Consider the following 55,321-nt stretch of genomic DNA (forward strand, 5'->3'; position numbering starts at 1 on the left):
TCGCGCTTTTGCACCAAATGGATGGCGGAGAGGGAAAACTGGTGCGCCCGACAGGATTCGAACCTGTGGCCCCCAGATTAGGAATCTGATGCTCTATCCGACTGAGCTACGGGCGCGCCGGTGGGAAGCCTTAACCGCCGCCTCGCGCGCCCGCAATCCCGGTCAACCCCGCGAAGGATAGACGCCCTGCAGCGCCACGCAGAAACGCAGGGTCTGCGTGCCGGGAACATCGAGCCTGCCTTCGGCGCGATCGGCCATTGTCGGCCCGCCATCCCGGCGATCTCCCAGCCGGTTGCGATCCCCGACATGGATCGGCGCACGGCCACGCAGATCGGGCAGAGCGAACGTGGTCCGCCCATCTCCGCCATAGGTGGTGCCGTAGAGCGAGAAGAGCGCGGTGTTCTGGCTGATCGACAGCAACTGGCCGTTGGCCTCGGCCCAGCCATACGGGCAGAAGGGGTAGCCGACCATGATGATTTCGCCGAGATAAGGCGACTCTGCCGCCTGAACCGGAGCGCTTGTCGCGACCGTACCGATCGCCGCAGCTAGCGTCGTCAAAATCCTGATTTTCATGCAATTCCCCCAAAAAGCGACCCGGCGGAAATCCTAGCGCACGGTCCGGTGCTGTCAAAGCGGTTGGGAAGGTCGTCTAATTCGCGTCTTCGGGGGGAGTGAACGGGATCAGCAGCGGGGCGAAGGATATCCCCTCCTCCAGCAGCTCGCGCGCTTCTTGCGCATCGGCCTTACCGTGGATCAGCGCCGCGTCCTTCTCGCCGTAATGCATCGCGCGGGTTTCCTCGACGAAACGATCGCCGACATAGGTGCTGTCCTTGATCGTCTCGGCCTGCAGCTTCGCCAGCTTGCGCATCGCTTCCTGCAGCGCGGGAGGCGGTGCGCCGCCCTGCCCGGTCGCGTCCTCGGACGTGCGCGCGACCTCCACCTTGCTGGCATTGCCCTTGGCGGGCACGGCGGGGGCCATCGGCGCCTTGCCGACCTCACCGCTGCCACAATGCGGGCACGCAATCAGACCCCGCGCGCACTGATCCTCGAACGCGGAAGACGAGCGGAACCACGCTTCGAAGCGGTGGCCACCATCGCAGGAAAGGTCGAACACGATCATGACGCGCGGTATTCCGGAATAGCGCGCCGATTGGCAAGGCTGGGCACCTGCGCGCGGGCCGTGGTGATCCGGTCCGCGTCGATCTCGGCAAAGCCAAGCCCTGCCTCTTCGCCCATATCCAGCAGCACCTCGCCCCACGGGTCGACCACCAGGCTGTGGCCATACGTCCGGCGACCGTCGGCATGTTCGCCCACCTGCGCCGCGGCGACGACGAAGGCGCTCGCCTCGATCGCCCGCGCGCGCGCCAGCGTATGCCAGTGGGCAGAGCCGGTCGGCACCGTGAAGGCTGCGGGGATCGCGATCATATCGCAGCCTGCGCGGCCCAGCGCATCGAACAGCGCGGGAAAGCGGATGTCGTAGCAGATCGTCAGGCCGAGCCGCCCAGTGGGTGTATCGCCCGTCACCGACAGCGCCTCCCCCGGCTGGTAGGCGTTGGATTCGCGCCAGCTCTCCCCGCTATCGAGATCGACGTCGAACATGTGCAGCTTGTCGTACTGGCCCGCAATCTCGCCCGAGGGCGCGATCAGCAGGGAGCGGTTGGCGAGCATCCTGCTCTCCAGCCTGACCGGCAGGCCGAAGGTCGCCCAGATCGAATGCTCGCGCGCGGCATTGCGCAACCGGTCGACCAGCGCGGGATAGCCATCCGCCGCCATCGTCTCACCCGCACGCTTGCGATCCCGGTCGAGCAGCAGCGCCATCTCGGGCGCGAACAGCATATCCGCCCCGCCCTCGCGCGCCTGCGCCATTCCGGCGATCAGCGTATCGGCGTTGGCCTCAGGATCGACGCCCGAGGTCATCTGGAGGACGGCGATCTTACTCACTGAAGTGCTCAGCCTTCCAGCATCGCGTCGAGCTTGCCCTGCCGCTCCAGCGCGTGCAGCTCGTCCGATCCGCCCACGTGGGTATCGCCGATGAAGATCTGCGGCACGGTGCTCGCATTGGGCGCGCGTTCGCGCATCTCGTCGCGCTTGGGGCCGCCCATGGTGATGTCGTATTCGTTAAACTCGACGCCCTTCTTTTCCAGCAGGGACTTGGCGCGGAAGCAGTATCCGCATCCGAACTTGGTATAGATATCGATCTTGGCTGCCACTGCTTGTTCCTCGCGCTTTCGGTGTTTGAGGGCTCTTGCGCGCCTTCGCACGCTCCCTACATTCGATCTGTCCGGCGATGCCACAACGGGTCGATCCGGACACCATGTAACTGACAGAATCGCTCAATGGAGGATTTGTTTCAATGGCACGTATCGATTTCACCCCCTATCGCCGCAGCACCGTCGGCTTCGACCACCTGTTCGACCTGCTCGAAAGCTCGGTCCGCAACAGCGGCGACAACTACCCCCCTTTCAACATCGAGAAGCGTGGCGAGGACGAGTTCCGCATCACGCTGGCGCTCGCCGGGTTCAAGCCCGAGGATATCGACATCACCGCGCAGCAGAACCTGCTGACCGTCACCGGTCGCAAGCAGGACGAGGCGCGCGGCGCGGATAGCGAGATGCTGCATGTCGGCATCGCCAACCGCGGGTTCGAGCGGCGCTTCGAACTGGCCGATCACGTTCGCGTTTCCGGCGCCGATCTGGCCGACGGCCTGCTGGTGATCGACCTGCTGCGCGAAGTGCCCGAGGCGATGAAGCCGAAGAAGATCGCGATCAACGGCCAGAAGTCGTCGCTGAGCCTCGTCGATGACAGCTCCGACAAGTCGGAAAAAGACGCCGCCTGACGCGGCACGGATAGCCTGACAGGCTATTGCGCAAACCAGTCGCCCGCTGCTCCACCCCAATGGAGCGGCGGGCTTTTTCTTTATTTCTATAAGTTTGGGCGGGGTTTGGGGCGGCCCAATAAAGGACCGCCCCGCGGCCATGGCCGCCCTGACCGAGTCTGCCCGTCCGGGTCGCAGAAGACGTTCAAACCCGGGACAAGCTGGATAGATGGGCCCCCCCATAAAATCCTCACGTTGCCCCCACAACGCATTGGAATCCTATGACGGATAAATTCTGAAAGATAAAGACTGTTCGATGTTAACTTTAACTTGGAGCGATCCAAGTTGAGTTGCAGCAGTGCTAAACCAGACGCGACTGACGCAGCGCAGCCGCTACAAAACCGGCAAACAGCGGGTGCGGCGCGAACGGGCGCGACTTGAGTTCCGGGTGCGACTGGACCCCCACGAACCACGGATGGTCGGGCCGTTCGACGATTTCCGGCAACAGGCCGTCGGGCGACATGCCGGAGAAAATCAGGCCGTCCTTCTCCAACTGCTCACGATAGGCGTTGTTCACCTCGTAGCGGTGGCGGTGACGCTCCGAAACGACGGTCGCGCCGCCGTATATCTCGCTGATGCGGCTGCCAGGTTGCAGTTCGGCATCATAGGCGCCCAGGCGCATGGTACCGCCCAGATCGCCGTCGGCGGCACGGGTTTCCAGCCCTTCCTTGGTCATCCATTCGGTGATGAGGCCAACCACCGGCTGGTCCGTGTCACCGAATTCTGTGGAGGATGCGCCTTCGACGCCTGCAGCGCGCGCGCTTTCGATGCAGGCCATCTGCATGCCCAGACAGATGCCGAAGAACGGCACCTTGCGCTCCCGCGCAAAGCGGACGCTGGCAATCTTGCCCTCGCTGCCGCGCTCCCCAAATCCGCCGGGCACCAGGATACCGTGCAGCGGCTCCAGCTGGGCGGCGATGTCGGACGGGTCACGCTCGAACACTTCGGCGTCGATCCATTTGAGCTTCACGCGGACCTTGTTCGCCATCCCGCCGTGGACGAGCGCTTCGTTGAGGCTCTTGTACGCATCCTTCAGGCCGACATACTTGCCGACCACGCCGATGGTGACTTCGCCTTCGGGGTGGAAATAGCGATCGGTGACCTCGCGCCACGGGTCCAGATCGGGCTCGGGCGCGTCGGTGATGCCGAAACCGCGCAGAACCTCGGCGTCGAGGCCTTCCTCATGGTATTGCAGGGGCACCGCGTAGATAGATTTCGCATCGAGCGCGGGGATGACTGCCTGCTGGCGCACGTTGCAGAAATTGGCGATCTTGCGCCGTTCGCTATCCGGGATCGGATGCTCCGCGCGGCACAGCAGCACGTCGGGCTTTATCCCGAGGCTGGCCAGTTCGCGGACCGAGTGCTGCGTCGGTTTGGTCTTCAGCTCTCCGGCCGCGGCAATGTAGGGCACCAGTGTGACATGGACGCTGAGCGTCTGCATCGGCTCCAGCTCGTTCCGCAGCTGGCGAATCGCTTCCATGAAAGGCAGCGATTCGATGTCGCCGACGGTGCCGCCGATTTCGCACAGGATGAAATCGTGGTCGCCCTGATCGGCCAGCGCGAACTGCTTGATCGCATCGGTGACGTGCGGAACGACCTGAACCGTCGCGCCCAGATAGTCGCCGCGGCGCTCCCTGGCGATGATGTCCTGATAGACGCGGCCAGAGGTTATATTGTCGCCCTGGTGCGCCGAAACGCCGGTGAAGCGTTCGTAGTGACCAAGATCGAGGTCGGTCTCCGCGCCGTCGTCGGTCACGTAGACCTCGCCGTGCTGGTAGGGGCTCATGGTCCCCGGATCGACATTCAAATAGGGGTCGAACTTGCGGATGCGGACCTTGTAGCCACGCGCCTGCAGCAACGCGCCGAGCGATGCCGCCATGAGACCTTTGCCGAGCGAGGAAACCACGCCGCCGGTGATGAAAATATACCGCGCCATGGGAGGTGGGCCTTACGGGTTAAGGGCGTGCGAAGGCAAGCCGTTGCAACGCGCCGGCCCGTCTCCATCACCGCCTTTTGAGAAAATTTATTCGGTTGCGCCTGCGAGCGGGTCGGCCGCGTCGCCCTGATCGGCCGCGTCACCCTGCTGTGCGGGTGCTGCAGCAGGTGCTGCTGCACCGCCCTGCGCCAGCGGATCGGCCGGCGCGGCGGGAGTGACATTGCGGTCGAGCGTCGATTCGATCGAATCGGTGCCCGTCATGTTCACCGCGAGCGAAGCGAGAACGATCGACAGGACCACGAAGACGACTGCCAGCCAGCGGGTCGCGCGGGTCAGGAAATCCGCCGCGCCGCGTGCGCTCATCATGCCGCCAGGCGACCCACCGCCGCCGATCCCGAGGCCGCCGCCTTCGGAACGCTGCATCAGGATCACGCCGACCAGCGCGGCTGCGATGATCGCCTGGAGAACGGTGAGGAAAAGAAACATGATGATGGCTGCTTTCGGCTGATATCTTGGTGCCAGATGGGATCTTGGCGCGCGTTAGGCAAGCAATGCCTGCGCCCGGCCCCGGCTCAATCGCGGTTGGTGATAACTTCCTGCACCGCGAGCACGATGTTCATGAAGCTTTCGGCAGACAGGCTCGCCCCGCCGACCAGCGCACCGCCAACCTCGTCCCCGGCGATGATCTCTGCCGCGTTCTCGGCATTGACCGAACCGCCGTAAAGGATGCGGACCGCTGCGCCCTCTTCCTCGCCATAGGTCTTGACCAGGAAGGCGCGGATCGCGCTGTGCATCTCGACGATTTCGTCGATGCTCGCCGCACGGCCGCTGCCGATCGCCCAGATCGGTTCGTAAGCAATGGTCAGCCGCTCGCCGGGCTCCTCGATCGTCGCGGGAAGCGACGCCTTGAGCTGGCGGAGGACGAAATCGACCGCCTTGCCCGATTCGCGCTTCTCCATCGGTTCACCGCAGCACAGGATCAGCTTGAGCCCGGCGGCAAGCGCGGCGGTGCCCTTCTCGCAGATCAGCGAATCTTTCTCGCCATGACCCTGGCGCCGCTCGCTGTGGCCCAGAATCACGAAGCCCGCGCCCGCATCGGCGACCATCGCGGCGGAAATATCGCCGGTATGCGCGCCGCCATCGGCGGGGTGACAATCCTGCGCGCCGACCCCGATCTGCTCGGCCTCGCGGCGGACGGGATGGATCAGGGTGTAGGGCGGCGCGAGCGCGATCTCGACCTGCATCAGCCGCTGCGCGGCGCGGTCGATCGCGCGCGCTTCGGACAGCATCGCACGCGTGCCGTGCATCTTCCAATTGCCAACGATGAAAGGGCGGATCGCCATTCCGATAGGTTTCCTGCTATTTTTCTAAGAAATTACGTCGCGCAACGGGTTTCTCCCGTTACGCAGACGCGGCTCGGTAGCGAAGGACAGCCCGAAGGTCAAAACCATGCTCGCCTTGCGGCACGCTCTTCGCCGAATTAAGGCTTGCGCGCGATGCGCCAGCGCAACACAGCGCCGGTGCTTACCAGCAATCTGCCAGCTTCCACCCGTAAGGCCCCCGCACCCATGATCAACTTCTTCCGGTCCTTCTTCCAGTCCAAGATCGGCCTCGGTCTGACGATCGGCTTCCTGGTCCTGATCGCGATCGCCTTTGCCGCCGGCGATGTCGGCAATTCGGGCTCTTTCGGTGGCCTTTCGGGGACCAACAGCGTGGCCGTGGTGGGCGATGAAGACGTGACCACCGCCGAACTGCGCCAGTCGGCGGACAATGCCTTCCGCCAGGTGCAGCAGGATGAACCGACGCTCTCGATGGCCGAGTTCGTCGAAGACGGCGGCCTGATGCAGGTGCTCGACACGCTGCTGGACCGGGTCGCAGTCTCCGAATTCGGCAAGATGCTGGGCGTGCGCGCGGGCGAGAACCTGATCAACAGCGAGATCCGCATGATCTCCGCGTTCCGCGGCCCCGACGGGAGCTTCAGCACCGAAGCCTACCGCGCCGCGCTGCAACAGCAGGGACTGACCGACCAGATCGTGCGCGACGACCTGTCCGACGGGCTGATTGCGCAGCAGGTGCTGGTGCCCGCGGTGTTCGGCGCAAAATTCCCCGACAGCATCGTCGCGCGTTACGCGACCCAGCTGCGCGAGAAGCGCGAGGGCTCCATCGCGCTGGTGCCCGCCGAACTCTTCGCGCCCAAGGACGACCCGACCGACAAGCAGCTGCAGGCATATTACAACGCAAACCGCACCGACTTCATGCGGCCCGAGCGGCGGCAGGTACGCTATGCTCTGTTTGGCGCCGATCAGCTGGCCGACTCGGTCGAGCCGACCGCTGCGGAGATCAAGAAGCGCTACGACGACAATGCCGATCTTTACCGCGCGAGCGAGGACCGCACCTTCACCCAACTGATCGTGCCCACCAGGCAGGCGGCAGAAAGCTTCCGCGAGCGCGTGGCCGATGGTGCATCGCTGACCCAGATCGCCGAAGAGGCAGGTCTCGAAACGCAGCAGATCGGCCCGATCAAGCGCGAGGATTACGCCCAGCAGGCCAATGCTGCGGTCGCCGAGGCGGTGTTCTCCGCCGATCGGGGCGAAATTGCGCCGATCGCACGCAGCCCGCTGGGCTATCACGTTGTGCGGATCGACGATGTGAAAACGATCCCCGCCCGTACCCTCGCGCAGGCCCGCGACGAGATCGCCGATGCGCTGCGTGCGGACAAGCAGCGCCGTGCGCTGACCGAGCTGGCCAGCGATATTGATGCCCGCGTGACCAGCGGCGAATCCTTCGCCGACATCGCCGAGGCACTCGACCTCGACATCCAGACCACCCGGCCGCTGCTCGCCGATGGCCGGGTCTATGGTGGCCAGCAGGGCGAGACGGCACCCGAAGTGGTCCAGCCGCTGATCCAGACGGTGTTCCAGATGCGCGAAGGCCAGCCGCAAATCGCCGAGGTCGAGACGGGCGAGACTTTCGCGCTCTACGAAGCGTCTGAAATCTCACCCGCCGCAGTCCCGCCGCTGAAGGAAATTCGCGATGCAGTGACGGCACGCTGGACCATGGCCGAAGGTGCCAAGGCTGCGAAGGCGGCTTCCGACCGGATCCTCAAGCGGGTGAAGGATGGGAAATCGCTGGCCGAGGCAATCCGCGCCGAAGAGACCCGCCTGCCCCCGCCCCAGCCGCTCAGCCTGACGCGTGAGCAGATGATGCAGATGCAGCGTCCCAACCCGCCGATCTCGCTGATGTTCGCAATGTCCGCAGGCACTGCCAAGCGCCTCGAAGCACCGCGCAATGCCGGGTTCTTCCTCGTGCAGCTGGACGAGATTACCGCAGGCAAGGTCGCCAAGGACGATCCGCTGATGGGTGAGGCGCGGCGCGGCTATGGGCAGCTGCTGAGCCGCGAATATGGCGATCAGCTGCGCAATGCGATCCGCACCGAAGTGGGGATCGAGCGCAATGCGGACGCGATCGAAACCGTGCGCCGCCAGCTCACCGGCCAGTCCGCCAACTAGTCGGCGCGAGATGCTGCGTAACCGAGATGCCGCACACGACCGGCTGACGCAGGGCCTGCCCGCGCTCGTCTGGCAGCGGCGCATCGCCGATACGCTGACCCCGGTCGGCGCGGCGTGCGCGCTGATGGAGGACGGGCGCGGAGACTTCCTGCTCGAATCGGTCGAGGGGGGAGAGATTCGCGGGCGTTACTCGATGCTCGGGCTCGATCCCGATCTGGTGCTGCGCGCCGATGGCGAGAGCGCCGAGGTCAATCGCGACTGGCGGCGGAACCGCGATGCCTTCGCCCCGGTCCAAGGCGACGGGCTAGCCGCGCTTCGCAGCCTGCTGGGCGAGATCGCGATGCCCACGCCGGAGGATCTGCCGCCTGCACTCGCGTTGCTGGTGGGCTATTTCGGGTACGAGACCTTCGCGCTGGTCGAGAAGCTGCCGCGCGCCAGCGACGATCCGCTGGGCCTGCCGGACATGGTGTTCACCCGCCCCGGGCTGGTGCTGGTGTTCGATGCGCTGACCGACGAGGTGTTCGTGATCGCGCCGGTCTGGCCCTCGGATGCTGAGGCAGCTCATGTGCTGGACGCCGCGGAAGAACGGATCGAGGAGGCGCTGCGGCGCCTGTCCCAGCCTGTTCCGCACGGCGATGCGGCACCGGACACGCTCGACCCGGCGACGATGGACCTGCGCCCGACCGTCGCAGGGGATGATTACGCCGCGCGGGTCGCTCGCGCGCAGGACTACATCGTTGCAGGAGACATTTTCCAGGTGGTGCTCGCCCAGCGCTTCACCACCCCCTTCCCCCATTCCGCAATGGCGCTGTATCGCGCGCTGCGGCGGGTGAACCCCTCGCCCTTCCTCTACCTGCTCGATCTGCCCGAAGTCGGCATGGTCGGCTCCAGCCCCGAAATCCTCGTGCGGCTGAGAGACGGACAGATCACCATCCGCCCGATCGCCGGCACCCGCCCGCGCGGCAAGACGCCCGAGGCGGACCGCGCTGCGGAGCGCGAGCTGCTCGCCGATCCCAAGGAACGCGCCGAGCACCTGATGCTGCTCGACCTCGGGCGCAACGACACTGGTCGTGTTTCCACACCGGGTAGTGTCGAAGTGACGGACAGCTTCATGGTCGAGCGCTATAGTCACGTCATGCATATCGTCAGCAATGTTCAGGGCCGCCTCGACGCAGGCAAGGATGCGCTCGACGCGCTGTTCGCGGGGTTCCCCGCGGGCACCGTCAGCGGCGCGCCCAAGCTGCGCGCGTGCGAGATCATCGCCGAGCTGGAGAGCGAGAAGCGCGGACCTTATGCGGGCGGCGTCGGCTATTTCGCGCCCGACGGCAGCTTCGATTCGTGCATCGTGCTGCGCACCGGGCTGGTGAAGGACGGCACGCTGCACGTCACCGCAGGCGCAGGGATCGTCGCGGACAGCGATCCGGCCTCCGAACAGCGCGAGTGCGAGGCGAAGGCGGGCGCACTGCTCGCCGCCGCGCGCGAAGCGGTGCGGGTGGCTGGCGAAGCGGGGTTCGGCCAGTGATGCGCCGCAGCCTCCCCCTCATCGCCCTTTCGCTCCTGGCGTTGACCGCCTGCGACCAGCCTGCCGCGGGCGATCCCGTGATCCGCACCGATATCAGCGGCGAGAAGGGCGTCGAAATCGCGCGCGCCGAGCAGGCCGAGGCGAAGCCTTCGGCCAGCCCGACGCCCACGCCGACACCCAGCGAGACCACCGCGCCCGAGGATTCGGCGTGCCAGCCGGTCCGCTTCGAGGATGTCGTCTTTACCGAATGCGTCGCCGATCCGGCAAAGCATCGCGTGGCAATGGTCCTCGGCAATCCGCCTTATCGCAGCCTCGCCAAATATTCGGTATCGCGGCCCAAGGATGCGCCGCGCGTCGCCTTCGCGATGAATGCGGGGATGTATGACGGCGAAGGCAAGCCGATCGGCTATTACGTCCAGAACAAGGATCGGCTGCAGGAGCTCAACCGCAATGACGGTTCGGGCAATTTCCACCTGAAGCCCAACGGCGTGTTTTACGGCACTGGCGGCACGTGGCGGATCAAGACCAGCGACAACTTTTACAGCACCGTGGGCGATCGCCCCGATTTCGGCACGCAAAGCGGGCCGATGTTGCTGATCGAAGGCAAGGTCCATCCCGAGATTTCGGCGGACGGCCCCTCCAAGCGCATCCGCAACGGCGTAGGCGTAGACAAGGACGGCAAGGCGCATTTCGTGATTTCGAGCCGCCCGGTGAGCTTCGGCCAGTTCGCGCGTTTCTTCCGCGACGTGGCGAAGACGCCCAACGCGCTCTATCTCGACGGGACGGTATCGAGCCTGTGGGACCCTGCGCGCGGGCGGATGGACACCCGCGCCGATCTGGGCCCGCTGGTCGTCGTCGAATTCAAGGAATGATGATGGAATACGAACGCAGCCTCTATCCCGAGATCGAACCTTACGAGACCGGCATGCTCGATGTCGGCGAAGGCCATTCGCTCTATTACGAGCGGGTGGGCACGCCCGGCGCGAAGCCTGCCGTGTTCCTCCACGGTGGCCCTGGCGGCGGCATGTCGCCCGCGCACCGCCGCCAGTGGAACCCGGAGAAGTACGACGTCCTCCTGTTCGACCAGCGCGGCTGCGGCAAGTCGCTGCCCTTCGCGGAGATCGAGAACAACGACACCTGGCGCATCGTCGAGGATATCGAGCGTCTACGCCAGATGTGCGGGCATGAGAAATGGCAGGTCTTCGGCGGCAGCTGGGGCGCGACCCTGTCGCTCGCTTACGCGCAGACCTATCCCGAACGCACCAGCGAGATCGTGCTACGCGGCGTGTTCCTCGGCCGCCAGAAGGAGAAGGACTGGCTCTACTCCTACGGCGCGAGCGAGATCATGGGCGAACAATGGGACAAGTTCACCGGCCTGATCCCCGAGGACGAGCGCGACGACCTCGTCAAAGCCTACCACACCCGCCTGACCAGCGACGACGAGGCCACCCGCCTTGCCGCGGCTAAGGAATGGTCGATGTGGGAAGGCAATGTCGCGACGCTGCTGCCCAATGACGACCTGCTGAGCAGTTTCGCCGATCCGTCCAAAGCCGTCCCCTTCGCCCGCATCTGCGCGCGCTTTTTCCTGGAGAATTTCTTCCTCCAAGAAGGCCAGCTGCTGCGCGATGTCGGCAAGCTGAAGGGCATTCCCGGCATCATCGTGCAAGGCCGCCACGACATCTGCACCCCGCCCGTCTCCGCATGGGAGCTGAAGAAGGCGTGGCCCGAAGCGGAACTGTGGATCGTCCACGACGCAGGCCACTCGGCGGGCGAGCCTGGGATCATCGACGGCCTCGTTCGCGCGACGGACAAGCTGGCTGAACTTTAACGTCTATCTAAGTTCTTTCCCTAGAATGCGCTCAGCCACTTTGACCGCGTTTTGAACCTTCATCTCAATTGAGTCTGGGTCATCGCTATCCATATTCCAAATATCGGCTTCTAACCTCCTCCTGAAATTTTTGTCTTCGTAGCCCTCATATGGAGTGGAATACATCATTTGCGCAGCAGTTCTAATGCGAGCAAAACAGCGCCTCATCGCTTGGCACTCTTCATAAATTTCTTCACCGAAGTGCGCCTTCAACTGGAGGCCGAGAACATAGAAATCTTCAAATGTTACTTGCTTTGCTTGCAGGCGCTTCCACGTCGCTTGACCCAAATCACGACCGTGCCTTTCTGCCGGTGACTCGTGATCTTCGACGTCGCGATCGGCGCTTTCAGACGCGTCACCGAACGGAGACCTAATTGCCTGAAACGCATGCTCAATCTTGTAGAACTGAGTAAGTCCGTCTTCAGCTAACTCAATTTTCCGGCCCCCAAGACGCTCAGCACGCCACGCATTCAGGCTCTTAACTCCCTGCCAAGCGGCGAAAAGAGCGGCCAACGCTACCCCGAGATCGCCGAATGCCGAAACGTGATCGGTTGTGAGATATGGGATCATTGCTAAGGGACCTCCGCATTGCCAAGAGTGCCCTATATGATCCTCGTCATCGACAATTACGACAGCTTCACTTTCAACCTGGTCCACTACCTGCAGGAACTGGGCGCCGAGGTGCGCGTGGAGCGCAATGATGCGCTGACCGCTCGCGAGGCGGTGGGCAGCGGGGCGAAGGGCATCCTGCTCTCGCCCGGCCCGCGCACGCCGAACGAGGCGGGGATTACGCTCGATACCGTCGCCGCCTGCGCCGATGCCGGGCTGCCGCTGCTGGGCGTGTGCCTCGGCCATCAGGCGATCGGGCAGCATTTCGGCGGGCGCGTGGTTCAGGGCGGGCTGATGCACGGCAAGACCAGCGCGGTGACGCATGATGGCAGCGGCGTGTTTGCAGGGCTGCCCAGCCCCTTCGACGCGACCCGCTATCACTCGCTGGTGGTCGAGGACATCCCGGACACACTGGCGGTCAACGCGACCAGCGAGACGCCCGGGCTCGACGGCACCAGCGTGATGGGTTTCCGCCATGCGCAGCTGCCGATCCACGGCGTCCAGTTCCACCCCGAAAGCATCGCCACCCAGCATGGCCACGCATTGCTCGCCAACTTCATGCGCGTGTGCAGGATCGAAGCGCGCGAAAGGCAGGCGGCATGAAGTCTCTCCCCCTAGCCGTTCCACACATGAACGAGGCCGAGGCCGAGGAGGTCTTCGGCTGGATTCTCGACGGCGAAGCTTCCGACGCGGAAATTGCGCGCTTCCTGCTCGCGATGACCGAGCGTAGCGAAACCGCCGACGAGATCGCGGGTGCGGCGCGGGCCCTGCGCGCGCGCTACATCCCGGTGAACGGCCCCGACAATGCGATCGACGTGTGCGGCACGGGCGGCGACGGGCACCACACCCTGAATGTCTCGACCGCCGTGGGCCTGGTAGTCGCGGCCTGCGGCGTGCCCGTGGCGCGGCACGGCAACCGCGCGATCTCCTCGCTTTCGGGCGTGGCGGATACGCTGGAGGTGCTCGGCCTCGACATGGAAGCCGCCGGGCGCACGGCGGAAAAGACGCTGAACGAGATCGGCATCTGCTTCCTCTTCGCGCCCAACCACCACCCCGCGATGCGCCGGATTCAGCCAATCCGCAAACAGCTTGGCCGCCGCACGATCTTCAACCTGATGGGCCCGCTGTCCAACCCGGTCGGCGTCAAACGCCAGCTGATCGGCATCGCACGCCCCGGCTATGTCTCGATCTATGGCGAGGCCGCCGCGCGCCTCGGCACCGAGCGCACGCTGATCGTCTCGGGCGACGAAGGGCTCGACGAACTCAGCCTCGCCGCCGGGAACGAAATGGCGGACGTGACCGGCCACGAATTCGCCATGCGCCGCGTCGATGCCAGCATGGCGGGCCTCGAACACGCGCCGGTCGAAGCGATCCGGGGCGGCGATCCGCAGCACAATGCCAAGGCGCTGAGCGCGCTGCTGCAAGGCACACCCGGCCCCTATCGCGACGCGGTGCTGTTCAACTCCGCCGCCGCGCTGATCGCGGCGGGCGAGACCGAGGACTGGAAAGAGGGCGTGGCGACCGCAGCCGAGGCGATCGACAGCGGCGGGGCGCAGCACCTGCTTGAGCGGTGGATTGAGATGGCGAAGTGAGTTCCATAGAACTCCGTTCGTCCTGAGCCTGTCGAAGGACCGCCCTTCTTCTGCGCATCAGCCCAAACACAAGTACGACCCTTCGACAGGCTCAGGGTGAGCGGACATTGAGGTTAGACGGTTGAACAAACTCCAAGAAATCTGCGCCACCAAGCGCGTCGAAGTGCGCGAACGCCAGTCCGCCACGCAGGTCAGCGAACTGATCGCCCGTATCACCGCGCAGGCCCCGCCGCGCGGATTCGAGGCTGCGCTGCGCCAGACCCACGCGGATGGCCGCCGCGCGCTGATCGCAGAAATCAAGAGAGCTTCGCCCTCCAAGGGCCTGATCCGCGAGGATTTCCAGCCCGCCGAGCACGCGAAAGCCTATGCCGCAGCGGGGGCAAGCTGCCTCTCCGTCCTCACGGATGAGAAGTACTTCCAAGGCCACTCCGACTACCTCGTCGCCGCGCGCGAAGCCTGCGCCCTGCCCGCATTGCGCAAGGATTTCATGGTCGATCCGTGGCAGTGCGGCGAAGCGCGCGCGATGGGCGCAGACGCGATCCTGATCATCGTCGCCGCGCTCACCGACCAGCAGGCGGCCGAGATCGAAGCTGCGGCGGACGAACTGGGCATGGACGTTCTGGTCGAGGTCCACGACGCTGCTGAGATGGAGCGTGCGCACAAGCTGAAATCCCGCCTGATCGGGGTCAACAACCGCGACCTGCGCAGCTTCACGACCGACATCGCCACCACCGAAGCACTGATCCCGCTCGCTCCGGAAGGCGCGTTTCTCATCTCCGAAAGCGGGATCGGCAGCGCAGCTGACTGCGCCCGGCTGGAAGCGGCGGGCGCGCACGGCTTCCTCGTCGGCGAGAGCCTGATGCGGCAGGCCGACGTCGAGGCGGCGACGCGCGATCTGCTGACACGCTGAGTCTGTCCTACACGCGTCTTGCATGGCATGATCGGCGCATGGCCCGCTCCCTGCCCTTGCTGCACGCTCTCCCATCGCCGTCCGACGTGATGCGGGCGGGTGGCTTTTTTGCCTTTAGACAGTGTGTCAGGTGTGTCAGCCGTTCTGCAGGAGCGACGAGATGAGCGGCCTCACGCATCTGGACGAGCATGGCTCGGCCCGCATGGTCGATGTCGGCGCCAAGGCTGAAACCGCCCGTTCAGCCACCGCCACCGGTCGGATCGCGATGAACGCTGCCGCGCTGGCCGCGATCCGCGATGGCACCGTGCCCAAGGGCGATGTGCTCGCCGCCGCGCGCATTGCGGGGATCATGGCCGCCAAGCAGACCGCCAGCCTCATCCCGCTGTGCCATCCGCTGGCGCTCGACAGCGTCAGCGTGGACTGCGCGGTCGATGATCAGGCCGTGCGCGTGACCGCGACCGCCTCGCTCACCGGCAAGACCGGGGTCGAGATGGAAGCGATGGTCGCGTGCAACATCGCGCTGCTGACGATCTACGACATGGCCAAGGCGCTGGATAAGGGCATGGTGATCGAACAGGTCCGGCTGCTGGCCAAGACCGGCGGCAAGTCCGGCGACTGGCACGCGGATAGGGCACCGGCATGAGCGCACCGCTGGAACTGGAGCAGGCGCAGGCGCGGTTGCTCGACCTGCTCTCACCAACCCCTGCCGGCCCCTGCCCGGTGGACGAAAGCGCCCGCCTGTTCCTGGCACGGCCCGTCATCGCGCGCCGCACGCAGCCGCCGACGGACCTCTCCGCGATGGACGGCTATGCCACCTCTGGCGACGGCCCATGGCTGCTCAAGGGCGAGAGCCGCGCGGGCGCCCCGTTCGACATGGTGCTGGGCAAGGGAGACGCGATCCGCATCTCGACCGGCGCGCAGATGCCGCTGGGGGCGGATGCGGTGCTGGTGCAGGAGGAGGCGCAGGTCGACGGGACGCGCCTCACCGCGACCGGGCAGCCGACCGCCCGCTTCATCCGCCGCGCCGGACTCGATTTCAAGGCATCCGACACGCTTCTGGCTGCGGGCACTCGCCTGGGCGCGGCGCAGATCGCACTGGCGCGGGTGGGCGGTTTGGCCGAGGTCGTGGTGCATGATGCACCACGCGTCGCGGTGATCGAGTGCGGCGACGAACTCGCCCCCGATCCGACCGCCTGCGAGCCGCACCAGACGCCGGCGGTCAACGGTGCGATGCTCGCCGCGATGGCGCGCGAGGCCGGGGCGCAGGTCCGCCAGCTCGGGCCACTGGCAGACGATGCGGAGGAGATCACGCGCGCGATCCTTGCAGCGAGCGAGGATGCCGCACTGGTAGTGATCAGCGGGGGCGCCTCGGTGGGTCCACACGATCTGGTCAAGCCGGCGCTGGAAGCGGCGGGTTTCACGCTCGACTTCTGGCGGATCGCGATAAAGCCGGGCAAGCCGCTGCTGGTCGCACGCCGCGCCGGTACGGTGGTGCTGGGGCTGCCGGGCAATCCGGTGTCGAGCTTCGTGACCGGTCTGCTGTTCATGGTCCCCGCACTTCTGCGCATGGCCGGTGCGAAGGACTGCCTGCCGCGCGCGATCCCCATGCCGCTCGCCTGCGATCTGCCCCCCGGCGGCAGCAGGCGTGAGTTTCTGCGGGCCTGGTGGACGCAGGACGGGCTGGTCGCGGCGGAGCTTCAGGACAGCTCTGCGCTGACCCCGCTCGCACAGGCGCAAGTACTGATAGACCGGCCCGCCGATACCGAAGCATCCGAAGCGGGGGCGTTTGTTCCGGCGTTCCTGTTGGAAACCCGCACATATGCTTGACTTGTTCCGGATGGTTGCCTAGTTGTTCCGCATTCGTTCGCATGAGCCCGCGAACAAGTAATGCGGAGAAGAAGTCCGATGTTGACGGCGAAACAGCATGAATTGCTCCGGTTCATCCATGAACGTCTGGAAGAAACCGGTATCTCGCCCTCTTTCGAAGAGATGAAGGAGGCGCTCGACCTCAAGAGCAAGTCGGGCGTGCATCGGCTGATTTCCGCGCTCGAGGAACGCGGCTTCATCCGCCGCCTCCCCAACCGTGCCCGCGCGCTCGAAGTGCTCAAGATGCCCGAGAGTGCGGTCGCCGGATCGGCGCCCAAAGCGGCGAACGATCTGGGCGCGCAGACGACCAGCGTGCCTGCGCGGATGCCCGAGGCGGCAAACGACGTGATCGACATTCCGCTTCACGGCCGGATCGCCGCCGGCGCCCCGATCGAGGCGCTGGAAGATCACCAGAGCCTGCCGGTGCCCGCCGCGCTGCTCGGCCCGGGCGAGCATTTCGCGCTGGAAGTCTCCGGCGACTCGATGATCGAGGCAGGCATCTTCGATGGCGACTACGCGCTGATCCGCCGCGCCGACACCGCGCGCGATGGCGACATCGTGGTCGCGCTGGTCGAGAACGAGGAAGCGACTCTCAAGTACCTGTGGCGTGAAGGCGGCCGGGTCCGGCTCGATCCCGCCAATCCCAGCTACGAACCGCAGGTCTACGACGCGCGTGCCGTGCAGGTTCAGGGCAAGCTGGCGGGGCTGCTGCGCCGCTATCACTGATCGGGACGAGTGCGGCGCTCCGCCTCGCGCGGAACGCCGCCCGCCCCATGCCACCAGCCATGCGCGCCCTGCCCCTGCGCGACTGTTTCGACCTCGCGTGAAGAGAGCCGGATCGCCAGCCCGCCGGTTTTCTCAAGCATCCGCCGGTCGGCCTTGAGCCAGCGCGGACGGCAACTGTAGGGCAGCCAGCGGTCGGCGACCACGATGTCCACCCGCGCGCAGGCCGCGGCCAGATCGCGCTCGGTCACGTACTCACGCCCGCGCGCCAGCAGCAGGCGGTAACGCCGCCCCTCGCGCTCGACAGTCGCGACGCAGAACTCCGCGCTGCACCGCGCACCCGGCCATTGCGACAGCGGCAGCGGCGGCCCATCCAGCGCACCCAGCTCGGCCAGCGTGTCGCTGGGGTAGGAGGACTGGCTCTCACGCAGGCTCATCAGCCGCCCGCCCTCGATGATCGCGACATCGCGGCCATCACGCGCAACCAGCACATCGGGCCGCGAAGTGGAGAGCATCAGGATGGTCGCGATCAGCACCGGCACGAAGCCCCAGAACCGCCCTCGCCCGCTCCACAGCGCGATCCACAGACCTCCCGCGACGAACAGGCCGAACGCGAGGCCGCCCATATGCGGCGCCAGCTTGACCGCGCCGGGCTGGCTCGCGGTGAGATGCGCAATGCCCAGCAGCAGGTCGAGCGAGGCCCCCGCCAGCCACCACACAGGAGCACCCGCGCCAACAAGGTCGCACAGCAGCGCCAGCGCGATCAGCGGCATCGACACGAAGGTCACCAGCGGGATGCCGATCATATTGGCCAGCGCGCCATACATCCCGGTCCGGTGGAAATGGAACAGCACGATCGGCATCAGCGCGATCTCGATCACCAGGCCCGTCACCAGCAGCATCGCTCCGCCGCGCAGGGGCCGCATCAACCACGCCTCCTCCCGCGGGGCGAGAAAGGCGCGCACCGGCGCGCTGTTGTGCAACGCCACGATCGCGAGCACGGCTGCGAAGCTCATCTGGAAGCTGGGCCCCGCCACACTCTCGGGCCACAGCAGCAGCACGAAGCCCGCCGCCACGGCGAGCAGACGGAACGTGAGCGGCTCTCGCCCCAGCGCCAGCGCAATCAGCACCAGCACCGCGGCCGCGCAGCTGCGCACCGTGGGAACCTCCGCGCCGGTCAGCAGCGTGTACCCGATCCCCGCCAGCGCGCCGAGAGCTGCGGCAACCACCGGCAGGCGCACGCGCAATGCCAGCCACGGCCACAGCGCGAGCAGCTTGAGCGCGAGGAAATACGCCGCCGCGACCACCGCGCTGACATGCAGCCCGCTGATCGAGAGCAGATGGGTCAGCCCCGCATCGCGCATCGCCACCTCGTCCGCCTCGGCAATCGCGCCCCGGTCGCCGCTGGCGAACGCGGCCGCGATCGAGCCTGCCGATCCGCCGAGCTGGCTGCGGACATGCGCGGAGAGATCGTGCTGGACCGCAGCGATCCCGCCCCACCCCTGCGGCGAGGGCGCAATCACCTCTACCGGGCCGACCACCGATCCGGTCGCCGCCAAGCCCTGGAACCACGCGGCGCGCGCGAAGTCGTACCCGCCCGGCACCAGCGGAGGCGCGGGCGGCATCAGCCGCGCGGTCAGACCGATGACCGCGCCGCGCTGCATCGCCGGGCTCGCCTGCTCCAGCGGCACGTTGACCCGCAGCTTGATCGCCGCGCCCTGCTCATCGCGCGCAGCCAGCACCAGACGCACACGCTCTCGCGCGGGCTGCTCCTCCCGCTCGAGAATGCGCGCGTGCATGGTCAGCATCTGCGGATGCTCGATCGCCGGCTCGCCCACGCTGATCGAGCGGGCCCAGATCAGCCCGATACCGAACGCCACCGCCAGACCCAGCGCCAGCAGCGCGAGCGCCAGATCGGGCACGCGGTCCATGCGCAGCAGCAGCACACCGGCGACAGCGACGCCAAGTGCCACCCCGATTGCGGCCATCCACGCCACTGGCCCGGGCAGCACGAACCACGCCGCGATCCCCGCGATGACGCCGACGATCACCCATGGCCCGCGCTCCAGCGCTGCGTCGCCGAGGCTGCGATCGAGCCCCTGCGCGACCCTCGCGAGCGGGCTGGACATCGCCGCGACCACCTGCCAAAGCCTGCGCTGCGCTGCACCATAGGCCGCACCTGTTCCGCCATCGGATCGAAGGTCGCTGCCGCTCGTTGCGTCGTCAGACGGAACGGTGGACGAAGGCTGCGTCGTCATGAACCGAAATGGAAAGGAACCGCGCCAGGATGGCAAGCGAAACCGGTACGATCATTACACGCTTCGCCCCATCTCCGACCGGCTACCTGCATCTCGGCGGCGCGCGCACCGCGTTGTTCAACTGGCTCTACGCCCGCCACCACGGCGGCAAGGCGCTGCTGCGGATCGAGGATACCGACGCGAAGCGCTCCACGCAGGACGCGATCGACAAGATCATCGAAGGGCTCGACTGGCTCGGCCTCTCCTTTGACGAGGAGCCGGTGTTCCAGTCTCAGCGGGCCCAGCGGCACGCCGAAGTCGCGAACATTCTTCTCGCCCATGGGCACGCCTACAAATGCTACGCCACGCCCGAAGAGCTCGAGGCGATGCGCGCAGAGCAGCGCGCCAACAAGCAGCCGATGCGCTATGACGGCCGCTGGCGCGACCGCGAGCCTGGCCCCGACCAGGAAGGCGCGCCCTTTACCGTCCGCCTGAAGGTGGCCAAGGACGGCGAAACGGCGATCGAGGATCAGGTTCAGGGCCGCGTGACGGTCAGGAACGAAGAGATCGACGACTACATCCTGCTGCGCGCGGACGGCACGCCGACCTACATGCTCGCGGTGGTGGTGGACGACCACGACATGGGCGTCACCCATGTGATCCGCGGCGACGATCACCTCAACAACGCCTTCCGCCAGCTGCCCATCTACCGCGCGATGAACGCGATCGAGGGCGGCTGGGAGGATCCGGTCTATGCCCATGTCCCGCTGATCCACGGCAGCGACGGGGCCAAGCTGTCCAAGCGCCACGGCGCGGTCGGCGTGGAAGCCTATCGCGACGAGCTGGGCATCCTGCCCGAGGCGCTGTTCAACTACCTCCTGCGGCTTGGCTGGGGCCATGGCGACCGCGAGGAAATCACCCAGGCCGAGGCGATCGAGCTGTTCGATCTGGACGGCGTGGGCCGCAGCCCGGCGCGCTTCGACATCAAGAAACTGCAGAACCTCAACGGCCACTATATTCGCGAGGCCGACGATGCGCGGCTGGCGGGGATCGTCGCGGGCGAGCTGACGGGCAGCGTCGATGGAGAGATCGACCAGGATCTGCTGACCCGGGCCATGCCCGTGCTCAAGACCCGCGCGAAAGACACCCACGAGCTGGCCGAGAATGCGCGCTTCCTGTTCGCCAAGCGCCCCCTCACGATGACCGAGAAGGCCGCCGGCCTGCTCGACGACGAGGCACGGGCGCGACTGGCGCAGGTATCTGCCGAGCTCGCCGGGCAAAGCGACTGGACAATCGAGGCACTGGAAGCCACTACCAAATCGCTTGCGGAGCGGCTGGAAGTGGGCCTCGGAAAGCTCGCCCAACCTCTTCGTGCCGCCCTTACCGGGACCACGACGAGCCCTGGAATTTTCGATGTTCTCGCCCTCCTCGGCAAGGAGGAGTCGCTTGCGCGGATAGACGCGCAGGCTGTTTCGGCGAACCCCACTCAAGACTAAGGAGACCCACATGTCGGATACTACCGCCAAGCTGGAGATTGCCGGCGACACTCAGGAATTTCCCGTTCTGCAAGGCACTTGCGGGCCCGAGGTCGTGGACATCCGCAAGTTCTACGGATCGACCAACCGCTTCACCTACGATCCCGGTTTCAAGTCGACCGCGAGCTGCGAAAGCGCCCTGACCTTCATCGATGGCGAAGAAGGCGTGCTGCTGCACCGCGGCTATCCGATCGGGCAGCTGGCCGAGAATTCCAGCTTCATGGAAGTGTCCTACCTGCTGCTGAACGGCGAACTGCCGTCCGCCAACGAGCTGGACGAGTTCTCCTACACTATCACCCGTCACACCATGCTGCACGAGCAGCTGATGACCTTCTATCGCGGTTTCCGCCGCGACGCGCACCCGATGGCGATCATGTGCGGCGTGGTCGGCGCGCTGTCGGCCTTCTACCACGACAGCACCGACATCGCGGACCCGGAACATCGCAAGATTTCCAGCCACCGCCTGATCGCCAAGATGCCGACCATAGCGGCGATGGCGTACAAGTATTCGATCGGCCAGCCCTTCCTGCAGCCGGACAATTCGCTCAGCTACACGGGCAATTTCCTGCGCATGACCTTCGGCGTGCCGGCAGAGCCTTACGAGGTGATCCCCGAGGTCGAAAAGGCGATGGACCGGATCTTCATCCTCCACGCCGACCACGAACAGAACGCGTCGACCAGCACCGTGCGTCTGGCCGGTTCGTCTGGTGCGAACCCGTTCGCGTGCATCTCCGCCGGGATCGCGTGCCTGTGGGGCCCCGCGCATGGCGGTGCCAACGAAGCCGCGCTCAACATGCTGCGTGAAATCGGCCGTCCGGAGAACATCCCGCACTATATCGAGCGTGCGAAGGACAAGGACGATCCGTTCCGCCTGATGGGCTTCGGCCACCGCGTGTACAAGAACTACGATCCGCGCGCGACCGTGATGCAGAAGACCGTGCGCGAAGTGTTCGAAGCGCTCAAGGTCGACGATCCCGTATTCGAAACCGCCCTGCGGCTTGAAGAAATGGCGCTGAACGACGACTACTTCATCGAGAAGAAGCTGTTCCCCAACGTCGATTTCTACTCGGGCATCATCCTCTCGGCGATCGGCTTCCCGACCACCATGTTCACCGCGCTGTTCGCGCTGGCCCGCACGGTCGGCTGGGTCGCGCAGTGGAACGAGATGATCTCCGATCCCGCGCAGGTCATCGGCCGTCCGCGCCAGCTCTACACCGGCCCGACGCAGCGCGACTACGTGCCCGTCGAACAGCGCTGAGGCGTTATTCTGAATGAAAAGGCCGCGCGATCTGCGCGGCCTTTTTTTATTCGCTACGTCCGGGCACCGACAGGGTGAAGGTGGCCCCCTCGCCCGGAGTGCTCGCAATGGTGAGGTCGCCGCCCATCGCCTGTGCCAGGCGCTTGGAGATGTAGAGACCCAGCCCCGAGCCGCCGCCGCCACTGCGGCCGAGCCGTTCGAACTTGTCGAACACTATGCGCTGCGCCTGCTGGTCCAGCCCCGGCCCCTGATCGATCACCGATACGCGCGCGCGCTTTTCGTCGGCGCCCAACTTCACCGTGATGGTCGAGCCTTCGGGCGAATAGCGGATCGCATTGCCGATCAGATTGAGCAGAACCTGCAACACACGGCGAAACTCCGCGGTGGCGGGCTGACTCGCATCGGCAGGTGGCGCGCTGATTTTGATCCGCTTCTCCTGCGCGCGAACCGCCAGAATGCCCGCAGCGCGGCGTGCGACATCGGCGAGATCGATCGGGTCCGGCGCGGCGCGGAAACCGTCCGCCTCGACCACTTCGAGATCGGTCAGATCATCGACCAGCGACAGCAGATGCTGCCCCGCGTTGACGATATCGCGCGCATACTCGCTGTATTCGTCGCCCAGCGGCCCCGCGAGCCGCGCGCGGATCGTCTCCGCATTGGCGACGATGCGGGCAATCGGCTGGCGCAGGATCGGGGTGAGATCGCGCCCGATCGACGCGCCGTCCTCGGTCCGCCGGTCGCGCCGCTGCGCCCGCGTGACCCACGCGCGATTGGCAATCAGATAAAGCTCGAAGCCTTGCGATCCGGGGGTCGGCTCACCAAGCGGGATCAGCCGCGCGGTCCACTGGCGCGGGCTGCCATCGATCGAGACGCGCGACTGATCGAGCAGGCGCCAATGCAGCGGCTGGGCGTGCTGGCTGCCAGCGATATTGACGAAATCGGTCCACGGCTGGCCGAGATTCTCGCTCATCCGCCGAAGCAGCGGTTGCAGGTCTTCGGCGTCGGTGTGGACGGTCAGGACCTTCTGCGCGGGGTCGAGCCGCGCGTGGAGTTCCGCCAGCGCATCGTCGATCGCATCGCGCCGCGCGGCAGCCTCGTCGTCACGCTCCACCGGCGGCGGGCTCGCCTGCCAGGTGACGATGCCGATCGAGCAGCCCGATTCCGACCGATCGTCTCCCTCGAACGGCACGATCTCCATCCACGACTTGATCCGGTCGGTCCCGTCGAAGGCATGAATCGTGCGCCCGAGCCGCAGGTTCGTGCGGCGCGCCTTGCGCACCTGTTCGCGCAGCTCCGGAATGGCGATCGTGCCGGGGATCTCGCCCCCCGCCCGCCGCTGGAGCGAGGCGAGCGGCTCGTCCGCCGCAATCAGGCGGTCTTTCGCATCGGTGCGCGCACGCGCGATATAGGTCGTTGTACTCTCGTCCATGGGCTTACTCGACATGCCCGAAGGGCGAGGAGGATAGCAGCGCGCGCGCATCATGGGTCGTCAACTGATCGACCGCGGCGGGCAGCGTTGCGTCGGGATGCAGGCAGCGCAATTGCGCCCGCGCTTCTGCCGGGCTGAGGCCCGCGGCGCGCAGAGACAGCGCAAAGCGGACAAGCTGGCGATCATTGGTAGAGACGACCGCGATATCCCGCTCCTGCCCTGCCCTATGCCCCAGCGCGGTCAGGAACATCGCCGCGCCCGCATGGGTCAGCGACAGCGCGACGTCGCTGCGCGCGCCGAGCCCGTGGAAAGTGCGGTCGAGCAACGAAAGCCGCGCCTCGTTCTCGCTGCGCATCTGGCGGATGCGGCTTTCCACCGTGCTCGCCAGACCATCGCTCACATCCTCGCGCTGGCGGCGCCAGACGCCGATCAGGTGGGCGAACTGATCCTCCGGCAACTCGGCCAGCGGCATCTCCATGCGCTTCTGCTGCTCGATAAAGCGCGCCTGCGCGGCCAGCGTGGCCATCGCCGCGTCCGGCAGATCGCCATCGCCCGACGCGATCAGCGATTGTAGCAGTGGCGAGAGCACCGGATCGATCCCGTTGCGCCCGCGCAGCCGGTCGGCCAGCTGCCATTCGATCGACAGCGCATGGCAATGGCTCAGAAACGCGGCGTGCGTGGCAAGGTCTTCGGCCAGCGCGTCGGCGCGGTTTTCGGCATAGGCGAATACGTCGTTCGCGCCGATCTCCTCCGCCTCGACCCGCAGCAGGCGGTAGGCGGCGCTGCGCATCATGCCGCGCACACGCGCGATGATCGAATCGCTGAACAGCGACCGGTCGTGAGTGCTCAGGAAGTGGGTCAGGACCGGCGTGAGGGTGGACAGCGCCATGTCGCCGCGCGCCAGCTCGGCACGTAGGCCCGCGTCGACCGGGTGGTCGTCCAGAATAGAATCCGGCACGCTGTTCATCGAGCTATCGGTCACGCTGCCTGCTTAGCCGCCTATCGTTAAGGGGCGATTATCCCTGATCGTTTGCCACCATGTGCAGCGTCTAGCACAGCGGACACGCGTATGCAGGCCCCGAACGGCTGAAATGCGCAAGATTTGGGGGGAAATGCAGCGGTTTTGCGCAATTCGTCCCGTACCCCACAGGGCGCCGGATCAATCGGGCGTAACCCTATCGAATTCCGTGAGAAAACGGTCGAGTCCGCGCAGCGCCACCGGGTCTCCCGGGGCGGCATCGATCGCGCTTTGGGCCAGCACGATGAGCTCGTCTGCGTGGAAGCTGGCCGCCAGCCCCTTGATCCGCTGCGCCGCGACCAGCCAGTTCCCGTCGCACCGCGAACGGTGCAACAGGTCGATCTGCTGGGCCAGGCTCTCGCGAAACGCGCCGCGCAGCTCGCTGAGCAGCGCAGGATCGTCACCCGCCGCAGCGGTGAGCGTGGCGGTAAAGGCAGCATTCTCGAAAGCCATGTGGATTATTCTAGCGAGCGGTGCGTTAACGTGGGGTTTAACCGGCCTGGAAACGTGGTAAGCCACTGATCATGAGTGGGGGTTCTTCGATCAGAGTAGTCGGCAAGGACACGGCGGAGCCAAAGGCGGAGGATGCCGCGCGCCCTCCCCGCGAACCGGTCACTTTTCCGGACGAGGAATGGCTGGTGGACGAAGAGGATTCGCCTGCAGAACGCATGCCCCGCATCGCCAGCCCGCTGGTCACTGCCATTGCGCTGATCGCACTGGCCGGGTGGACCGCGCTGTTCGTGATCGCGCGCGGGCCTGACAGTTTCACCCGGATGGCCCCGGGCATGTGGGCCGATGCAATCATCGCCTGGTCCGTCCCCGCCCTTCTGATCGCCTTCGTATGGTTCGCCGCGAGCCAGCGCATGGGCCGCCAGAGCGCGCGCTTCCGGGCGACGGCCCGCGCTGCTGCGGTGGATATTGCGGAGCTAGAAACCCGGCTCACCGCGATCAACCGCGAGCTTAGCCTGGCGCGCGAGTTCCTGACCCAGCAGACCCGTGAGCTGGAATCGCACGGCCGGGTCGCCGCCTCGCGCCTGTCGCAGAATGCGGACCGGATCGAAGCACTGGTGGCCGAAAACGGCGAAGAGGTCGAACGGATCGCCCGCGTCTCCGAAACCGCGCTGGCCAACATGGCCCGCCTGCGTGACGATCTGCCGGTGATCGCCAATGCCTCGCGCGATGCCGCCAACGCCGTCGGCTCGGCGGGCGAACGCGCGCAGGGCGCGCTTGACGGCCTGACAAGCGGCCTCACCAAACTCAACGAATTCGGCGAGGCGGGTGAGCGGCATGTCGAGCATTTCCGCACTCAGGTCGATCGCACCCTGACCACTCTGGGCGACCGGGTCGCCGAACTCGAGGCGATGGCGGATGCGCGCTTCACCGCGCTGCGCGAACGCAGCGAGAGCTTCCGCGCGGATCTGGACGGGCGCGAGGTCGAGGCACTGGCGGCGGCTCAGGGCCGGATCGACAAGCTGCGCGAACGGCTGACCGACGCGATCGACGAAGTTCAGTCGATCGACGAGCATGCGATGGAATCCGCGCAGGCACGGCTTGCCTCGCTGCGTGACGAGGCGGTGCGGATCGACGAGTCGATGAAGGAGCGCGATCGCGAATTCGTCGAGTGGGTCGACGCCCGGCGGACCCGGCTGGAAGAGATGGAGCGGCTGGCGCTTGCCTCGCTCGAAGACCGGCTCTCCGCGATCGACACCGCGGTCGAGGAACGGCGCGAAAAGCATGGCGAGATCGCTCGCGAAATTGCCGAAGCGGGCGACAGCACGGCCGAGCGGCTGGCCGAGGCGAGCGAGCGACTGGCCGAGATCGCAAGCACTACTACATCCTCACGCGACAATCTGCTCGAGGCGACGGACAATCTCGAAACCCGGCTCGGCAGCGGGCGCGAAGGGCTCGCCGCGCTCGGCACCACGCTGGACGAAGTGACCGAAGCCGGAGTGCGACTGCTGGAACTGATCCAGGCAGGCGCCAAGCACAGCCGCGAAGTCCTGCCCACCGCGATGGAAGCCGCCGAGGCACGCCTGCAGGCGCTGCGGGACAATTCCGAAAAGCTGCGCCGGACGATCGACGAAGGCGCCGAGAAGAGCGAGCGCCTCTCCGCCTACGTGATCGAGACCCGCGAGAAGGGCGAGGAGATTTTCTCCGTCGCCGACCGGATCGACGACCGGCTAGCCGAAACGCGCGAAAACATGGCCGAGGGCATCACCGCGCTGCGCACCACGCTCGCGGCGCTCGACGAAGAGACCGGCGTGGTCGCACAGGCCACCAGCGAGCGGCTGGCCGAAGCGGTCTCGCAGCTCGAAACGACCGCCGACAAAGCGCGCACGTTGCTGGCGGAGTATGCCGAGAGCGAAGGCGAGCAGCTCGGGACCAAGATCGGCGAGGAGGCGGCCCGTGCAGTGGGCGATGCGGTTCGCACGCAGGCGGACGAGGCGCTCGCCGAACTGCGCGAGGCGACCGGGCGCTCCGCGGATGCAGCACGCGATGCCGCACGCCAGCTGCGCGATCAGCTGGCGCTGGTGAACGAGCTGGCAGGCAATCTCGAAAACCGCGTCTCGGTCGCGCGCGAGCGGGCCGAGGAGCAGGTCGACAACGACTTCGCACGGCGCGTGGCGCTGATTACCGAAAGCCTCAATTCCAACGCGATCGACATCGCCAAGTCGCTATCCGGCGACGTCTCCGACACCGCCTGGGCCAGCTATCTGCGCGGCGATCGCGGCGTGTTCACCCGGCGCGCGGTGCGCCTGCTCGACAATCGGCAGGCGCGCGAAATCGCCGAGCTGTATGACGAGGACGCGGATTTCCGGAACAACGTAAACCGCTACATCCACGATTTCGAGGCCATGCTGCGCACGCTGCTGTCGACCCGCGACGGCAATGCGCTGGCGGTGACGCTGCTCGGTTCCGAAGTCGGCAAGCTCTATGTCGCGATGGCGCAGGCGCTGGAGCGGCTGCGGACCAGCTGAGGCTGCTGGAGCAGTTCGCCCCGCCCCCCATCGATAGCGTTATGCGCCCCGCTGGCTGGGCGGAAGCATGAAGTCGAACATGTCGCGGGTCACCCAGCCATGCTCCCAGTTGAGCACCCATACGGCGGTCAGCACTGCGGCGATCACCGACGCGCGCAGCGCCAGTCTGCCGGGACGGAAATTGGCTGGCGCGCTCTCCGCCTGACCGGGAACGAGGTCCAGCCCCATCTCCTCGTGCGTGCGCACGCCAAAGGGCAGCATCGTGAACGCGACGAATATCCACATCAGGAAATAAATCGCGACGATCGACCAGAAACCCATCGTGTTGCCCTCCCTCAGGCCTCCGGAATGACGACCTGAACCTGCGGGCGCTTGCCCGACCAGCGATTGGCGGCGCGGCGCGCGGCGAGGCGCGCAGCTTCTTGCCGGGCACCTGCATCCTTCGCGTCGCGACCGCGCAGGCGGCGCAAGGCCTCCTTCACGTCGCGGGTCGCCTCGGCCACGAAGTCGGGGAAATCCTCGTCCAGCGGAAGGCCCAGCGCGCGGATCGTCACATCGTCGCGGCCCGTCACGACCACCACCAGCACGCCATCGCGCGACAGCCTGCGGCGCTCCGTAACCGCACTGCCATCGGCGGGCACGATCAGATCTCCATCGAGCACGAGACGCCCGGTGGGCACCCTGCCGATCTTGCCCGGCTCGCCCGGCGCGAGGCTGACGATGTCGCCATTCTTCTGGAACACCGCATGCGGGATGCCTTCGGAAAGGCCAAGCCGCGCCTGTTCCTGCATATGGCGGATCTCACCATGTACCGGCACCAGCACTTCGGGTTGCAGCCATTCGTACAGCGCCTGCAGTTCGGGCCGCCCGGGGTGGCCGGAGACGTGGATCATGCTCTGCCGGTCGGTGACCATCTCGATCCCGCGTTCGGCCAGCTGGTTCATGATCTTGCCGATCGCGATCTCGTTGCCGGGGATCTGGCGGCTGGAAAACAGCACCACATCGCCGCGAGCCAGCTCCAGCGGATGGTTCTTGTCCGCCATGCGGCCCAGCGCGGCGCGAGGCTCGCCCTGCCCGCCGGTCGCCACGATCAGAACCTTGCCGCGCGGCAGGTTCATCGCGGTGTCCCAGTCGATCGGCTGGGGAAAATCGGTCAGGTAGCCACAGCCCTGCGACACCTCCAAAATGCGTTCGAGCGAGCGCCCGGCGATCACCAGCTCGCGCCCGGTTTCCTTCGCGATCTCGCCCAGCGTGTGCAGCCGCGCGACGTTGGAGGCGAAGGTCGTCACCACCACGCGCCGGTCGGGCCAGTTGTGCACTTCCTCCAGCAGGCCTTTGAAGACCGCCCCTTCGGAGCCGCTCTCGTTCGGATTGAACACGTTGGTGCTGTCGCACACCAGCGCGAGCACGCCATCGTCGCCGATCGCGCGGAGCTCTTCCTCGGTGGTCGGCTCGCCGATGATCGGGTCCTCGTCCAGCTTCCAGTCGCCGGTGTGGAAGACCTTGCCGTAAGGCGTGTCGATCAGCAGCGCGTTGCCCTCTGCGATCGAGTGGGCGAGCGGGAGGTAGCGGATGCCGAAAGGCCCGATCTGCATATCCCGGTCGCCTTCGCGCACGATATGCAGCGGCACCTCGTCGACCAGATCGGCTTCCTTCAGCTTGCGCCGCACCAGTTCGGCCGTGAAAGGCGTCGCGTAGAGCGGCACGCCGAGGTCGGCCGCGAAGTACGGCACGGCGCCGATATGGTCCTCGTGCGCGTGGGTCAGGACGATGCCGAGCAGGTCCTTCGTCCGTTCCTCGATAAATTCGAGATCCGCGAAAACCAGTTCGATGCCAGGGTATTCATTGGCGCCGAAGGTCATGCCCAGATCGACCATCAGCCACTTGCCGTCGCAGCCATAGAGGTTGACGTTCATCCCGATTTCGCCCGAGCCACCGAGCGCAAGAAACAGGAGTTCGTTCTCCGGCTTGAAGTTCTTTTTCATGCTATCCTTTGTCGACCGTGCGCCGGGCCAGCAGGTGCAGGCCGCGCAGCGTCAGGTCAGTGTCTACGACATCAAATATGTCGGTATGGTCGTCGAACAAGACCGAGAGGCCGCCAGTAGCGACCACCTTGCTCGGGCGACCGATCTCTTTCTTCATCCGCGCGATCAGGCCTTCCATCATCGCGACGTAGCCCCAGAACACGCCGATCAGCATCTGATCCTCGGTATTGCGCCCGATAACGCTGTCGGTATCGGGGGCGTGGATCGCGATGCGCGGCAGTTTCGCCGTCTTGCCGACCAGCGCGTCGAGCGACAGGTTTATTCCCGGCGCGATGATCCCGCCCTTGTAGGCCCCGTTGAAATCGACCGCTTCGAACTTGGTCGCGGTGCCGAAATCGACCACGATCAGGTCGCCGCCGACCAGCGAATGGGCCGCGATGCAGTTAAGCGCACGGTCTGCACCCAGCGAACTGGGAAGATCGACGTCGATCTCGAAATTCCATGCCGCCTCGCCCTGCCCGGCGATGATCGGGGTAATGCCGAAATATTTCTCGCACAGCACGGTCAGGTTGTGGTCCGCACGCGGGACGACCGAGCCGAAGATGATGTGCGTGATCTCTTCGCGGGCGACGCCTTCGATGCCGAGCAGCTGGAACAGCCACACCGCGTATTCGTCGCCCGTGCGCCGCCCATCGGTCGAGATGCGCCAACGCGCGCGCAACTCATCCCCGTCGAACAGTGCGAAGACGAGGTTGGTGTTTCCGACATCGATCGCGAGAAGCATCGGCTACCTTTCCGCCAAGATCACATCGCCTGCGTGAATGACACGCAAGGCCCCATCCTCCAAGCGCAGTCGCATCGAACCATCCGGTTCAAGCCCGTCGAACAGGCCGTGGACGCGCCCGCCATCGGGTTCATGCACGCTCACCTGCGTACTGCGCGGGGTGCCTGCTGCGATCCAGCTGCGTAACAGCGGTTCGAGGCCGTAAGTCCGCCAGCGCTCCAGTTCAGTCGCGAAGTGCGCGGCGAGGCTGCTGGCGAAGGCATCGCGATCGGGTGCGGGGCCGAACGCGGTCAGGGCGATCGTCTCGCGGTCGGGCAGATCGGGCGCGGCGACCAGATTGACGCCGATCCCGATCACCACCGCATCGCCCTGCGCTTCGAGCAGGATGCCCGAAAGCTTGGCATTTCCGACCAGCACGTCGTTGGGCCACTTGAGGCGCAAGGTGCAGTCGGCGGCGTTGACTACGCCCTGAACCGCTTCGAACAGGGCAACCCCGGCGAGCAACGACAGCGTGTGTGCAGGCGGCTGTCCGGGCAAAAGGCGCACGATTGTGGAGCCCATGAAGTTGCCGTGGCCGTCATGCCAGCCACGGCCCTGCCTGCCCCGCCCCGATACCTGCCGGTCGGCGACCAGCCAGTCCCCTTCGCGCACGGCCTCGCCGGCGCGCAGCGCGCTGAGCAGGTCGGCATTGGTCGAGCCGGTTTCGGGTACGGTCCGTATCAAGACGTCGCGCCGGGCATTCGCGGGCTCAAACGCCCGGGAACAGGCCCGCCGCCGCCGTGTCGGTCATCGCCTGCAGTCCGCGGGTCAGCAGGAAGCCGAGCGGCGAGATCAGCAGGGTGCAGATGATCAGGATCGCCCAGTGTGCTGCGCTGCCACCCTTGGTGGCGCGGCCTACCGGCTCTTCGAAATACATCACCTTGACGAACTTGATGTAATAGAACGCACCGATCACGCTCGCCGCGATGCCGATCACAGCCAGCGGGACCAGGCCGGCCTGGATCGCTGCGTTGAACACCTCGACCTTGGCCCAGAAGCCCAGCAGCGGGGGAATTCCTGCGAGGCTGAACATCAGCGCCAGCAGACACAGCGCGATGCCGGGGCGCGTGCTGGAAAGACCCGCGATATCCTCGAAAGTTTCCAGGTTCTCACCCTCGCCATTACGCAGCATCAGCACCGCGACGAAGCTGCCGAGTGACATCACCACGTACGTCGTCAGATAGAACAGCATCGCGCTCGCCCCTTCGACCGTCGCCGCAGCGAGGCCGATCAGGATGAAGCCGACATTGTTGATCGAGGAATAGGCGAGCAGCCGCTTGAGGTTGTTCTGCCCGATCGCACCGAGCGCACCCACGATGATCGAGGCGAGCGCGGCGAAGATCACGATCTGCCGCCAGGCATCCGCCTGCGAACCGAACGCGTCGAGCGCGACCCGCGCGGTCAGCGCAACCGCCGCCACCTTGGGCGCGGTGGCGAAGAAGGTCGTCACCGGGGTCGGCGCGCCCTGGTAAACGTCCGGGGTCCACATGTGGAACGGCACGGCGGAAATCTTGAACGCCAGACCGGCAAGCACGAAAATCAGCCCGAACAGCGCACCGGTCGAAAGCCCCGCTTCCTGCGCCGCGCGGATGCCGGCGAAGCTGGTCGTGCCGGTGAAGCCGTAGGTAAGGCTCATCCCGTAGAGCAGAATGCCGCTGGCAAGCGCACCGAGGACGAAATACTTGAGCCCCGCCTCCGCCGAACGGCTGTCGTTACGCAGGAAGCTGGCAAGCACATAGGCCGCGAGGCTGTTAAGCTCGAGCCCGATATAGAGCGTCATCAGATCGGTGGCGGAGACCATGATGCTCATGCCCAGCGTGGCGAACAGCACCAGCACAGGATATTCGGGCTTCATCGCGCGCCGCTGGATGAAGAAGCCGGGCGCGATCATCAGGCAGCCGATCGCCGCGAGATAGACCAGCAGCTTCGCGAACGCGGAGAAAGAGTCGGCGCTGATCTGGCCGTAGAAGGCGGTCGCAGCCTCGCCCTCGACACCATTTGCCAGCGTCGGAATGACAAGACAGCCGGCCGCGCCGATTGCCACTGCGGCGAGGATCGAGACCAGACGGCTCGCCTTCTCACCGCCAAACGCGGCAATCATCAGCAGCACCAGGCTGGAACCGGTCAGGAGCAGCTCGGGAATGATCCGGCCAAAGGAAGTTGCGTAATCCATTAGTGTTCGGCCCCTTCAGAGCCGCCTTCTTCCGCAGCGCCGTGTTCACCTTCGGCACCATGGCCGCTGCCATGTTCGCCTGCCATGTAGTTGGCCGCATGTTCGTTGGGCGTGCCTGCCACCAGCATCGCATCACCTGCCGGAGTGGCACGCGCGATCCGGGCTTCGATGGCCGCAATGTCGCTGCGCATCGGAGCAAGGAAGCTCTCGGGATAGACGCCCATCCACAGAACCGCCGCCGCCACCGGTGCCAGCATCAGCCATTCGCGTGCGTTCATATCCGGCATCGCGGCGGCATCGGCATTCTTCTGCTCACCGAAGATCACCCGGCGGTACAGATACAGCATGTACCCCGCGCCAAGGATGATGCCCGTGGTCAGCACGAAGGTCGTCGTGCTGGACATCTGGTAGATACCCGCAAGGCTGATGAACTCGGCGACGAAGCCGCTGGTCCCCGGCAGGCCGATGCTCGCCATGGTGAACAGCAGGAAAAACAGCGCGTAACGCGGCATGTTGGTGGCGAGGCCGCCGTAGCGGGCGATCTCACGCGTGTGCAGCCGGTCGTAGATCACGCCCACGCACAGGAACAGCGCGCCCGAGACGAGGCCGTGCGACAGCATCATGACCATCGCGCCTTCGATGCCCTGCGAATTGAACGCGAACAGGCCCGCGGTCACGATCGCCATGTGCGCGACCGAGGAATAGGCGATCAGCTTCTTCATGTCGTGCTGGACCAGCGCGATCAGGCTGGTGACCACTACCGCGATCATGCTGAGGCCGAAGACCAGCCACACGAACTGCGCGGACGCCTCGGGGAACATCGGCAGGCTGAAGCGGATGAAACCATATCCGCCCAGCTTCAGCAGCACGCCCGCCAGGATGACCGAACCGGCGGTAGGTGCCTGAACGTGCGCAGCGGGCAGCCAGGTGTGGACCGGCCACATCGGCATCTTCACCGCGAAGCTGGCGAAGAAGGCAAGCCAGAGCCACGTCTGCGCTTCCGGCGGGAAGTCGTACTGCAGCAGCACCGGGATCGAGCTGGTGCCCGCTTCCTGGATCATCCACAGCATCGCGATCAGCATCACGACCGAGCCGAGCAGGGTGTAGAGGAAGAACTTGAAGCTGGCGTAGATCCGGTCGTCGCCGCCCCAGATGCCGATGATCAGGTACATCGGGATCAGGCCGGCTTCGAAGAAGATGTAGAACAGCAGGATGTCCTGCGCGGCGAACACGCCGATCATCAGCAGTTCCATGATCAGGAACGCGGCCATATATTCGCCGACGCGCTTGGTCACGCTGGTCCAGCTGGCGAGAATGCAGATCGGCATCAGGAACACGCTGAGCATGATCAGCATCAGGGCGATGCCATCGATGCCGAGCGCATATTCGAACCCTGCAAACAGGTTCGCGCGCTCGGTAAACTGCCATTGCGCGCCGCCGATGTCGAAATTGAGCCAGAGCATGATGCCCAGCACCAGATCGATCAGCGTGGCGATCAGCGCGACCCAGCGAGCGGTCGACGCGTTGACGAACATGCACAGCACCGCACCGACCAGCGGCACCAGCAGCATCAGCGAAAGGATTGGGAAGCCCTCCATTACAGCAGCACCCAGGTAATAGCGGCGACAACGCCGAGCAGCATGATCAGGGCGTAGGTGTTGAGCATGCCGGACTGGAAGCGCTTGGCTCCGACCGATCCCTGCCTGACCACCCAGGCCGCGCCATCAGGCCCGAACCTGTCGATGATTCCGATGTCGAGCACCTTCCAGAATACGCGGCCCAGCCAGAAGGCAGGCTTCACGAACAGGAAGTTGTACAGCTCGTCGAAGTACCACTTGTTGAGGAAGAAGCGGTAGATCGGGCCCAGCTGCTCGGCTGCAGCGGCCGGGAGCTTCGGATTGCGGATGTAGGACAGCCAGGCGATCGCGAGACCCAGAAGCATCGCGATGGTCGCGGTCAGCTTCACCCACAGCGGCACGCCGTGCATCGTGTGGACGAGGTTCTCGTTGAAGAACACGGAGCCCTGCCAGAAGCCTTCGGCATCCACGAAAGGTTCGTAGAACACGAAGCCTGCGAACACTGCGCCAAGGCTGAGCACGACCAGCGGGATCAGCATGACCCACGGTGCCTCGTGCGGATGATAGCCGGCGGTGCCGTCCTTCTCCTCGATCGAGGGAACGTGGTGCGCCACGGCCTCGCCCGAATCTTCCTGCGCGGCAGGATTGTGATCCTCCGGCTCGTCATGCCCGTGATGGACCGCGTGCTGGATATGCTCGCTATCGGCCCAGCGCGGCTTGCCCCAGAAGGTCAGGAACATCAGGCGCCAGGAATAGAAGCTGGTCAGCATCGCCGCGATCGCACCCGCCCAGAAGGCGAAGTTGGCTGCGCCCGTGCCGCGCGCATAGGCCGCTTCGAGGATCGCGTCCTTCGAATAGAAGCCTGCAAAGCCGAACACGTCGATGATGCCGACGCCGGTGATCGCCAGCGTACCCGCCATCATCGCCCAGAAGGTGATCGGGATGCGCTTACGCAGCGCGCCGTAGTAACGCATGTCCTGCTCGTGGTGCATCGCGTGGATCACCGCGCCCGCGCCAAGGAACAGCAGTGCCTTGAAGAAGGCGTGCGTGAACAGGTGGAACATCGCCACGCCGTAGGCGCCCACGCCAGCGGCGAAGAACATGTAGCCCAGCTGCGAACAGGTCGAGTAGGCGATCACCCGCTTGATGTCCCACTGCGTGGTGCCGATGGTCGCCGCGAACAGGCAAGTCGCGCCGCCGATCACGGTCACCACGGTCAGCGCCACAGGTGCGGTCTCGAACATCGGCGACAGGCGGCAGACCATGAACACGCCTGCGGTCACCATGGTGGCGGCGTGGATCAACGCGGAGACGGGGGTCGGGCCTTCCATCGCGTCGGGCAGCCAGGTGTGCAGGCCCAGCTGCGCCGACTTGCCCATCGCGCCGACGAACAGCAGCAGACACAGGATGTCCATCGTCATCAGGCGCATGCCCATGAAGGTGATCGAGCTGCCGCTCATCGCCGGAGCCTGTTCGAGGATCGCGGGGATCGAGACCGTGCCGAACACCAGGAAGGTGCCGAAAATGCCGAGCATGAAGCCGAGGTCGCCCACGCGGTTGACCACGAAGGCCTTGATCGCGGCGGCGTTGGCGCTGGGCTTCTTATACCAGAAGCCGATCAGCAGGTAGGATGCGAGGCCGACGCCTTCCCAACCGAAGAACATCTGCACCAGATTGTCCGCCGTCACGAGCATCAGCATCGCGAAGGTGAACAGGCTCAGGTACGCGAAGAAGCGCTGCTGGCTGGGGTCTTCGTCCATGTACCCCCAGGAGTACAGGTGGACGAGCGCGGAGACACTGGTGATCACCACCAGCATGACCGCGGTCAGCGTGTCGACGCGCAGCGCCCAGTCGAACGAGAGATCGCCCGACTGCACCCACTGGAGCACCGGCACGACCTGCGCCTGGGCATTGCCGCCGAGGAAGTCGAGGAAGATCGGCCAGCTGAGCGCGCAGGACGCGAACAGCCCGACGGTCGTGAGCACCTTGGCCGGCGTCTTGCCGATCGTGCCGCCGAAAAGCCCGGCGACAATGGCAGTCGCCAGCGGCAGGAAGACGATGAGGAGGATCGAAGACTGCACGGGTGGTTCAGCCCTTCATCCGGTTCACATCGTCGACCGCGATCGTTCCACGGTCACGGAAGAAGATGACGAGGATCGCGAGCCCGATGGCCGCTTCGCCCGCCGCCACGGTCAGCACGAACATCGCGAAGATCTGCCCGGTCAGGTCGCCGAGGAAGGCGCTGAACGCGACGAGGTTGATGTTCACCGCCAGCAGGATCAGCTCGATCGCCATCAGGATGACGATCACGTTCTTGCGGTTGAGGAAGATGCCAAGCACGCCGAGCACGAACAGGATCGCGCTGACGATGATGTAATGCTGGATGCCGATCATATCTCGACCCCCTCGCCGACGGTCGGCTGCTTCATCTGGGTTGCTTCCTTCGGGTTGCGACGAACCTGCTTGGTGATGTTCTGGTGGCCGCGCGTGGTCTTGAGGTCGCGGTGGGTCAGCACGATCGCGCCGATCATCGCCACCAGCAGGATCAGGCCTGCCGCCTCGAACACGAAGATGTACTTCGAATAGAGCAGCGCGCCGATATTCTCGATGTTGCTGTTGGCCAGATTGGGCGCGTTCGCGCCGCTCGCCGTGCCCAGCTCCAGCGGCCCTGCCCCCAGCGCGCCGATGCCCAGCACCAGCTCCGCCAGCAGCACCAGCGCAATCGCGATCCCCAGCGGGAAGTTCTTGATGAAGCCGGCGCGCAGCTCCGCCATGTCGACGTCGAGCATCATCACCACGAACAGGAAGAGCACCGCGACCGCACCGACGTAAACGACGACCAGCAGCATCGCGATGAACTCCGCGCCCAGCAGCACCATCAGGCCCGCCGCGTTGAAGAACGCCAGGATCAGCCACAGCACCGAATGCACCGGATTGCGGCTCATGATGGTGAGCACGCCACTGGCGATCACCATCGTTGCGAAAAGGTAGAAGGCTATGGCCTGGATCATGGCTTTGAAAAAGTGCCCCGCGAGTGGTCTGTGGCGCGCCTAGCGGTAGGGCGCGTCGGCTTCAAGGTTGGCTGCGATGGCGCGTTCCCATTTGTCACCATTGGCGAGCAGCTTGGCCTTGTCGTAAAGCAATTCTTCGCGGGTTTCCGTCGAATATTCGAAGTTCGGACCCTCGACGATCGCGTCCACCGGGCACGCTTCCTGGCAGAAACCGCAATAGATGCACTTGGTCATGTCGATGTCGTAGCGCGTGGTGCGGCGCGAACCGTCCGCGCGCGGCTCCGACTCGATGGTGATCGCCTGCGCCGGGCACACCGCCTCGCACAGCTTGCACGCGATGCAGCGCTCTTCCCCGTTGGGATAGCGGCGCAGCGCATGCTCGCCCCGGAACCGCGGGCTGATCGGGTTCTTCTCGTACGGGTAGTTGATCGTGACCTTGGGCTTGAAGAGATACTTCAGGGTCAGCGCGTGGGCCTTCACGAACTCGTAGAGGGTAAAGGCCTTGATGGTTTGTGCGATGCTCATGCGTCAGTTTCCTCGCGAGCAATTGTGCCGATCGTGCAGGAGCCGGGAACGGCCATCACCTCACCCGAAGGCAGCGTGCCGGTAACCGCCGCTCTAGCGGTGGCTGCCGCCATATCGACTTCGGAAATCTCGAATTCGATCGTCGCTTCGTCGCTCTTCATCTCGATGTAGAGCGAGTTGGGCATATCGTCGAAAACCTGGGAGATACGTGCGGACGACGGCACGATCTCGCCATCGCCGGTCACGCTGTACAGCGTCAGCACATTTCCCATGACGTTCGCGGTTTGCTCCTCGTCAGGCGCGAATATGGTGAAAGTCGCCGTATCCGCGCTGCACTGGAAAGTGGTGCCCGCCAGGGCGGCCAGGGCCAAAATCATGCTCATGCTGCGCTTCCGAAATGCCCGGTGGCCATCAGGTAGCCGCTGATGACGAAAACGAAGATCAGGCTCATCGGCAGGAAGATCTTCCAGCCAAGCCGCATCAGCTGGTCGTAGCGGTAGCGCGGTACGGTCGCCATCACCCAGCTAAACATGAAGAAGAAGAACAGCGTCTTCAGCAGGAACCAGATGATGCCGGGCACCCAGTACAGCGGCGCCCAGTCGACAGGCGGCAGCCAACCGCCGAAGAACAGCAGCGTGTTGAGCGCACACATCAGCAGGATGTTGGCATATTCACCCAGCCAGTAGAGCGCGAAAGCCATGCTGGAATATTCGGTCTGATACCCGGCAACCAGCTCGCTTTCCGCCTCGGTCAGGTCGAACGGAACGCGCTGCGTTTCCGCGAGCGAACTGATGAAGAACACCACCCACATCGGGAACAGCAACAGGTTGAAATAGAACCCGTTTACGATGCCGAAACCGTGTCCACGCTGCGCCTCGACGATCTCGGTCAGGTTCCACGAACCCGCCCACAGGACGACGCACACGAGGATGAAGCCGATCGAGACTTCGTACGAAATCATCTGCGCGGCGGCGCGCATGGCGGAGAAGAACGGGTACTTCGAGTTACTCGCCCACCCGGCCATCACCACGCCGTACACCGACAGCGAACTGATCGCGAGGATGTACAGCAGGCCGACATTGATGTCCGCCAATACCACCCCATCGGCGAACGGCACCACCGCCCAAGCGGCAAGCGCCACCGTGAAGGTGACGATCGGCGCGATGATGAAGATGCCCTTGTTCGCCGCGCTCGGAATGATGGTTTCCTGCAGGAACACCTTCAGACCATCGGCAAAGCTCTGCAGCAGGCCGAACGGGCCGACCACGTTCGGGCCTTTGCGCAGGTTGATCGCTGCCCAGACCTTGCGGTCGATCAGGATGACGTAGGCGACCGCCAGCATCAGCGGCAGCGCAATCAGCAGGATGCCCGCGATGGTCGCGACGAACCACGCCCATTCGTAGTTCATGCCGAGGGATTGGAAGAATTCGGTCATTCCGCAGCCTCCAGAATCTCGTCACCGTGGACCAGTTCGGCCGAGCAGCGCTGCATCGTCTCGCTCGCGCGGGCGATGGGATTGGTGAGGTAGAAGTCGGCGATCGGGTACGCGATCGCGCCCTTGGCCTTGGGCGTTTTCTTGCCCGTGGGCAGCTTGCCCAGCGGCGCGATGCCTTCCTCGCCCAGCGCGGGCACGGCTTCGATCATTGCCGACTGCAGCTGTGCGAAGCTGTCGAAGCCCACGCTCACGCCGAAGGCATCGGCAAGGGCGCGCAGGATCGTCCAGTCCTCACGCGCATCGCCGGGGGCGAACACCGCCTTCTCGGCAAATTGCACGCGGCCTTCGGTGTTCACGTAGGTCCCGTCCTTCTCGGCATAGCTGGCCGCGGGCAGGATGATATCCGCCGCGTGGGCGCCGGCATCGCCGTGGTGGCCGATATAGACCTTTAGGCTCTTCTCGAACGCGCCGTAGTCGAGCGCGTCCGCGCCGAGCGAGAGCAGCACGGCAGGCGCGGCGTCGACCACATCCTTGATCCCGCCCTTCTGCGCGTAGCCCAGCATCACCGCGCCCATCCGGGCTGCGGCGGTGTGGATGACGTTGAATCCGTTCCAGGCCGTTCCGTCCACGTCGCGCACAATGTTCCACTCGTCCGCCAGCGCCAGCGCCGGGTGCAGCGCGCCCGCCGCCAGACCGCCGGGGCCGACGATGATCGCAGGCCGCGCAGCGTCCTTGAACGCATCGGCCACGTGGCCGGGCAGATCGTGCAGCAGGGCTGCGTCTTCTCCCAGGAATTCGCAGGCAAAGGTCGTGTCCCACTCGGGCCCGATCAGGAAGATCTTCGCGCCGCGCTTGGCCGCCTTGCGCAGGCGGACATTGATCAGCGGCGCTTCGTGGCGGACCTGGCTGCCGACGATCAGGATCGCATCGGCGCTCTCGATACCCGCCAGCGTCGAGTTGAACGCGATTCCGGCGAGGCTGGAGCAGTCATAGTCGAGACCGGTCTGGCGGCCTTCGAGCTTGTCAGAGCCGAGCTCTGCCAGCAGGCGCTTGGCCGCAAACATCGTCTCGCAATCGACCAGATCGCCCGCGACCGCCGCGATGGAGCCTTCCCCGCCCTGCTTCGCAGCCTTCACGATCGCGTCGAACGCGTCTTCCCAGCTCGCGCGTTGCAGCTTGCCCGCGTTCGCCCCGCCGACCGCGCGCATCCACACCTGGTCGAGCCTGCGCCGCGTCAGGCCGTCGACCTGATAGCGCGCCTTGTCCGAAATCCACTCTTCGTTGACGTCGTCGTTGATCCGCGGGAGCGCGCGCATGACCTCGCGGCCACGGCTGTCGAGGCGGATATTCGCGCCGACCGCGTCGGACACATCGATGCTCAGCGTCTTCTTCAGCTCCCACGGACGCGCTTCGTACGCGTAGGGGCGGCTGGTGAGCGCGCCGACCGGGCACAGGTCGATCACGTTGGCGCTCATCTCGTGGGCGGCTGCCTGTTCGAGATAGGTCGTGATCTGCATGTCTTCGCCGCGATAGAGCGCGCCGATCTCGTCCACGCCCGCGATCTCTTCGGAGAAGCGCACGCAGCGGGTGCAGTGGATGCAGCGGGTCATGATCGTCTTGATCAGCGGGCCCATGTACTTCTCGGTCACCGCACGCTTGTTCTCGTGATAGCGCGATCCACCGCGACCATAGGCGACCGACTGGTCCTGCAGGTCGCATTCGCCGCCCTGGTCGCAGATCGGGCAATCGAGCGGGTGGTTGATGAGGAGGAACTCCATCACCCCTTCCCGCGCCGCGCGCACCATCGGCGTATCCGTGCGGATCTCCTGGCCTTCGGTGGCGGGCAGCGCACAGCTTGCCTGCGGCTTGGGCGGCCCGGGCTTCACTTCGACCAGGCACATGCGGCAATTGCCCGCGATGCTCAGCCGCTCGTGATAGCAGAAGCGCGGGATTTCCTTGCCCGCAAGCTCGCACGCCTGCAACACGGTGGCACCTTCCGGTGCGTCGATTTCCTGTCCGTCTACGGTGACTTTAGGCATTCTGTCTCAGTCCTAGTCCGATTGGCCCGGCAAGCGCGCCGCGCCCGGATTGCGGGTTGCGTGGTACAGCGCTTCGGCAAGTGCCATGCGAATGTTCATCGGCTTGAGCGCGATCTGCGACCCTTGCGGCATGCAGGGGCCGAAGGTCGGTGCCAGCTCGCGCATGCGGGCCAGTTCGCTCTTGTCGCCAAGCCTGGTCTCTTCGATCAGCCCGCGCGCCGCCGCGAAGTCTTGCGCGACATAGCAGCGTGCGAAGTCATGTATAGAGGCGATGCTCTCCGGTTCCTCGATCGCAGGCACGGTCCCCTCCGGCCAGTCGCGCATCGCGTCTTTGAACAGCCCTTCGGCAACCACGCCGCGCACCCATGCACGCACCAGCGTCGCGCTGACGAAGTTCTGCATGCAGCGGTTGGTCGTGTCGCCGAACAGCGCGTCGAACGCGTCGGCCTCTTGCGGCGAATCGATCGGCGCATCGACGAAGGCGATCGACCGATCCCGCTTGTTGCTCGCCAGGCACGGGCCGAGCTGGCGGAGCATATAGAAATACTCCTCGTCGTTAGCCGACGTGGGCGCGCTCGAAAAACCCGAGGTACTCGGGCTCAACTGCGCAAGTGCAGGCGCGCTGCCGCACAGGCTCGCAGCAAGCAGAGCAACGGCAGATAGGGCGGCGCTGCGCAGGGTCATTCGGCACCCTGCCCGGTCAGCCGAGCCGCAAGCCGGTAATACATTGTGGCAAGGCCGAACCGCAGCCGGGCCCGGTCGATCTGTACCTCCTGCCCCGCAGGCACGCAGCCGCTGATGACAGGAGCAAGCGCACGAATCGCGGCCTTCTCCTTGTCGCTACCCATCCGGGTGGCAAACAGCGTTCGCGCGCCCGCAGCATCGGCCCGCGCAATGCACTCGCCGATCCGATACATCAGCGTGTGGCCCTGCGCGGCAGGGCCGCCACCCGCGTAAGTCGCGTTAAGCGCTTCGAGATCCGCGACATTGTCCAGCGCATCGGAAGCGAGCGTCTTTTCGATAAGCCGCTGGGCGAGCGCACCGCGAAAGAGAAAATCCTCCATCTTCAGCTTGCCGTGGTTGAAGCCCATGCAGCGCGAATCGAACAGCCGCTTTACTCCGTCCACCCGCGCCGCATCGGCACCATCGGTGAGGACGAAGGCCCGCGTAATTTCTGGCTCGGCGTCGGCCACGCAGGTGCTGTAATCCACCAGCACATTATGCGCCTGTCTGGTCTCTTTCGCGCTCGGCTGCGCAGCCGCAGGCACGGCGATGCCAAGGGCAAGCGCACAGGCTGCCCCCGCCATCGATAGCGAAAAATGTCTGATAGCGAACATCCCTGCCCCCTTACCCGGCCTGCGCCATGCGATGATAAAGCGGCTCGCTCAGCGCCCGGCGCAGCATTGCAGGCGTGAGCTGGATTTCTTCACCACTCGCGATGCACGGGCCGAGGAACGGGACCAGGCCCTGAATCGCAGTCTGCTCGCCCGCGGTTCCGGGCGTCGCGGAGATGAACGCGACGCTCTGCGAGGGCGCTGCCGATACGACGCAATCGCCGAATTCCATCAGCACCATGTAGCGCGCGTCGGCCTGAACTTCGCTCTCGCCCTCGGGTATCAGGGCGAGAAACCACGGCTCCCCGCCACCGATCGCCGCCGTATCGACGGGCGACTTGAGCCGGTTGGCAACCATCTGTTCGACCAGCATCAGGCGGAACGCCAGAGCGCTCGCCGTCATGATGTCACTACCAACCGCAAGATTACGGTCGTAATCCATGCAATTGCTCAGATCGCCGAGACCGCGCCTGAACTGGCGGCTTTCCTCGTCACTGCCCGGCAACGCGTCGAGCAGCGCAAGGGCATAGGCGGGCTTGCGGTCAGCAGCGCACTGCGCAACCACCCGCAGGACCGCCTCCGGGTCGGATTTCTTCGCATTGCCGCCCAGCCGCGTACCCGTCCGCTGCGCTTCGAGCGGCGCAGTAGCGAACACCGCGATGGCGGCGGCGAGCGTTAACAGGGCGACGATGCGAGCGATCACAGGCCCGTTTCCGATTGCTGGACGGAGAGCCGATGGAGTGGCTCGGCGATTGCCCCACGCAACATCGACCTGCTGAGTTCGAGCGTTCTGCCTGCCGGAATGCACACTGGCAGCATCGGCATCAGTGATTCGATTGCATCGGTTTCGCCTGTGCTGGCGATTTCCGAGATGACCAGATCATGCGAGGCGGACGCATCAGCTCTGACCAGGCAGTCGCCCACCGCCATCATCAGCAAATAACTCGCAGCATCGCCGTCCACATTCTGCGTCTCTGGGGTCGCAACAGGATATTCGAGTGGGGCAAGCTGCGAAAAGTCTTCGATCTCGAGAGCATCGCCGAACTTGTTTCGATACAAACTCTCGAACGCAGCGCCGCGAAGAACCAGGGGCTGCATGCGCAATTCCACATCGCCGGAAGTGTCGCCAAGACAGCTCGAGGTTGCGAGCTTTGCCAAGGTCGCCGTGAGGGAAGGATCACCCACAGGGATATCGATCGCCTTGCGCAACTTATAGCCCGACCGGTTCAGCAAACAGTCGACATAGGCCGACATTGCCTTGCGCGCGTCAGCTTCGGGCTCTTTATCTCGCGCATGGGCCGGTGCTGCCAGCCCCGCAACCAGAGCCAGAAGAAGAAGCGCGCGAGCGATCACTCCGCCGCCTCCGCCATCGCCTCGCCACGCTCGGCGATGCGCCGCTCCAGCTCGGGGCGGAAGTGACGGATCAGGCCCTGGATCGGCCACGCGGCGGCATCGCCCAGCGCGCAGATCGTGTGGCCTTCCGCCTGCTTGGTGACGGTGTGGAGCATGTCGATCTCATCGATGTCCGCGTCACCCGTCTCGAGCCGCTTCATCACGCGCCACATCCAGCCGGTGCCTTCGCGGCACGGCGTGCACTGGCCGCAGCTCTCGTGCTTGTAGAAGTAGGAAATGCGGCTGATCGCGCGGACGATGTCGGTCGACTTGTCCATCACGATCACGGCGGCGGTGCCGAGGCCGGAGCCCAGTTCCTTCAGCCCGTCGAAATCCATCGGCGCGTCCATGATCTGTTCGGCCGGGACGAGCGGGACGGACGAGCCGCCCGGGATCACCGCGAGCAGATTGTCCCACCCGCCGCGAACGCCTCCGCAATGCCGCTCGATCAGTTCGCGGAAGGGAATGCTCATCTCTTCCTCGACCACGCAGGGCTTTTCGACATGCCCGCTGATCTGGAACAGCTTGGTGCCGTCGTTCTTCTCGCGCCCGAAGCTGGCGAACCACGAGGGGCCGCGCCGCAGGATCGTGGGCACGACCGCGATGGACTCCACATTGTTCACCGTCGTCGGGCAGCCATAGAGGCCCGCACCCGCCGGGAACGGCGGCTTGAGGCGCGGCTGGCCCTTCTTGCCTTCGAGGCTTTCGATCAGCGCGGTTTCTTCGCCGCAGATATATGCGCCCGCACCGCGATGCAGGAACACATCGTAATCATAGCCCGAACCGCACGCGTTCTTGCCGATCAGCCCGGCGTCGTACGCCTCGTCGATCGCCTTTTGCAGCGTCTCCGCCTCGCGGATATATTCGCCACGAATGTAGATGTAGGCGGCCCGCGCGCGCATCGCGAAGCCCGCGACCAGCGCGCCTTCGATCAGCTTGTGCGGATCGTGCCGCATGATCTCGCGGTCCTTGCACGAACCGGGTTCGGATTCGTCGGCATTGATGACCAGGAAGCTGGGCCGGCCGTCCTTGCTTTCCTTGGGCATGAAGGACCACTTCATGCCCGTGGGGAAGCCCGCACCGCCGCGACCGCGAAGGCCCGAGGCCTTCATGTCGTCGATGATCGAATCCTGCCCCTTGGCGAGCAGCGCTTTGGTATCGTCCCAGTCGCCACGCGCCTGCGCGGCCTTCAGGCCCCAGTCCTGAAACCCGTAGAGGTTGGTGAAAATGCGGTCCTTATCGGCCAGGCTCATGCCATAACTCCAAACACAACATAGGCTGCCACGGCGAGGATCGCGAGCAGCGCGAGCGTCTTGAAAATGCCGCTCAGCACCTTCCACGCGATAGCAATGGCAATCAGCGCCACGATGATGGTGACGATGTTAGTTTCCATCGATCGCCTCCTCGGCCCCATTGCTTCGGCTGAAAATCCCCAGTCCGCCAAACACGACGCCCAAGATCAGCCACATGACCCAATCGTCGCCCCGCAGGAACTCGACCAGCGCGAGCACCAGGAACAGCACCCCGACGGCGGGGAAGCCTTTACGGGCAGTCGCACCCACTACCATTCGCCCCGGTAATCGTGGTTTTCGGTGACCATGTCCTTGAGCGTGGTCGGCCCACCACTGGGTTCGGACGTGTGGCGACCGGGCTCCTGCGTACCCGTCTTGGGCTGTTCGCCCTTGGCCAGCGCATCGAGCACGGCGTCGAGCCGCTCGGGCGTCAGGTCTTCGTAATTGTCGTCGTTGATCTGGACCATCGGCGCGGTCGCGCAATTGCCCATGCATTCGACTTCGGTGAGCGTCCACAGCCCGTCGTCCGAGACGTGGCCCTTCTTCATCCCCCTCGCCTTGCACGCGGCGATAATGTCGTCGCTGCCGCGCAGCATGCACGGCGTCGTGCCGCACACCTGGACGTGGTACTTACCCACGGGCTTGAGGTTGTACATGAAGTAGAAGGTCGCGACCTCGAGCACGCGGATGACCGGCATGTCGAGATAGCTCGCGACATACTCGATCACCGGCAGCGGCAGCCAGCCTTGCGTATCGGTTTCCTCGCCGACCTGCCTCTGGGCAAGATCGAGCAGCGGCATCACTGCCGACTTGCTGCGGCCTTCCGGGTAGCGCGCGATCGCCTTCTTCGCCTTCGCCTCGTACTCGGGCGAGAACGCAAAATTGCCCCACCGCTCGCGCAGTTCGGGAGTATCGGGTGCGGGTTGACGGTCAGCCATTGGTCACCTCCATCAACGAGCCCTCAATCAATTCATGGCTCGCACCGGTCATGTGTACGAGCAATCCATTTCGGTAGGTGAACGTCACAAGATATCCATAAGATCGGTCAGCCGGAATGAACTCAATCTCCGTTTGTCGCTCGGCACAATAAGCAGTGGCTGGTGATGGCGCTCGGTAAGGTTGGTAGCGCCAAACGTAGCTGTCGGCCTCCAACCACGACACGAAGGTAATTAAGCCTTCCGGCCCGTCATAGCTCGTACCAATGTGAGCTTGCCTGACGCTCTTTACGTCGGGTGAGACCGCCACCGAGACGGATTCCAGATCACCGCGTTTTGCGGCAGCGATTATGGCAACGCTGCGCTCAGCAAAAAACCGATCGACTTCTTCAGTCGGGACAAAATCAGATGATTGCACCGGACATGGATTGGTCATGCCCGCTGCAAGCAAGAGACCAACGCCAATCACCGGTCGCACTCCCCGAACACGACGTCGATTGCGCCGAGGATGGCGGTGGCGTCGGGCAGCATGTGGCCCTTGGTCATCATGTCCATCGCCTGCAGATGCGAGAACGCCGTCGGGCGGATCTTGCAGCGGTACGGCTTGTTGGTGCCGTCGCTGACCAGGTACACGCCGAACTCGCCCTTGGGGCTTTCGGTCGCGACGTAGACCTCGCCCGCGGGCACGTGGAAGCCCTCGGTGTAGAGCTTGAAGTGATGGATCAGCGCTTCCATCGACTGCTTCATCTCGCCGCGCTTGGGCGGCACGACCTTGCGGTCGTCCGATGCGATCGGGCCGGTCGGCATTTCCGCCAGGCACTGCTTGATGATCTTCATGCTCTGGTAGACTTCCTGCACGCGAACCATGAAGCGGTCGTAGCAGTCCGAATTGGTGCCCACCGGCACTTCGAAGTCCATCCGGTCATAGACGTCGTAGGGCTGCGACTTACGCAGATCCCAAGGCACGCCCGCCGCGCGCAGCATCGGGCCGGAGAAGCCCCACTTGATCGCGTCTTCGCGGCTGACCACAGCGATATCGACATTGCGCTGCTTGAAGATGCGGTTGTCCATCACGAGGCTCATCGCGTCGCCGAACAGTTCGGGCACGCGGTTGTCGAGCCATTCGCCGATATCCACCAGCAGCTTCTCGGGCACGTCCTGGTGCACGCCGCCGGGGCGGAACCAGGCGGAGTGCATGCGCGCGCCGCTCGCCCGCTCGAAGAAGTTCATGCAGTCTTCGCGCAGCTCGAAAATCCACAGGTTCGGCGTCATCGCGCCGACATCCATCACGTGCGCGCCGATGTTGAGGAAGTGGTTCGACATGCGCGTCAGCTCGGCGAACAGCACCCGCAGATACTGCGCACGGATCGGCACTTCGAGATTCAGCAGCTTCTCGATCGCGAGGACGTAGCTGTGCTCCATGCACAGCGGCGAACAGTAATCGAGCCGGTCGAAATAGGGCAGCGCCTGCAGGTAGGTCTTGTGCTCGATCAGCTTTTCGGTGCCGCGGTGCAGGAGGCCGACATGCGGATCGACCCGCTCCACGATTTCGCCGTCGAGCTCCATCACCATGCGCAGCACGCCGTGCGCCGCAGGGTGCTGAGGCCCGAAATTGATCGTGTAGTTGGTGATCTGCTCGTCGCCGGTGGTCGGCGATTCTTCGATCGTCAGCCCGTGTGCCATTATTCCATTCCTATCCGCAGGCCCATTGCCCGCCAGCGAACTTGCGCTGTTTGCCATCGGCCGCGACGTAGAGGTCCGCAGTCCGCATCGCATCATTCCCCGCTGCGGGCACGACCTTCACGGTCACGCCATCGGCGGTCATGGTCGGTCCGGCGTAGATCGCGCCCAGCCCGCCATTTTCGGCAGTGAGGTTGATCAGCTCGCCGCCGATCCGGACCACACCCTTGCCCTTCACCGCCTCGTCATCGGGCGCGCCGGCGAGCAGCAGTTCCTGCGCATTGAGCGAGAAGGTGCAGCCGCCGTCGCGCGGACCGAGATCGACGCGTGCGATATTGCCGAGCTTTTCGAGACCCATCGGGTCCGCACCTTCGGGCACGGCGGAGCCGCGCGCCATGGTGCTTTCGGGCGGTGCGACGGTGCCGGTGGGCGCAGGAGTCGCTTCGCTCTGCCCCGCCCCGACGCGCGCGGCGAAGTCGTCACCGCTCTCGGCGTCGCCATCGCCCTGCGAACAGGCCGCCAGCAGAACGGCGGCAGAAACCATCAGCACTCGCTTCATAGTCGCTTTCTCCATCGCTCCATCGACGCGGGCGGCACTCGGAGAGATCCGCCCCGCTTCGCTCAATCCTTGTCCTTCGGCTCGGTCGCCGCGGAGGTATCCTTGGCATCGCCCTTGCGCTCGGCCCGGCCCGGTCGATCCTCGGTCGGTTCGGGCGCAGGCGTGCGATCCTCGACGGTTTTCGCTTCCGCCGGAGCATCGGCGCTGACCTTGTCTTCGGCCTTCGCGTCGGTCTTCGCACCGGCGCCGGTGTCTTTCGGGCTGTCGGTGGTCTTGGCCTCGTCGACCGGCGGGGTATGCGCTTTCTCGTCGCCGGGAAGCACGTAATCCGCGCCTTCCCACGGGCTCATGAAGTCGAACTGGCGAAGATCCTGCGCCAGCTCGACCGGTTCGTAGACCACGCGCTGTTCTTCCTCGGAATAGCGCAGCTCGACATAGCCGGTCAGCGGGAAGTCCTTGCGGAAAGGATGCCCTTCGAAACCATAGTCGGTCAGGATGCGGCGCAGGTCCATGTTGCCTGCGAAAACCACGCCATACAGGTCGAACACTTCGCGTTCGAGCCAGCCGGCATTGGGCCACAGCGTCGTCGCGGTGGGCACCGGCGTCGTTTCGCTGGCGGTCACCTTGACCATGATGCGGCTGTTCTTCGTGAGCGAGAGCAGCATGTAGACCACTTCGAACCGCTCCGCGCGGCTCGGGTAGTCCACCCCGGCGATCTCCATCAGCTGCTGGTAGCCGTGATCGTCGCGCAGCAGGCGCAGCGCGTCCTCCAGCCGGTCGCGCTGCACGCTCAGCAGCAGCTCGCCATGCTCTTCCTTCGCTTCGACGAGCATCTCGCCAAGCGCGCCGGACAGCGTGTCCTTCAGCCCGTCGATCAGGGTGAAGCGGGGTGCGGAATGCAGAACCGTCGCCATTCTTAGCGCTCCACCGTCCCGCTGCGGCGAATCTTACGCTGCAGCTGCATCACGCCATAGAGCAGCGCTTCGGCGGTCGGAGGGCACCCGGGCACGTAGATATCCACGGGCACGATCCGGTCGCAGCCGCGCACCACGGAATAGCTGTAGTGATAATAGCCGCCGCCATTGGCACAACTGCCCATGGAGATGACGTATTTGGGGTTCGACATCTGGTCGTAAACCTTGCGCAGCGCCGGTGCCATCTTGTTGCACAGCGTGCCCGCCACGATCATCACGTCGCTCTGCCGCGGCGAAGCGCGCGGGGCCACGCCGAAGCGTTCCATGTCGTAACGCGGCATGTTCACATGGATCATCTCGACCGCGCAGCACGCAAGGCCGAAGGTCATCCACCAAAGGCTGCCGGTGCGCGCCCACTGGAACAGTTCCTCGGTCGAGGTGACGAGGAAGCCCTTGTCGTTCACTTCGGTCTGAAGCGCGTTGAAATAGTCCGAATCCGGCTGGCGCACCTCGCCGGGCTGCGCCGCGGGCTGCATCTGCGGGTTGTGGCCCGCCGGGGTGATGGTCTGGTTCTCGCTCATCTCAATTCCAATCGCGCGCGCCGCCGGGCAGGATCACTCCCACTCCAGCGCGCCCACTTTCCATGCATAGATCAGGCCGATGGCCAGTTCGCCGATGAAGATCATCATCGTGGTCCAGCCCGACCAGCCGGTGAAGTCGAGGCTGACCGCCCAGGGGAACAGGAACGCGGCCTCAAGATCGAAGATGATGAACAAAATCGCGACGAGGTAGAAGCGCACATCGAACTGGCTGCGCGGCTCCTCGAAGGCGGGGAAGCCGCATTCGTACTCGCTCAGCTTCTCGGCGGTTGGGTTGTGCGTGCCGGTCAGGCGCGAGACGCCCATCGGCAGGAACACGAAGACGCAGGAAATGGCCAAGGCCACCCCGAGAAACAGGAGGATAGGCAGATATTGTCCGAGATCGATCACGCGCAGTTTCCATCAGTCCGCTTGTCGGTGCCGCCTCTAGGCCGCACGCCGCGCGGGCGCAAGGGAGCCCGCGACGCAACTCACGTTGGTTTTTCCGCAACAGACAGGCAGCACGCCTGCCCGCCGCCTATTTCATCTCGCGCGCGATCGCCTTCTTCGCCGCATCGCCATAGGGCGGCTTGAGCCCCGCAAGCTTGGCGATGTCGATCTTGGGCTGCTGATAGGTGCTGCGCGCGTGGCTGAATTCGCGGAAGCCTTCCGGCCCGTGATAGCTGCCGATGCCCGAGGGGCCGACCCCGCCGAACGGCATATCCTCGACCGAAATGTGGAAAATCACGTCGTTGACCGTGACCCCACCCGAAATCGTGCGGTCGAGCACGTGCTCCTGCTCCTTCGCATTGCTGCCGAAGTAGTAGAGCCCCAGCGGACGGTCGTGATCGTTGATGTAATCGACCGCCTCGTCGATCGCCTTGTAGGTCTTCACCGGCAGCACGGGGCCGAAGATTTCCTCCTGCATCGCCTTCATGTCGTCGGTGACATTGCGCAGGATCGTCAGCGGCATCTTGCGGGTGTTGGCGCTGGAGAAGCTCTCGTTCGCGGGGTTCACCTCGATCGCCTCGGCCCCCTTGGCCTTGGCATCCTCGACGATGCCCTTGAGTCGCTCGAAATGCTTGTCCGAGATGATCGCGGTGTAATCCTCGTTGTCGAGCAGCGTGGGATACATCTGGTGCACGCCCAGCTGGACCGCCGCGACCACGCCTTCCTCCTGATCCTCGGGCACCAGCAGGTAATCGGGTGCGAGGCAGATTTGCCCCGCATTGAGCATCTTGCCCAGTGCGATCCGCTCGCCCGCGCGGGTCAGGTCGGCACCCTTGCCGATGATCGTCGGGCTCTTGCCCCCCAGCTCCAGCGTGACGGGGACGAGGTTCTTCGCTGCCGCTTCCATCACCTTGCGGCCCGTCGCGGTCGATCCGGTGAACACCAGATGGTCGAAGGGGAGCGAGGAGAACGCCTGCGCCACGTCGGGCCCGCCGGTGATCACACTCACCTCGTCCTCGTCGAAAGCATCGGCGACCAGTTCGCGCATCCGGTCGCTGGTCGCGGGCGTGAATTCGCTCGGCTTGATCATCGCGCGATTGCCCGCGGCGAGCACCTGCATCAGCGGCCCGAAGCTCAGGTTCACGGGAAAGTTCCACGGGCTCATGATCCCGATCACGCCCTTGGGTTCGTAGCGGACCTCCGCCTTCGCACCCATCAGGCCGAGAGGAAAGCGGACCGAGCGCTTATCGGGCGCTGCCCAGTGGTCCATGTTTTTGAGACAGTATTTCCCGAAGCCGATCGTGCTGACGATATCGGTCATCATCGAGCCTTCGAAGCTGCGGCTGCCGAAGTCCGCATTCATCGCCTCGGCCAGCGATTCGCCGTGCTGCGAGAGAATCGACATCGCCCGCTTGATCCGGTCGCGCCGGATGGAGAGCGGCTCTGGCCGCGCCGCGGTGAAGGCCCGGCGCTGGGATTCCAGAATGCGCTCAAGGGTCTGGGGTGCGGTCTCGCTCATGTCTCGGCTCTCCGATTGTGTTTCTTGGCAGTGCTATTACATCGAACGCGAATTGAGCCAAAGCGTTGCGACAACAGAAAGGCACGTACTTACCAATGCCCCAGTTTTCCGAAGCAGATCCGATCGTCATCCTCTCCTACGCGCGCACCCCGATGGGCAGCATGCAGGGCGCACTGGCCGATGCCACTGCGACCGACCTCGGCGCGACGGCGGTGAAGGCGGCGGTGGACCGCTCGGGCGTGCCGGTGGACAAGTTCGACCGGACCTACATGGGCTGCGTCCTGCCCGCCGGGCTCGGCCAGGCCCCTGCCCGTCAGGCGTCGATCAAGGCAGGCCTGCCCAAGTCGGTGCAGGCAACGACCGTGAACAAGGTGTGCGGTTCCGGCATGCAAACCGTTATCATGGGCTCCGAAGCGCTCGCCAGCGGCACGGTGAACTACGTGGTTGCGGGCGGCATGGAGAGCATGACCAACGCGCCCTATCTGCTGAAAAAGCACCGCAGCGGTGCACGGCTCGGCCATGACACCGCCTATGACCACATGTTCCTCGACGGGCTGGAAGATGCCTACGAGGAAGGCCGCGCGATGGGCACCTTCGCGCAGGAAACCGCCAACGAATACCAGCTGACCCGCGAGGAAATGGACGACTACTCCATCGAATCGCTGCGCCGCGCCAATGCCGCCATCGAAAGCGGTGCCTTCGATGGCGAAGTCGTCCCCGTGACGATCGTGACTCGCAAGGGGGAAACCACGGTCGAGCATGACGAGGCACCCAGCAAGGGCAAGCCCGACAAGATCCCGCAGCTGCGCCCCGCCTTCGCCAAGGACGGCACGATCACCGCTGCGACCTCGTCGAGCATCTCCGACGGTGCGGCCGCCGTGGTCCTCAGCCGCGAAAGCGTCGCCAAGGAAAACGGCCAGACGCCGGTGGCCAAGATCGTCGGGCTCGCCGCGCACGCTCAGGAGCCAAGCAAGTTCACCGTCGCGCCCATCGGCGCGATCGAGAAGCTGCTCGAACAGACCGGCTGGAGCGCGGAAGACGTCGACCTGTGGGAAGTCAACGAAGCCTTCGCCTGCGTCGCGATGTTCGCGATGCGCGACATCGGCATCCCGCACGACAAGATCAACGTGAACGGCGGCGGCACCGCGCTGGGTCACCCCATCGGCGCGAGCGGCACGCGGATCATCGTGACGCTGCTCAATGCGCTCAAGCAGCAGGGCAAGAAGCGCGGCATCGCCTCGCTGTGCATCGGCGGCGGCGAAGCCACGGCCGTTGCGGTCGAGATGGTCTGAGGGGGCTTACCCCTCATCCAGCTTTCGCTAGTTCGCGTCGCTCACAAGCTCCAGCATCCTTCTCCCCATGGGAGAAGGATAAAGGCGCGTCCTTCTCCCTGTGGGAGAAGGATAGCGTAGGTTGCGAGCACCGCTCGCTACTGCAGCTTGGATGAGGGGATTTGTTGGATGAGGGGACCGGCGCGCCCTAAGGCTCGCCCGCGCCCCACAGGCGATTCGCTTCGACGAAGCCGGAGCGTTCTCCGACCGAGAATTCGCACCAGTTTTCCTCGCAGTCGCCCAACCGGCCCACCACCCCGGGCTCCAGCTTCCACTTGATCGCGGAACCGGCGGCATCCGAATCATGCATCTCGGCCAGGCCCTTGCCGACGACGATCGCACCGCGCGTACGGCTGAGCAGCCGCGCCGCGATCCAGCCCTGATCGCCGTCCGGGTCCTCGACCAGTCGCCAACCTTCGCGCACGCGCACCACCTTCACCGGCAGACCCTTGCGCTTGTAGACCCACTCGATCCGGTATTCCGCGCTCGGCCCGACGCGCATGTTCGCCTCGGTCACGTCGATCGTCGCCCAGTAAGGCGTGTCGCGGTTCGCCCCGCCGGCAGGCGTCGCGGTCAGCGTGGCGATGGTCAGGGCAAGCCCCGTGGCGAGCAGGAAAGGGCGTCTCGGCATGGGGGAACGAGATACCGCAAGCGCCGTGATCCTGGCAAGCTGGATGGTGCCACCGCTTGACCGGGTTTGCGCCACACGCCAAGCACGGCGGCGATGGCCAGCAAACCCGCAGATCCCGCCCGCCGCATTCAAGGCACTCCCCGCGTCATCGTGACCCGCGCACTGGTCCCTTCGGTGCAGGAGCGCATGGCGCAGCTGTTCGACTGCCGCTTCAACGAAAGCGATACGCCGCTTTCGCGCGAAGAGCTGATCGAGGCGATGCGCGATTGCGACGTGCTGGTGCCCACGGTGACCGACCGGATCGATGCCGAGATGCTCGAGGCGGGCGGCGAGCGGATGCGGCTGATCGCCAGCTTCGGCGCAGGAACGGATCATCTCGATCTGGCTGCTGCAGCCAAGCGCAAGATCACCGTCACCAACACGCCGAGCGTGTTTACCGAGGATACCGCCGACCTGGCGATGGCGCTGATCATCGGCGTGCCCCGCCGGATGCGCGAAGGGATTGCGCTGGTGCGGCGCGGTGAATGGAGCGGCTGGGCGCCGACCGCGATGCTGGGCCGCAAGCTGGCGGGCAAGGTGCTGGGCATCGTCGGGATGGGCCGGATCGGCCAGGCCGTCGCCTATCGCGCCAAGGCCTTCGGGCTCGACATCGTCTATCACAACCGCAAGCGGCAGCCCGAAGCGGTCGAGCGGATGTTTGGCGCGACCTATGTCGAAACGCTGGGCGAACTGCTGGAGGCGGCCGACATCCTCACCCTGCACTGCCCTTCCAACCCGCAGAGCCACCACATGATCGACCGGCAGGCGATAGGGCGGATGAAGGATGGTGCCTGCCTGATCAACACCGCGCGCGGCGATCTGGTCGACCAGGAAGCGCTGATCGAGGCGCTGGAAGCCGGGCGCCTCGCGGGCGCCGGGCTTGACGTGTACCCGGACGAACCCCGGGTCGACGAGCGGCTGATCCGCCACCCCAACGTGATGACCCTGCCCCATATCGGCTCCGCCACGCTCGAAGGGCGTGAGGATTCGGGTCACAAGGTGATTGCCAATATCCACATTTGGGCCGACGGGCACCGTCCGCCCGACCAGGTGCTCGACGCGCTGATCTGACCGCGCGCGGGAAAAGGTGAACCCCGGTTTACCAGTTATGCGCAAAAGCCGGGCTATAGGGTTTCGCGCCCGCGGCCGTCTGCCGACATTTGCGGGCTGACTTGCTGGAGACCCCACCCCGATGACCAGATTCGTTTCCGCCATGCTGCTGGCCGTGCTGCTCG

The 55,321-nt window shown here is 65.2% G+C and carries 57 protein-coding genes, 1 tRNA gene and 1 pseudogene (1 of these 59 cut by a window edge); 17 read left to right on the forward strand and 42 right to left on the reverse strand.

What is annotated here, in order from left to right:
* Window positions 1–39: 39 nt before the first annotated feature.
* The 5 genes from K7H93_RS00005 to grxC form a co-directional block, all read right to left on the reverse strand.
* Window positions 40–116: transfer RNA gene (locus K7H93_RS00005), tRNA-Arg, on the reverse strand.
* 46 nt (window positions 117–162) lie between these two features.
* On the reverse strand, window positions 163–558 hold the full coding sequence (locus tag K7H93_RS00010; protein WP_230781771.1) for a phage tail protein: 396 nt from the start codon (window positions 556–558) through the stop codon (window positions 163–165).
* 91 nt (window positions 559–649) lie between these two features.
* Entirely contained in the window at window positions 650–1,120 is a 471-nt protein-coding gene (locus K7H93_RS00015; protein WP_230781774.1) for a DUF1178 family protein, read from the reverse strand.
* Window positions 1,117–1,917: a carbon-nitrogen hydrolase family protein gene (locus K7H93_RS00020; protein WP_230783132.1), complete on the reverse strand. Its 801-nt coding sequence runs from the start codon at window positions 1,915–1,917 to the stop codon at window positions 1,117–1,119. The genes K7H93_RS00015 and K7H93_RS00020 overlap by 4 nt, the downstream gene beginning before the upstream one ends.
* A 32-nt stretch (window positions 1,918–1,949) precedes the next feature.
* Window positions 1,950–2,210, reverse strand: coding sequence for a glutaredoxin 3 (gene grxC / locus K7H93_RS00025; protein WP_010237632.1), 261 nt, complete (start codon window positions 2,208–2,210; stop codon window positions 1,950–1,952).
* Window positions 2,211–2,353: 143 nt separating this feature from the next.
* Here grxC and K7H93_RS00030 point away from each other — a divergent pair, with 143 nt between their 5' ends.
* Window positions 2,354–2,836 (forward strand): Hsp20 family protein, encoded by a 483-nt coding sequence (locus K7H93_RS00030; protein WP_010237631.1) that lies wholly within the window; start codon window positions 2,354–2,356, stop codon window positions 2,834–2,836.
* Between the two features lie 340 nt (window positions 2,837–3,176).
* Here K7H93_RS00030 and K7H93_RS00035 read toward each other — a convergent pair whose 3' ends face one another.
* From K7H93_RS00035 to tpiA, 3 genes are all read right to left on the reverse strand, one after another.
* The gene (locus K7H93_RS00035) at window positions 3,177–4,811 is read right to left on the reverse strand and encodes a CTP synthase (protein ID WP_010237628.1); all 1,635 of its coding nucleotides are present in this window, start codon (window positions 4,809–4,811) and stop codon (window positions 3,177–3,179) included.
* Between the two features lie 87 nt (window positions 4,812–4,898).
* On the reverse strand, window positions 4,899–5,297 hold the full coding sequence (secG, locus tag K7H93_RS00040; protein ID WP_230781776.1) for a preprotein translocase subunit SecG: 399 nt from the start codon (window positions 5,295–5,297) through the stop codon (window positions 4,899–4,901).
* 86 nt (window positions 5,298–5,383) lie between these two features.
* Entirely contained in the window at window positions 5,384–6,154 is a 771-nt protein-coding gene (tpiA, locus tag K7H93_RS00045; RefSeq protein ID WP_010237624.1) for a triose-phosphate isomerase, read from the reverse strand.
* Window positions 6,155–6,379: 225 nt separating this feature from the next.
* On the opposite strand from tpiA, the gene K7H93_RS00050 reads away from it, so the two are divergent.
* From K7H93_RS00050 to pip, 4 genes are read left to right on the forward strand one after another with little or no spacing between them, the layout of a single operon-like run.
* Window positions 6,380–8,320, forward strand: a complete 1,941-nt coding sequence (locus K7H93_RS00050) for a SurA N-terminal domain-containing protein (protein ID WP_230781778.1) — start codon at window positions 6,380–6,382, stop codon at window positions 8,318–8,320.
* A 10-nt stretch (window positions 8,321–8,330) separates the two neighbouring features.
* Window positions 8,331–9,842 carry an anthranilate synthase component I family protein gene (locus K7H93_RS00055; RefSeq protein WP_230781780.1) on the forward strand — a complete coding sequence of 504 codons (1,512 nt, stop codon included), beginning with the start codon at window positions 8,331–8,333 and terminating at the stop codon, window positions 9,840–9,842.
* Window positions 9,842–10,714 carry a phosphodiester glycosidase family protein gene (locus tag K7H93_RS00060; protein WP_230781782.1) on the forward strand — a complete coding sequence of 291 codons (873 nt, stop codon included), beginning with the start codon at window positions 9,842–9,844 and terminating at the stop codon, window positions 10,712–10,714. The genes K7H93_RS00055 and K7H93_RS00060 overlap by 1 nt, the downstream gene beginning before the upstream one ends.
* The gene (pip, locus tag K7H93_RS00065; RefSeq protein WP_420840368.1) at window positions 10,714–11,670 is read left to right on the forward strand and encodes a prolyl aminopeptidase; all 957 of its coding nucleotides are present in this window, start codon (window positions 10,714–10,716) and stop codon (window positions 11,668–11,670) included. The genes K7H93_RS00060 and pip overlap by 1 nt, the downstream gene beginning before the upstream one ends.
* A gap of 3 nt (window positions 11,671–11,673) precedes the next feature.
* Here pip and K7H93_RS00070 read toward each other — a convergent pair whose 3' ends face one another.
* On the reverse strand, window positions 11,674–12,279 hold the full coding sequence (locus tag K7H93_RS00070) for a hypothetical protein (protein ID WP_230781786.1): 606 nt from the start codon (window positions 12,277–12,279) through the stop codon (window positions 11,674–11,676).
* A 36-nt stretch (window positions 12,280–12,315) separates the two neighbouring features.
* Here K7H93_RS00070 and K7H93_RS00075 point away from each other — a divergent pair, with 36 nt between their 5' ends.
* From K7H93_RS00075 to lexA, 6 genes are all read left to right on the forward strand, one after another.
* On the forward strand, window positions 12,316–12,921 hold the full coding sequence (locus K7H93_RS00075) for an anthranilate synthase component II (protein ID WP_230781788.1): 606 nt from the start codon (window positions 12,316–12,318) through the stop codon (window positions 12,919–12,921).
* Complete coding sequence (gene trpD, locus K7H93_RS00080) at window positions 12,918–13,910, forward strand: anthranilate phosphoribosyltransferase (protein WP_230781790.1); 993 nt, start codon at window positions 12,918–12,920, stop codon at window positions 13,908–13,910. The genes K7H93_RS00075 and trpD overlap by 4 nt, the downstream gene beginning before the upstream one ends.
* Window positions 13,911–14,031: 121 nt before the next feature.
* Window positions 14,032–14,820 (forward strand): indole-3-glycerol phosphate synthase TrpC, encoded by a 789-nt coding sequence (trpC, locus tag K7H93_RS00085; RefSeq protein ID WP_230781792.1) that lies wholly within the window; start codon window positions 14,032–14,034, stop codon window positions 14,818–14,820.
* 160 nt (window positions 14,821–14,980) lie between these two features.
* Window positions 14,981–15,463 carry a cyclic pyranopterin monophosphate synthase MoaC gene (gene moaC, locus K7H93_RS00090; RefSeq protein ID WP_230781793.1) on the forward strand — a complete coding sequence of 161 codons (483 nt, stop codon included), beginning with the start codon at window positions 14,981–14,983 and terminating at the stop codon, window positions 15,461–15,463.
* Window positions 15,460–16,647: a molybdopterin molybdotransferase MoeA gene (locus K7H93_RS00095; protein ID WP_230781794.1), complete on the forward strand. Its 1,188-nt coding sequence runs from the start codon at window positions 15,460–15,462 to the stop codon at window positions 16,645–16,647. The genes moaC and K7H93_RS00095 overlap by 4 nt, the downstream gene beginning before the upstream one ends.
* 78 nt (window positions 16,648–16,725) lie before the next feature.
* Window positions 16,726–17,412 carry a transcriptional repressor LexA gene (gene lexA / locus K7H93_RS00100; RefSeq protein ID WP_230781795.1) on the forward strand — a complete coding sequence of 229 codons (687 nt, stop codon included), beginning with the start codon at window positions 16,726–16,728 and terminating at the stop codon, window positions 17,410–17,412.
* On the opposite strand, the gene K7H93_RS00105 is transcribed toward lexA, so the two are convergent.
* The gene (locus tag K7H93_RS00105) at window positions 17,406–19,667 is read right to left on the reverse strand and encodes a ComEC/Rec2 family competence protein (protein ID WP_230781796.1); all 2,262 of its coding nucleotides are present in this window, start codon (window positions 19,665–19,667) and stop codon (window positions 17,406–17,408) included. The genes lexA and K7H93_RS00105 overlap by 7 nt on opposite strands.
* Before the next feature lie 29 nt (window positions 19,668–19,696).
* Between K7H93_RS00105 and gltX the strand changes: the two genes are divergently transcribed.
* Window positions 19,697–21,142: a glutamate--tRNA ligase gene (gene gltX / locus K7H93_RS00110; RefSeq protein ID WP_230781797.1), complete on the forward strand. Its 1,446-nt coding sequence runs from the start codon at window positions 19,697–19,699 to the stop codon at window positions 21,140–21,142.
* Window positions 21,143–21,152: 10 nt separating this feature from the next.
* Window positions 21,153–22,439: a citrate synthase gene (locus K7H93_RS00115; RefSeq protein WP_010237601.1), complete on the forward strand. Its 1,287-nt coding sequence runs from the start codon at window positions 21,153–21,155 to the stop codon at window positions 22,437–22,439.
* A gap of 46 nt (window positions 22,440–22,485) precedes the next feature.
* Here K7H93_RS00115 and K7H93_RS00120 read toward each other — a convergent pair whose 3' ends face one another.
* From K7H93_RS00120 to K7H93_RS00130, 3 genes are all read right to left on the reverse strand, one after another.
* On the reverse strand, window positions 22,486–23,883 hold the full coding sequence (locus K7H93_RS00120; protein WP_230781798.1) for a sensor histidine kinase: 1,398 nt from the start codon (window positions 23,881–23,883) through the stop codon (window positions 22,486–22,488).
* Entirely contained in the window at window positions 23,873–24,850 is a 978-nt protein-coding gene (locus K7H93_RS00125) for a hypothetical protein (RefSeq protein WP_230781799.1), read from the reverse strand. Before K7H93_RS00125 ends, K7H93_RS00120 begins: the two co-directional genes overlap by 11 nt.
* Window positions 24,851–25,027: 177 nt before the next feature.
* On the reverse strand, window positions 25,028–25,339 hold the full coding sequence (locus K7H93_RS00130; RefSeq protein ID WP_230781801.1) for an Hpt domain-containing protein: 312 nt from the start codon (window positions 25,337–25,339) through the stop codon (window positions 25,028–25,030).
* Window positions 25,340–25,410: 71 nt separating this feature from the next.
* Between K7H93_RS00130 and K7H93_RS00135 the strand changes: the two genes are divergently transcribed.
* On the forward strand, window positions 25,411–27,864 hold the full coding sequence (locus K7H93_RS00135; protein ID WP_230781803.1) for an ATPase: 2,454 nt from the start codon (window positions 25,411–25,413) through the stop codon (window positions 27,862–27,864).
* Window positions 27,865–27,903: 39 nt separating this feature from the next.
* Here the strand turns inward: K7H93_RS00135 and K7H93_RS00140 are convergent, their stop codons facing one another.
* The 28 genes and pseudogenes from K7H93_RS00140 to K7H93_RS00275 all read right to left on the reverse strand — a co-directional run.
* Window positions 27,904–28,185 (reverse strand): DUF1467 family protein, encoded by a 282-nt coding sequence (locus K7H93_RS00140; protein ID WP_010237589.1) that lies wholly within the window; start codon window positions 28,183–28,185, stop codon window positions 27,904–27,906.
* A 14-nt stretch (window positions 28,186–28,199) separates the two neighbouring features.
* Window positions 28,200–29,849, reverse strand: a complete 1,650-nt coding sequence (locus tag K7H93_RS00145; RefSeq protein WP_230781805.1) for a ribonuclease J — start codon at window positions 29,847–29,849, stop codon at window positions 28,200–28,202.
* 1 nt (window position 29,850) lies between these two features.
* Window positions 29,851–30,633, reverse strand: a complete 783-nt coding sequence (locus K7H93_RS00150) for a type III pantothenate kinase (protein ID WP_230781806.1) — start codon at window positions 30,631–30,633, stop codon at window positions 29,851–29,853.
* 3 nt (window positions 30,634–30,636) lie between these two features.
* Window positions 30,637–31,356 carry a biotin--[acetyl-CoA-carboxylase] ligase gene (locus K7H93_RS00155; RefSeq protein ID WP_230781807.1) on the reverse strand — a complete coding sequence of 240 codons (720 nt, stop codon included), beginning with the start codon at window positions 31,354–31,356 and terminating at the stop codon, window positions 30,637–30,639.
* Window positions 31,357–31,381: 25 nt separating this feature from the next.
* Complete coding sequence (gene nuoN, locus K7H93_RS00160; RefSeq protein ID WP_230781808.1) at window positions 31,382–32,845, reverse strand: NADH-quinone oxidoreductase subunit NuoN; 1,464 nt, start codon at window positions 32,843–32,845, stop codon at window positions 31,382–31,384.
* Complete coding sequence (locus K7H93_RS00165) at window positions 32,845–34,443, reverse strand: NADH-quinone oxidoreductase subunit M (protein ID WP_230781809.1); 1,599 nt, start codon at window positions 34,441–34,443, stop codon at window positions 32,845–32,847. Before K7H93_RS00165 ends, nuoN begins: the two co-directional genes overlap by 1 nt.
* Entirely contained in the window at window positions 34,443–36,503 is a 2,061-nt protein-coding gene (nuoL, locus tag K7H93_RS00170; protein ID WP_230781810.1) for an NADH-quinone oxidoreductase subunit L, read from the reverse strand. Before nuoL ends, K7H93_RS00165 begins: the two co-directional genes overlap by 1 nt.
* Window positions 36,504–36,510: 7 nt before the next feature.
* Complete coding sequence (nuoK, locus tag K7H93_RS00175) at window positions 36,511–36,816, reverse strand: NADH-quinone oxidoreductase subunit NuoK (protein WP_010237573.1); 306 nt, start codon at window positions 36,814–36,816, stop codon at window positions 36,511–36,513.
* Complete coding sequence (locus K7H93_RS00180; protein WP_230781811.1) at window positions 36,813–37,433, reverse strand: NADH-quinone oxidoreductase subunit J; 621 nt, start codon at window positions 37,431–37,433, stop codon at window positions 36,813–36,815. The genes nuoK and K7H93_RS00180 overlap by 4 nt, the downstream gene beginning before the upstream one ends.
* Before the next feature lie 39 nt (window positions 37,434–37,472).
* A complete protein-coding gene (gene nuoI, locus K7H93_RS00185; RefSeq protein WP_010237569.1) occupies window positions 37,473–37,958 on the reverse strand; it encodes an NADH-quinone oxidoreductase subunit NuoI in 486 nt (161 codons plus the stop codon).
* Window positions 37,955–38,341, reverse strand: a complete 387-nt coding sequence (locus tag K7H93_RS00190) for a hypothetical protein (protein ID WP_010237565.1) — start codon at window positions 38,339–38,341, stop codon at window positions 37,955–37,957. The genes nuoI and K7H93_RS00190 overlap by 4 nt, the downstream gene beginning before the upstream one ends.
* Window positions 38,338–39,393: an NADH-quinone oxidoreductase subunit NuoH gene (nuoH, locus tag K7H93_RS00195; protein WP_230781813.1), complete on the reverse strand. Its 1,056-nt coding sequence runs from the start codon at window positions 39,391–39,393 to the stop codon at window positions 38,338–38,340. The genes K7H93_RS00190 and nuoH overlap by 4 nt, the downstream gene beginning before the upstream one ends.
* Window positions 39,390–41,432, reverse strand: a complete 2,043-nt coding sequence (nuoG, locus tag K7H93_RS00200) for an NADH-quinone oxidoreductase subunit NuoG (RefSeq protein ID WP_230781814.1) — start codon at window positions 41,430–41,432, stop codon at window positions 39,390–39,392. Before nuoG ends, nuoH begins: the two co-directional genes overlap by 4 nt.
* 12 nt (window positions 41,433–41,444) lie before the next feature.
* Window positions 41,445–41,969, reverse strand: coding sequence for a hypothetical protein (locus tag K7H93_RS00205; RefSeq protein ID WP_230781817.1), 525 nt, complete (start codon window positions 41,967–41,969; stop codon window positions 41,445–41,447).
* Window positions 41,970–42,112: 143 nt separating this feature from the next.
* Window positions 42,113–42,769: a hypothetical protein gene (locus tag K7H93_RS00210; RefSeq protein ID WP_226660410.1), complete on the reverse strand. Its 657-nt coding sequence runs from the start codon at window positions 42,767–42,769 to the stop codon at window positions 42,113–42,115.
* A 10-nt stretch (window positions 42,770–42,779) separates the two neighbouring features.
* A complete protein-coding gene (locus K7H93_RS00215) occupies window positions 42,780–43,469 on the reverse strand; it encodes a hypothetical protein (RefSeq protein WP_230781819.1) in 690 nt (229 codons plus the stop codon).
* Window positions 43,466–44,119: a hypothetical protein gene (locus K7H93_RS00220; RefSeq protein ID WP_230781821.1), complete on the reverse strand. Its 654-nt coding sequence runs from the start codon at window positions 44,117–44,119 to the stop codon at window positions 43,466–43,468. The genes K7H93_RS00215 and K7H93_RS00220 overlap by 4 nt, the downstream gene beginning before the upstream one ends.
* A complete protein-coding gene (nuoF, locus tag K7H93_RS00225) occupies window positions 44,116–45,411 on the reverse strand; it encodes an NADH-quinone oxidoreductase subunit NuoF (RefSeq protein ID WP_230781823.1) in 1,296 nt (431 codons plus the stop codon). Before nuoF ends, K7H93_RS00220 begins: the two co-directional genes overlap by 4 nt.
* Window positions 45,408–45,551 (reverse strand): hypothetical protein, encoded by a 144-nt coding sequence (locus tag K7H93_RS00230; protein ID WP_230781825.1) that lies wholly within the window; start codon window positions 45,549–45,551, stop codon window positions 45,408–45,410. Before K7H93_RS00230 ends, nuoF begins: the two co-directional genes overlap by 4 nt.
* Window positions 45,541–45,726, reverse strand: coding sequence for a hypothetical protein (locus K7H93_RS00235; RefSeq protein WP_230781826.1), 186 nt, complete (start codon window positions 45,724–45,726; stop codon window positions 45,541–45,543). The genes K7H93_RS00230 and K7H93_RS00235 overlap by 11 nt, the downstream gene beginning before the upstream one ends.
* Window positions 45,720–46,388 carry an NADH-quinone oxidoreductase subunit NuoE gene (gene nuoE / locus K7H93_RS00240; protein ID WP_230781827.1) on the reverse strand — a complete coding sequence of 223 codons (669 nt, stop codon included), beginning with the start codon at window positions 46,386–46,388 and terminating at the stop codon, window positions 45,720–45,722. The genes K7H93_RS00235 and nuoE overlap by 7 nt, the downstream gene beginning before the upstream one ends.
* A complete protein-coding gene (locus tag K7H93_RS00245) occupies window positions 46,381–46,854 on the reverse strand; it encodes a hypothetical protein (protein WP_230781828.1) in 474 nt (157 codons plus the stop codon). Before K7H93_RS00245 ends, nuoE begins: the two co-directional genes overlap by 8 nt.
* Entirely contained in the window at window positions 46,851–48,068 is a 1,218-nt protein-coding gene (locus tag K7H93_RS00250; RefSeq protein ID WP_230781829.1) for an NADH-quinone oxidoreductase subunit D, read from the reverse strand. Before K7H93_RS00250 ends, K7H93_RS00245 begins: the two co-directional genes overlap by 4 nt.
* A 10-nt stretch (window positions 48,069–48,078) precedes the next feature.
* Window positions 48,079–48,624: a hypothetical protein gene (locus K7H93_RS00255; RefSeq protein WP_230781830.1), complete on the reverse strand. Its 546-nt coding sequence runs from the start codon at window positions 48,622–48,624 to the stop codon at window positions 48,079–48,081.
* Window positions 48,625–48,686: 62 nt separating this feature from the next.
* Entirely contained in the window at window positions 48,687–49,538 is an 852-nt protein-coding gene (locus tag K7H93_RS00260) for an NADH-quinone oxidoreductase subunit C (RefSeq protein ID WP_230781831.1), read from the reverse strand.
* Window positions 49,539–49,540: 2 nt separating this feature from the next.
* The gene (locus tag K7H93_RS00265) at window positions 49,541–50,074 is read right to left on the reverse strand and encodes a NuoB/complex I 20 kDa subunit family protein (RefSeq protein ID WP_029140453.1); all 534 of its coding nucleotides are present in this window, start codon (window positions 50,072–50,074) and stop codon (window positions 49,541–49,543) included.
* 78 nt (window positions 50,075–50,152) lie between these two features.
* Window positions 50,153–50,527: an NADH-quinone oxidoreductase subunit A gene (gene ndhC / locus K7H93_RS00270; protein ID WP_010237527.1), complete on the reverse strand. Its 375-nt coding sequence runs from the start codon at window positions 50,525–50,527 to the stop codon at window positions 50,153–50,155.
* 127 nt (window positions 50,528–50,654) lie between these two features.
* Window positions 50,655–52,094: pseudogene (locus tag K7H93_RS00275) on the reverse strand (coniferyl aldehyde dehydrogenase); the annotation flags it as partial.
* A gap of 86 nt (window positions 52,095–52,180) precedes the next feature.
* Between K7H93_RS00275 and K7H93_RS00280 the strand changes: the two are divergent.
* A complete protein-coding gene (locus K7H93_RS00280; RefSeq protein ID WP_230781835.1) occupies window positions 52,181–53,377 on the forward strand; it encodes a thiolase family protein in 1,197 nt (398 codons plus the stop codon).
* Between the two features lie 187 nt (window positions 53,378–53,564).
* Here K7H93_RS00280 and K7H93_RS00285 read toward each other — a convergent pair whose 3' ends face one another.
* Complete coding sequence (locus K7H93_RS00285) at window positions 53,565–54,047, reverse strand: SH3 domain-containing protein (RefSeq protein WP_054524156.1); 483 nt, start codon at window positions 54,045–54,047, stop codon at window positions 53,565–53,567.
* A gap of 93 nt (window positions 54,048–54,140) precedes the next feature.
* Between K7H93_RS00285 and K7H93_RS00290 the strand changes: the two genes are divergently transcribed.
* Window positions 54,141–55,157: a 2-hydroxyacid dehydrogenase gene (locus K7H93_RS00290; protein ID WP_230781837.1), complete on the forward strand. Its 1,017-nt coding sequence runs from the start codon at window positions 54,141–54,143 to the stop codon at window positions 55,155–55,157.
* Window positions 55,158–55,278: 121 nt separating this feature from the next.
* Window positions 55,279–55,321, forward strand: the 5' end (the start) of a protein-coding gene (locus K7H93_RS00295; protein ID WP_230781839.1) for an ammonium transporter. The gene runs 1,259 nt beyond the window's last position; the window shows 43 of its 1,302 coding nt (coding positions 1–43); the start codon lies at window positions 55,279–55,281; the stop codon falls past the right edge of the window.

Origin of the sequence: Citromicrobium bathyomarinum (assembly GCF_021021475.1) — a bacterium.
GTDB lineage: Bacteria > Pseudomonadota > Alphaproteobacteria > Sphingomonadales > Sphingomonadaceae > Alteriqipengyuania > Alteriqipengyuania bathyomarina.

What these genes read in the sequence shown, in the direction of transcription:
- K7H93_RS00285 (WP_054524156.1), bottom strand. Translation starts at nt 54,047, where the DNA reads ATGCCGAGACGCCCTTTCCTGCTCGCCACGGGGCTTGCCCTGACCATC.
- K7H93_RS00115 (WP_010237601.1), top strand. Translation starts at nt 21,153, where the DNA reads ATGTCGGATACTACCGCCAAGCTGGAGATTGCCGGCGACACTCAGGAA.
- K7H93_RS00015 (WP_230781774.1), bottom strand. Translation starts at nt 1,120, where the DNA reads ATGATCGTGTTCGACCTTTCCTGCGATGGTGGCCACCGCTTCGAAGCG.
- nuoK (WP_010237573.1), bottom strand. Translation starts at nt 36,816, where the DNA reads ATGATCGGCATCCAGCATTACATCATCGTCAGCGCGATCCTGTTCGTG.
- nuoI (WP_010237569.1), bottom strand. Translation starts at nt 37,958, where the DNA reads ATGAGCATCGCACAAACCATCAAGGCCTTTACCCTCTACGAGTTCGTG.
- K7H93_RS00105 (WP_230781796.1), bottom strand. Translation starts at nt 19,667, where the DNA reads ATGACGACGCAGCCTTCGTCCACCGTTCCGTCTGACGACGCAACGAGC.
- secG (WP_230781776.1), bottom strand. Translation starts at nt 5,297, where the DNA reads ATGTTTCTTTTCCTCACCGTTCTCCAGGCGATCATCGCAGCCGCGCTG.
- K7H93_RS00165 (WP_230781809.1), bottom strand. Translation starts at nt 34,443, where the DNA reads ATGGAGGGCTTCCCAATCCTTTCGCTGATGCTGCTGGTGCCGCTGGTC.
- K7H93_RS00255 (WP_230781830.1), bottom strand. Translation starts at nt 48,624, where the DNA reads ATGAAGCGAGTGCTGATGGTTTCTGCCGCCGTTCTGCTGGCGGCCTGT.
- K7H93_RS00060 (WP_230781782.1), top strand. Translation starts at nt 9,842, where the DNA reads ATGCGCCGCAGCCTCCCCCTCATCGCCCTTTCGCTCCTGGCGTTGACC.
- K7H93_RS00230 (WP_230781825.1), bottom strand. Translation starts at nt 45,551, where the DNA reads ATGGAAACTAACATCGTCACCATCATCGTGGCGCTGATTGCCATTGCT.
- K7H93_RS00190 (WP_010237565.1), bottom strand. Translation starts at nt 38,341, where the DNA reads ATGAGCATGATTTTGGCCCTGGCCGCCCTGGCGGGCACCACTTTCCAG.
- tpiA (WP_010237624.1), bottom strand. Translation starts at nt 6,154, where the DNA reads ATGGCGATCCGCCCTTTCATCGTTGGCAATTGGAAGATGCACGGCACG.
- K7H93_RS00205 (WP_230781817.1), bottom strand. Translation starts at nt 41,969, where the DNA reads ATGCTCCGCCAGCTCGGCCCGTGCCTGGCGAGCAACAAGCGGGATCGG.
- K7H93_RS00265 (WP_029140453.1), bottom strand. Translation starts at nt 50,074, where the DNA reads ATGCAGCCCGCGGCGCAGCCCGGCGAGGTGCGCCAGCCGGATTCGGAC.
- lexA (WP_230781795.1), top strand. Translation starts at nt 16,726, where the DNA reads ATGTTGACGGCGAAACAGCATGAATTGCTCCGGTTCATCCATGAACGT.
- K7H93_RS00250 (WP_230781829.1), bottom strand. Translation starts at nt 48,068, where the DNA reads ATGGCACACGGGCTGACGATCGAAGAATCGCCGACCACCGGCGACGAG.
- nuoN (WP_230781808.1), bottom strand. Translation starts at nt 32,845, where the DNA reads ATGGATTACGCAACTTCCTTTGGCCGGATCATTCCCGAGCTGCTCCTG.
- trpD (WP_230781790.1), top strand. Translation starts at nt 12,918, where the DNA reads ATGAAGTCTCTCCCCCTAGCCGTTCCACACATGAACGAGGCCGAGGCC.
- K7H93_RS00290 (WP_230781837.1), top strand. Translation starts at nt 54,141, where the DNA reads ATGGCCAGCAAACCCGCAGATCCCGCCCGCCGCATTCAAGGCACTCCC.
- nuoE (WP_230781827.1), bottom strand. Translation starts at nt 46,388, where the DNA reads ATGGCTGACCGTCAACCCGCACCCGATACTCCCGAACTGCGCGAGCGG.
- moaC (WP_230781793.1), top strand. Translation starts at nt 14,981, where the DNA reads ATGAGCGGCCTCACGCATCTGGACGAGCATGGCTCGGCCCGCATGGTC.
- K7H93_RS00055 (WP_230781780.1), top strand. Translation starts at nt 8,331, where the DNA reads ATGCTGCGTAACCGAGATGCCGCACACGACCGGCTGACGCAGGGCCTG.
- K7H93_RS00140 (WP_010237589.1), bottom strand. Translation starts at nt 28,185, where the DNA reads ATGGGTTTCTGGTCGATCGTCGCGATTTATTTCCTGATGTGGATATTC.
- K7H93_RS00030 (WP_010237631.1), top strand. Translation starts at nt 2,354, where the DNA reads ATGGCACGTATCGATTTCACCCCCTATCGCCGCAGCACCGTCGGCTTC.
- nuoH (WP_230781813.1), bottom strand. Translation starts at nt 39,393, where the DNA reads ATGACCGAATTCTTCCAATCCCTCGGCATGAACTACGAATGGGCGTGG.
- K7H93_RS00145 (WP_230781805.1), bottom strand. Translation starts at nt 29,849, where the DNA reads ATGAAAAAGAACTTCAAGCCGGAGAACGAACTCCTGTTTCTTGCGCTC.
- K7H93_RS00130 (WP_230781801.1), bottom strand. Translation starts at nt 25,339, where the DNA reads ATGGCTTTCGAGAATGCTGCCTTTACCGCCACGCTCACCGCTGCGGCG.
- K7H93_RS00210 (WP_226660410.1), bottom strand. Translation starts at nt 42,769, where the DNA reads ATGTTCGCTATCAGACATTTTTCGCTATCGATGGCGGGGGCAGCCTGT.
- K7H93_RS00020 (WP_230783132.1), bottom strand. Translation starts at nt 1,917, where the DNA reads ATGACCTCGGGCGTCGATCCTGAGGCCAACGCCGATACGCTGATCGCC.
- K7H93_RS00135 (WP_230781803.1), top strand. Translation starts at nt 25,411, where the DNA reads ATGAGTGGGGGTTCTTCGATCAGAGTAGTCGGCAAGGACACGGCGGAG.
- K7H93_RS00260 (WP_230781831.1), bottom strand. Translation starts at nt 49,538, where the DNA reads ATGGCGACGGTTCTGCATTCCGCACCCCGCTTCACCCTGATCGACGGG.
- gltX (WP_230781797.1), top strand. Translation starts at nt 19,697, where the DNA reads ATGGCAAGCGAAACCGGTACGATCATTACACGCTTCGCCCCATCTCCG.
- K7H93_RS00035 (WP_010237628.1), bottom strand. Translation starts at nt 4,811, where the DNA reads ATGGCGCGGTATATTTTCATCACCGGCGGCGTGGTTTCCTCGCTCGGC.
- K7H93_RS00120 (WP_230781798.1), bottom strand. Translation starts at nt 23,883, where the DNA reads ATGTCGAGTAAGCCCATGGACGAGAGTACAACGACCTATATCGCGCGT.
- K7H93_RS00235 (WP_230781826.1), bottom strand. Translation starts at nt 45,726, where the DNA reads ATGGTAGTGGGTGCGACTGCCCGTAAAGGCTTCCCCGCCGTCGGGGTG.
- K7H93_RS00070 (WP_230781786.1), bottom strand. Translation starts at nt 12,279, where the DNA reads ATGATCCCATATCTCACAACCGATCACGTTTCGGCATTCGGCGATCTC.
- K7H93_RS00150 (WP_230781806.1), bottom strand. Translation starts at nt 30,633, where the DNA reads ATGCTTCTCGCGATCGATGTCGGAAACACCAACCTCGTCTTCGCACTG.
- K7H93_RS00095 (WP_230781794.1), top strand. Translation starts at nt 15,460, where the DNA reads ATGAGCGCACCGCTGGAACTGGAGCAGGCGCAGGCGCGGTTGCTCGAC.
- nuoF (WP_230781823.1), bottom strand. Translation starts at nt 45,411, where the DNA reads ATGAGCCTGGCCGATAAGGACCGCATTTTCACCAACCTCTACGGGTTT.
- pip (WP_420840368.1), top strand. Translation starts at nt 10,714, where the DNA reads ATGATGGAATACGAACGCAGCCTCTATCCCGAGATCGAACCTTACGAG.
- nuoG (WP_230781814.1), bottom strand. Translation starts at nt 41,432, where the DNA reads ATGCCTAAAGTCACCGTAGACGGACAGGAAATCGACGCACCGGAAGGT.
- K7H93_RS00280 (WP_230781835.1), top strand. Translation starts at nt 52,181, where the DNA reads ATGCCCCAGTTTTCCGAAGCAGATCCGATCGTCATCCTCTCCTACGCG.
- K7H93_RS00075 (WP_230781788.1), top strand. Translation starts at nt 12,316, where the DNA reads ATGATCCTCGTCATCGACAATTACGACAGCTTCACTTTCAACCTGGTC.
- K7H93_RS00180 (WP_230781811.1), bottom strand. Translation starts at nt 37,433, where the DNA reads ATGATCCAGGCCATAGCCTTCTACCTTTTCGCAACGATGGTGATCGCC.
- K7H93_RS00050 (WP_230781778.1), top strand. Translation starts at nt 6,380, where the DNA reads ATGATCAACTTCTTCCGGTCCTTCTTCCAGTCCAAGATCGGCCTCGGT.